Annotated in this window: 47 protein-coding genes and 1 other RNA gene (2 of these 48 cut by a window edge); 23 read left to right on the plus strand and 25 right to left on the minus strand. The window is 72.2% G+C overall.

Features of this window, described 5'->3' with window-relative positions:
* Nucleotides 1–164, plus strand: the final stretch of a protein-coding gene (gene mscL, locus ACERMF_RS04195; RefSeq protein ID WP_373667769.1) for a large conductance mechanosensitive channel protein MscL. Its footprint begins 226 nt before the window's first position; only the last 164 of its 390 coding nucleotides appear in the window; the start codon falls outside the window, past its left edge; it ends in the stop codon at nt 162–164.
* Here mscL and ACERMF_RS04200 read toward each other — a convergent pair.
* A complete protein-coding gene (locus ACERMF_RS04200) occupies nt 142–1,641 on the minus strand; it encodes an NAD-dependent malic enzyme (RefSeq protein WP_373667770.1) in 1,500 nt (499 codons plus the stop codon). The two genes, mscL and ACERMF_RS04200, sit on opposite strands and share 23 nt — an antisense overlap.
* A gap of 99 nt (nt 1,642–1,740) precedes the next feature.
* On the opposite strand from ACERMF_RS04200, the gene tkt reads away from it, so the two are divergent.
* Complete coding sequence (gene tkt / locus ACERMF_RS04205; protein ID WP_373667771.1) at nt 1,741–3,723, plus strand: transketolase; 1,983 nt, start codon at nt 1,741–1,743, stop codon at nt 3,721–3,723.
* On the opposite strand, the gene ACERMF_RS04210 is transcribed toward tkt, so the two are convergent.
* Nucleotides 3,677–4,102: a hypothetical protein gene (locus tag ACERMF_RS04210; RefSeq protein WP_373667772.1), complete on the minus strand. Its 426-nt coding sequence runs from the start codon at nt 4,100–4,102 to the stop codon at nt 3,677–3,679. The two genes, tkt and ACERMF_RS04210, sit on opposite strands and share 47 nt — an antisense overlap.
* A 95-nt stretch (nt 4,103–4,197) precedes the next feature.
* On the opposite strand from ACERMF_RS04210, the gene ACERMF_RS04215 reads away from it, so the two are divergent.
* On the plus strand, nt 4,198–4,614 hold the full coding sequence (locus ACERMF_RS04215; RefSeq protein ID WP_373667773.1) for an antibiotic biosynthesis monooxygenase: 417 nt from the start codon (nt 4,198–4,200) through the stop codon (nt 4,612–4,614).
* Nucleotides 4,615–4,624: 10 nt separating this feature from the next.
* Here ACERMF_RS04215 and add read toward each other — a convergent pair whose 3' ends face one another.
* The gene (add, locus tag ACERMF_RS04220) at nt 4,625–5,683 is read right to left on the minus strand and encodes an adenosine deaminase (RefSeq protein ID WP_373667774.1); all 1,059 of its coding nucleotides are present in this window, start codon (nt 5,681–5,683) and stop codon (nt 4,625–4,627) included.
* Nucleotides 5,684–5,787: 104 nt separating this feature from the next.
* Nucleotides 5,788–5,958, minus strand: a complete 171-nt coding sequence (locus tag ACERMF_RS04225) for a hypothetical protein (RefSeq protein ID WP_373667775.1) — start codon at nt 5,956–5,958, stop codon at nt 5,788–5,790.
* 389 nt (nt 5,959–6,347) lie between these two features.
* On the opposite strand from ACERMF_RS04225, the gene prfB reads away from it, so the two are divergent.
* From prfB to ssrA, 6 genes are all read left to right on the plus strand, one after another.
* Nucleotides 6,348–7,463, plus strand: coding sequence for a peptide chain release factor 2 (gene prfB, locus ACERMF_RS04230; RefSeq protein ID WP_373667776.1), 1,116 nt, complete (start codon nt 6,348–6,350; stop codon nt 7,461–7,463).
* A 115-nt stretch (nt 7,464–7,578) separates the two neighbouring features.
* Nucleotides 7,579–8,277, plus strand: coding sequence for a cell division ATP-binding protein FtsE (gene ftsE / locus ACERMF_RS04235; protein WP_373667777.1), 699 nt, complete (start codon nt 7,579–7,581; stop codon nt 8,275–8,277).
* Between the two features lie 107 nt (nt 8,278–8,384).
* Nucleotides 8,385–9,278, plus strand: a complete 894-nt coding sequence (gene ftsX / locus ACERMF_RS04240) for a permease-like cell division protein FtsX (RefSeq protein WP_373667778.1) — start codon at nt 8,385–8,387, stop codon at nt 9,276–9,278.
* Between the two features lie 131 nt (nt 9,279–9,409).
* Nucleotides 9,410–10,864 carry a murein hydrolase activator EnvC gene (locus ACERMF_RS04245; RefSeq protein WP_373667779.1) on the plus strand — a complete coding sequence of 485 codons (1,455 nt, stop codon included), beginning with the start codon at nt 9,410–9,412 and terminating at the stop codon, nt 10,862–10,864.
* Between the two features lie 45 nt (nt 10,865–10,909).
* The gene (gene smpB / locus ACERMF_RS04250) at nt 10,910–11,398 is read left to right on the plus strand and encodes an SsrA-binding protein SmpB (RefSeq protein WP_373667780.1); all 489 of its coding nucleotides are present in this window, start codon (nt 10,910–10,912) and stop codon (nt 11,396–11,398) included.
* Between the two features lie 192 nt (nt 11,399–11,590).
* Nucleotides 11,591–11,951: a transfer-messenger RNA gene (ssrA, locus tag ACERMF_RS04255) on the plus strand.
* A gap of 237 nt (nt 11,952–12,188) precedes the next feature.
* Here the strand turns inward: ssrA and ACERMF_RS04260 are convergent.
* From ACERMF_RS04260 to ACERMF_RS04275, 4 genes are all read right to left on the minus strand, one after another.
* Complete coding sequence (locus ACERMF_RS04260) at nt 12,189–13,154, minus strand: NAD-dependent epimerase/dehydratase family protein (RefSeq protein WP_373667781.1); 966 nt, start codon at nt 13,152–13,154, stop codon at nt 12,189–12,191.
* Between the two features lie 7 nt (nt 13,155–13,161).
* Nucleotides 13,162–15,819 (minus strand): alpha/beta fold hydrolase, encoded by a 2,658-nt coding sequence (locus tag ACERMF_RS04265; RefSeq protein ID WP_373667782.1) that lies wholly within the window; start codon nt 15,817–15,819, stop codon nt 13,162–13,164.
* 26 nt (nt 15,820–15,845) lie between these two features.
* Complete coding sequence (locus ACERMF_RS04270) at nt 15,846–16,877, minus strand: 3-oxoacyl-ACP synthase III (RefSeq protein ID WP_373667783.1); 1,032 nt, start codon at nt 16,875–16,877, stop codon at nt 15,846–15,848.
* A gap of 251 nt (nt 16,878–17,128) precedes the next feature.
* The gene (locus tag ACERMF_RS04275; protein WP_373667908.1) at nt 17,129–17,902 is read right to left on the minus strand and encodes a dioxygenase; all 774 of its coding nucleotides are present in this window, start codon (nt 17,900–17,902) and stop codon (nt 17,129–17,131) included.
* A 126-nt stretch (nt 17,903–18,028) separates the two neighbouring features.
* Between ACERMF_RS04275 and ACERMF_RS04280 the strand changes: the two genes are divergently transcribed.
* Nucleotides 18,029–18,505 carry a MarR family winged helix-turn-helix transcriptional regulator gene (locus ACERMF_RS04280; RefSeq protein ID WP_373667784.1) on the plus strand — a complete coding sequence of 159 codons (477 nt, stop codon included), beginning with the start codon at nt 18,029–18,031 and terminating at the stop codon, nt 18,503–18,505.
* Between the two features lie 7 nt (nt 18,506–18,512).
* Here ACERMF_RS04280 and ACERMF_RS04285 read toward each other — a convergent pair whose 3' ends face one another.
* A complete protein-coding gene (locus ACERMF_RS04285) occupies nt 18,513–18,758 on the minus strand; it encodes a hypothetical protein (protein WP_373667785.1) in 246 nt (81 codons plus the stop codon).
* 369 nt (nt 18,759–19,127) lie between these two features.
* Here ACERMF_RS04285 and ACERMF_RS04290 point away from each other — a divergent pair, with 369 nt between their 5' ends.
* The gene (locus ACERMF_RS04290; RefSeq protein ID WP_373667786.1) at nt 19,128–19,373 is read left to right on the plus strand and encodes a hypothetical protein; all 246 of its coding nucleotides are present in this window, start codon (nt 19,128–19,130) and stop codon (nt 19,371–19,373) included.
* 63 nt (nt 19,374–19,436) lie between these two features.
* On the opposite strand, the gene ACERMF_RS04295 is transcribed toward ACERMF_RS04290, so the two are convergent.
* Nucleotides 19,437–20,255, minus strand: a complete 819-nt coding sequence (locus ACERMF_RS04295) for an inositol monophosphatase (RefSeq protein WP_373667787.1) — start codon at nt 20,253–20,255, stop codon at nt 19,437–19,439.
* Between the two features lie 145 nt (nt 20,256–20,400).
* On the opposite strand from ACERMF_RS04295, the gene ACERMF_RS04300 reads away from it, so the two are divergent.
* The 7 genes from ACERMF_RS04300 (at nt 20,401) to ACERMF_RS04330 (ending at nt 27,235) form a co-directional block, all read left to right on the plus strand.
* Nucleotides 20,401–21,354, plus strand: a complete 954-nt coding sequence (locus tag ACERMF_RS04300; RefSeq protein WP_373667788.1) for an acyl-CoA desaturase — start codon at nt 20,401–20,403, stop codon at nt 21,352–21,354.
* 79 nt (nt 21,355–21,433) lie between these two features.
* Nucleotides 21,434–22,066, plus strand: coding sequence for a TetR/AcrR family transcriptional regulator (locus tag ACERMF_RS04305; protein WP_373667909.1), 633 nt, complete (start codon nt 21,434–21,436; stop codon nt 22,064–22,066).
* Nucleotides 22,063–23,259 (plus strand): aminotransferase class I/II-fold pyridoxal phosphate-dependent enzyme, encoded by a 1,197-nt coding sequence (locus tag ACERMF_RS04310; RefSeq protein WP_373667789.1) that lies wholly within the window; start codon nt 22,063–22,065, stop codon nt 23,257–23,259. The genes ACERMF_RS04305 and ACERMF_RS04310 overlap by 4 nt, the downstream gene beginning before the upstream one ends.
* Complete coding sequence (locus ACERMF_RS04315; protein ID WP_373667790.1) at nt 23,256–24,020, plus strand: nitrilase-related carbon-nitrogen hydrolase; 765 nt, start codon at nt 23,256–23,258, stop codon at nt 24,018–24,020. Before ACERMF_RS04310 ends, ACERMF_RS04315 begins: the two co-directional genes overlap by 4 nt.
* A 20-nt stretch (nt 24,021–24,040) precedes the next feature.
* A complete protein-coding gene (locus tag ACERMF_RS04320) occupies nt 24,041–24,925 on the plus strand; it encodes a RimK family alpha-L-glutamate ligase (RefSeq protein ID WP_373667791.1) in 885 nt (294 codons plus the stop codon).
* Nucleotides 24,926–24,981: 56 nt separating this feature from the next.
* On the plus strand, nt 24,982–25,890 hold the full coding sequence (locus ACERMF_RS04325; RefSeq protein WP_373667792.1) for a TIGR01777 family oxidoreductase: 909 nt from the start codon (nt 24,982–24,984) through the stop codon (nt 25,888–25,890).
* Nucleotides 25,891–25,963: 73 nt separating this feature from the next.
* The gene (locus ACERMF_RS04330) at nt 25,964–27,235 is read left to right on the plus strand and encodes a glycosyltransferase family 4 protein (RefSeq protein WP_373667793.1); all 1,272 of its coding nucleotides are present in this window, start codon (nt 25,964–25,966) and stop codon (nt 27,233–27,235) included.
* A 22-nt stretch (nt 27,236–27,257) separates the two neighbouring features.
* Here ACERMF_RS04330 and ACERMF_RS04335 read toward each other — a convergent pair whose 3' ends face one another.
* The 9 genes from ACERMF_RS04335 to ACERMF_RS04375 form a co-directional block, all read right to left on the minus strand.
* Nucleotides 27,258–28,376, minus strand: a complete 1,119-nt coding sequence (locus ACERMF_RS04335; protein WP_373667794.1) for a serine hydrolase domain-containing protein — start codon at nt 28,374–28,376, stop codon at nt 27,258–27,260.
* 91 nt (nt 28,377–28,467) lie between these two features.
* Complete coding sequence (gene malQ, locus ACERMF_RS04340) at nt 28,468–30,438, minus strand: 4-alpha-glucanotransferase (protein ID WP_373667795.1); 1,971 nt, start codon at nt 30,436–30,438, stop codon at nt 28,468–28,470.
* Entirely contained in the window at nt 30,438–32,981 is a 2,544-nt protein-coding gene (treY, locus tag ACERMF_RS04345; RefSeq protein ID WP_373667796.1) for a malto-oligosyltrehalose synthase, read from the minus strand. Before treY ends, malQ begins: the two co-directional genes overlap by 1 nt.
* Nucleotides 32,978–35,089, minus strand: a complete 2,112-nt coding sequence (glgX, locus tag ACERMF_RS04350) for a glycogen debranching protein GlgX (protein ID WP_373667797.1) — start codon at nt 35,087–35,089, stop codon at nt 32,978–32,980. Before glgX ends, treY begins: the two co-directional genes overlap by 4 nt.
* Nucleotides 35,090–35,213: 124 nt before the next feature.
* Nucleotides 35,214–37,064, minus strand: a complete 1,851-nt coding sequence (gene treZ, locus ACERMF_RS04355; RefSeq protein ID WP_373667798.1) for a malto-oligosyltrehalose trehalohydrolase — start codon at nt 37,062–37,064, stop codon at nt 35,214–35,216.
* Nucleotides 37,065–37,182: 118 nt separating this feature from the next.
* Nucleotides 37,183–39,639, minus strand: a complete 2,457-nt coding sequence (locus tag ACERMF_RS04360) for a DUF3536 domain-containing protein (protein WP_373667799.1) — start codon at nt 39,637–39,639, stop codon at nt 37,183–37,185.
* Nucleotides 39,640–39,730: 91 nt separating this feature from the next.
* Nucleotides 39,731–41,716 (minus strand): 1,4-alpha-glucan branching protein GlgB, encoded by a 1,986-nt coding sequence (gene glgB / locus ACERMF_RS04365; protein ID WP_373667800.1) that lies wholly within the window; start codon nt 41,714–41,716, stop codon nt 39,731–39,733.
* A 56-nt stretch (nt 41,717–41,772) separates the two neighbouring features.
* The gene (treS, locus tag ACERMF_RS04370; protein ID WP_373667801.1) at nt 41,773–45,213 is read right to left on the minus strand and encodes a maltose alpha-D-glucosyltransferase; all 3,441 of its coding nucleotides are present in this window, start codon (nt 45,211–45,213) and stop codon (nt 41,773–41,775) included.
* Nucleotides 45,213–47,171: an alpha-1,4-glucan--maltose-1-phosphate maltosyltransferase gene (locus ACERMF_RS04375; protein WP_373667802.1), complete on the minus strand. Its 1,959-nt coding sequence runs from the start codon at nt 47,169–47,171 to the stop codon at nt 45,213–45,215. The genes treS and ACERMF_RS04375 overlap by 1 nt, the downstream gene beginning before the upstream one ends.
* Nucleotides 47,172–47,371: 200 nt before the next feature.
* On the opposite strand from ACERMF_RS04375, the gene ACERMF_RS04380 reads away from it, so the two are divergent.
* A complete protein-coding gene (locus ACERMF_RS04380; protein WP_373667803.1) occupies nt 47,372–48,523 on the plus strand; it encodes an aromatic acid exporter family protein in 1,152 nt (383 codons plus the stop codon).
* 75 nt (nt 48,524–48,598) lie between these two features.
* Nucleotides 48,599–49,132, plus strand: coding sequence for an OsmC family protein (locus ACERMF_RS04385; RefSeq protein ID WP_373667804.1), 534 nt, complete (start codon nt 48,599–48,601; stop codon nt 49,130–49,132).
* 62 nt (nt 49,133–49,194) lie between these two features.
* Here the strand turns inward: ACERMF_RS04385 and ACERMF_RS04390 are convergent, their stop codons facing one another.
* On the minus strand, nt 49,195–49,884 hold the full coding sequence (locus ACERMF_RS04390; protein WP_373667805.1) for a uracil-DNA glycosylase: 690 nt from the start codon (nt 49,882–49,884) through the stop codon (nt 49,195–49,197).
* A 303-nt stretch (nt 49,885–50,187) separates the two neighbouring features.
* Between ACERMF_RS04390 and selD the strand changes: the two genes are divergently transcribed.
* Nucleotides 50,188–51,255: a selenide, water dikinase SelD gene (selD, locus tag ACERMF_RS04395; RefSeq protein WP_373667806.1), complete on the plus strand. Its 1,068-nt coding sequence runs from the start codon at nt 50,188–50,190 to the stop codon at nt 51,253–51,255.
* A gap of 12 nt (nt 51,256–51,267) precedes the next feature.
* Here the strand turns inward: selD and ACERMF_RS04400 are convergent, their stop codons facing one another.
* Together ACERMF_RS04400 and ACERMF_RS04405 are read right to left on the minus strand one after the other, a co-directional pair.
* Entirely contained in the window at nt 51,268–53,274 is a 2,007-nt protein-coding gene (locus ACERMF_RS04400) for a GMC family oxidoreductase N-terminal domain-containing protein (RefSeq protein ID WP_373667807.1), read from the minus strand.
* A 32-nt stretch (nt 53,275–53,306) separates the two neighbouring features.
* Nucleotides 53,307–53,699 (minus strand): TIGR03618 family F420-dependent PPOX class oxidoreductase, encoded by a 393-nt coding sequence (locus ACERMF_RS04405; RefSeq protein ID WP_373667808.1) that lies wholly within the window; start codon nt 53,697–53,699, stop codon nt 53,307–53,309.
* Between the two features lie 123 nt (nt 53,700–53,822).
* Here ACERMF_RS04405 and ACERMF_RS04410 point away from each other — a divergent pair, with 123 nt between their 5' ends.
* Together ACERMF_RS04410 and ACERMF_RS04415 are read left to right on the plus strand one after the other, a co-directional pair.
* Nucleotides 53,823–54,278 (plus strand): Mov34/MPN/PAD-1 family protein, encoded by a 456-nt coding sequence (locus tag ACERMF_RS04410; protein ID WP_373667809.1) that lies wholly within the window; start codon nt 53,823–53,825, stop codon nt 54,276–54,278.
* Complete coding sequence (locus tag ACERMF_RS04415; RefSeq protein WP_373667810.1) at nt 54,278–54,652, plus strand: hypothetical protein; 375 nt, start codon at nt 54,278–54,280, stop codon at nt 54,650–54,652. The genes ACERMF_RS04410 and ACERMF_RS04415 overlap by 1 nt, the downstream gene beginning before the upstream one ends.
* 27 nt (nt 54,653–54,679) lie before the next feature.
* Here ACERMF_RS04415 and ACERMF_RS04420 read toward each other — a convergent pair whose 3' ends face one another.
* The 3 genes in view from ACERMF_RS04420 to ACERMF_RS04430 are tightly spaced (at most 53 nt apart) and all read right to left on the minus strand, a layout consistent with a single transcriptional unit that may run on beyond the window.
* Nucleotides 54,680–55,876: a winged helix-turn-helix domain-containing protein gene (locus tag ACERMF_RS04420; RefSeq protein WP_373667811.1), complete on the minus strand. Its 1,197-nt coding sequence runs from the start codon at nt 55,874–55,876 to the stop codon at nt 54,680–54,682.
* Nucleotides 55,877–55,929: 53 nt separating this feature from the next.
* Complete coding sequence (locus tag ACERMF_RS04425) at nt 55,930–57,372, minus strand: NAD-dependent malic enzyme (RefSeq protein WP_373667812.1); 1,443 nt, start codon at nt 57,370–57,372, stop codon at nt 55,930–55,932.
* Between the two features lie 36 nt (nt 57,373–57,408).
* A protein-coding gene (locus ACERMF_RS04430) for a DNA topoisomerase IB (protein WP_373667813.1) crosses the window boundary here: on the minus strand, nt 57,409–57,671 show its end. The gene runs 865 nt beyond the window's last position; the window shows 263 of its 1,128 coding nt (coding positions 866–1,128); the start codon falls outside the window, past its right edge; the stop codon is at nt 57,409–57,411.

The raw sequence follows: 57,671 nt of genomic DNA on the forward strand, positions 1-57,671 counted from the left end.
TGGTCAACTTCCTGCTGATCGCGCTGGTGCTGTTTGCGATCGTCAAGGCCTACAACCGCCTGCAGCGCTCCGACCCCGCCGAGCCCGAACCCGAGGCGGATCCCGAGGAGGTCGTGCTGCTGCGCGAGATCCGTGACGCGCTCAGCCGTCCCCCGACGCCGTGAACCGGGCGGCGACGGCGCGCCGCACGGCGCGGCGCGCCGCCTCGTGCAGAGCGGCCTGCGACTCGGAGTCGCGTGAGCCGAGGGAGCCCGGTCGGACGTGTCCCTGCTCGCGGGCGGTGCGCGCCACCGCCTCGGCGACCACCGGCACGACCGAGCGGTCGAACGGTGACGGGATGACGTAGTCGGGTCCGAGGTCGTCGCCGACGATGGAGGCGATCCCGTGCGCGGCCGCGACCTTCATCTCGTCGGTGACGGCCGTCGCGGCGGCATCGAGCAGGCCCCGGAACAACCCGGGGAAGCACAGCACGTTGTTGATCTGGTTCGGGAAGTCCGACCGGCCGGTCGCCATGACCCGCACGTGGCCGCGCGCCAGGTCGGGGTGGATCTCGGGGGTCGGGTTGGCGAGCGCGAACACGATCCGGTCCGGCGACATCGTCTGCAACAACTCGAGCGGCAGCGAGTTGGGACCGGACACCCCGATGAAGACGTCCGCGTCGCGCAGCGCGACCTCCTTGCCGCCCGTCAGGCCCCGAGGATTCACCTGCCGGGCGAGGCGTCGCCGGATCGGGTCGGTGCCCTTGCGGCGGGGTTCGATGATGCCGCCGACGTCGACCGGCACGATGTCGGCGATCCCGGCCGCGCGGAGCAGGTTGATGATCGCCACGCCGGCGGAGCCGATGCCCTGCACCACGACCCGCAGCGACGCGAGCTCGCGGTCGACGACCCTGGCCGCGTTGACCAGGGCGGCGAGCACCACCACCGCCGTTCCGTGCTGGTCGTCGTGGAACACCGGGATGTCGAGGCGCTGCCGCAGCTTGCCCTCGATCTCGAAGCACCGCGGCGCCGAGATGTCCTCGAGGTTGATGCCGGAGAAGCCGCTGGCGATCCGCGCGACCGTGTCGACGAAGGTGTCGGGGTCCTGCTCGTCGACCAGGATCGGGTAGGCGTCCACCCCGCCGAAGGACTTGAGCAGCATCGCCTTGCCCTCCATGACGGGCAGGGAGGCGAGCGGGCCGATGTCGCCCAGCCCGAGCACGGCGGAGCCGTCGGTCACGATGGCGACCGAGTTCGACCGGATCGTGAACCGGTAGGCGGCCACCGGGTCGTCGGCGATGAGCTGACACACCTTCGCCACCCCGGGGGTGTAGACGAGCGCGAGGTCCTGCGGTCCGCCGACCTCGCGGGTCAGCTCGACGCGGATCTTGCCGCCCTCGTGGGCCGCGAGCACGTCGTCGAGGATGGAGAGCACCTCGACGCCGTCCTCGTCGACGAGCGCCGCGGCCACCTCGTCGCCGTGGAGGTCGTCGCGGACCTCGACGGTGACGTCGCGGAACACCACGTGCCGCTGCTCGTCGGTGCGTTCGGTGGCGACCAGCTCGGCGCCGCAGGCCTCGAGCACCTCGGTGACGCGGGCCAGCATCCCCGGGGCGTTCTCCAGCGCGAGCCTGAGCGTCAGACGTTGCGACAACGGCGGCACACGCGCTCCCAGCACTCCCGGACCATCGACGCCGCGAGGATAGGCTGCGGCCCGTCCCGGCTCGCATTCCCGCCGCCTCCCACCCGTTCCGGAGCCCGCATGTCCGCCGAACTCGCCCAGCGGTCGATCGACACCGTCCGCACCCTCGCCATGGACGCCGTCCAGCAGGCCAACTCGGGTCACCCGGGGATGCCGATGGGGTGCGCCCCGATGGCGTACGTGCTGTTCAACGAGGTGATGCAGCTGGACCCGACCCGGGTCGACTGGCCCGACCGGGACCGGTTCGTGCTCTCCGCCGGCCACGGGTCGATGCTGCTGTACGCGTCCCTGCACCTGGCCGGCTTCGAGCGTCCGAACCTCGAGGACCTGCAGAACTTCCGCCAGTGGGGCTACCCGACCGCCGGCCACCCGGAGAACTTCCTGCTGGACGCGGTCGAGACCACCACCGGGCCACTGGGCCAGGGCGTGGCGAACGGCATCGGCATGGCGCTGGCCGCCGAACGGCTCGCCGCGGAGTTCAACCGTCCCGGGCACGAGATCGTCGACCACCGCGTCTACGGCATCGTCTCCGACGGTGACCTGATGGAGGGCGTCGCCGCCGAGGCCGCCTCGCTCGCCGGGCACCTGAAGCTGGGCCGGGTCACCTACCTCTACGACGACAACGACATCACGATCGACGGCTCGACCAGCCTCGCCTTCTCCGAGGACGTGCTGGCGCGCTTCGACGCCTACGGCTGGCACACCCAGCGGGTCGAAGACGGCACCGACCTCGACGCGCTGCGCGCCGCCATCGTCGCGGCGGACGCCGACGACCGCCCGAGCCTGATCGCCGTCCGCACCGTCATCGGGCACGGCGCCCCGAACAAGGCCGGCACCTCAAAGGCGCACGGCTCGCCGCTGGGGCCCGACGAGATCGCCGCCACCAAGGAGGCGATGGGCTGGGAGCACGACGCGTTCGTCGTCCCCGACGACGTGCGCGAACACCTCGACCTGACCGAACGTGGCCGCGCCCGCCGCGAGGACTGGGAGCAGCGCTTCGCCGCCTACCGGCAGGCACATCCCGACCTCGCCGACGAGTTCGAGCGTCGCGTGGTCCGCGGGGAACTGCCCGCCAACTGGACCGACGCGCTGCCGACGCTGGACGACAAGGCCGCGACGCGCCAGCACTCCGGTGCGGTGATCAACGCCATCGCCGGGACGGTTCCCGAACTGTTCGGCGGGTCTGCCGACCTGGCGGCGTCCAACAACACCGACGTCGAGGGTGGGGGCGACTTCTCCGCGAAGGACCGACTGGGCCGCAACCTGCGCTTCGGGATCCGCGAGCACGCGATGGCGTCGATGGCCAACGGGATGGCGCTGCACGGCGGCGTGATCCCCTACGTCGCGACGTTTTTGATCTTCACCGACTACTGCCGTCCGGCGATCCGCCTGTCCGCGCTGATGCAGCAGCGGGTCGTGTACGTCATGACCCACGACTCCATCGGGCTCGGCGAGGACGGACCCACCCACCAGCCGATCGAGCACCTGCCGGCGCTGCGGGCGATCCCCGGCCTACAGGTGCTGCGCCCCGCGGACGGCGCCGAGACGGTCGCCGCCTGGCAGATGGCGCTGGAGAGCGAGGGTCCCTCCGTGCTGGCGCTGACCCGCCAGGGCCTGCCGCCGCTCGGGGATCGGCCCGCCGACGCGGTCGCGCGCGGCGCCTACGTGCTGCGCGACCCCGAATCGGGCGCGCAGCCCGACGTCATCCTCATCGGCACGGGCTCCGAGGTGCAGCACTGCCTCGGCGCGGCCGATCTGCTGGCAGAGCGCGGCGTCGACGCCCGGGTGGTCTCGATGCCGTGCTGGGAGCGGTTCGCGGCCCAGGACCCGGCCTACCGCGACGAGGTGCTGCCGCCGGACGTGCGCGCCCGCGTCGCCGTGGAGGCGGCCGCCAACTTCGGCTGGGAACGCTGGGTCGGGGACGGTGGCGCGGTCGTCGCGATGGAGCGGTTCGGCGCCTCGGCACCGGCCGAGAAGCTGTTCGAGGTGTTCGGGTTCACTCCCGAGCACGTCGCCGAGGTAGCCAGCGGCCTGCTGGGCTGACATCGCCGTTCCCGGTGGCCTTCGCGGGCCGGCCGCGCCCGCGGCCGTCCGCGAGGGCCAGGTTCGCCTGCTCGGCCCGGCGTGCCCGCGTGTACCAGTGGCGACCGACCAGGCCCAGCATCGTGACGCCGATCAGGCTGTTGACCAGCACCGCGAGCCAGCCGTCGCGGAACGCGACCAGTCCGATGAGCGCCCCGAACACCCAGGCGTAGCGCCACAGTTTCATCTGCCGCCTTGCCAGCACGACGGCAAGCGGGGCGTGCTTGCGCTTCTCGACCGCCACGCCACGGTTGACGGCGCGGGCGACGGCGCGCCGCTCCGACAGGGTCAGCGCCGCGAAGTCGCGTCGGTACTGCGCCTGGTCCGGAATCTTCGCCACGTCGTCCTGTCCCGACTCGCCTGGTCCCTGCGGGCGGCCAGCCTAGGGCAGGGTGCGTCCCCGTTAGTCTCGCCCTCCGACAGAAGGAGACGCACATGAGCGTGGTCAAGATCAACGTGCTGCAGGTACCCGAAGGGCGTGGCGAGGTGCTCGAGCAGCGCTTCGCGGCACGCGCCGGTGAGGTGGAGAAGGTGGACGGCTTCGAGTCGTTCGAGCTGCTGCGGCCGACCGAGGGCTTCGACCGCTACCTGGTCGTGACGCGCTGGCGCGACGAGGAGTCGTTCCAGGGCTGGCTGAGCTCGCAGGCGTTCCAGAAGGGGCATGCGCAGAGCCAGGGCGACGCCGCGGCCGCGGCGTCCAGCGAGGGTGGCGGACACCCCGGCGCCCCCGCCGGCGGCGGCCCGGCCGGTGGCGGCCCGCAGGAAGGCGGTCACGGCGGTGGCGGCGGTCCGGCGGCGACCGGGTCCGAGCTGTGGCACTTCGACATCGTCACGAGCGCGACGAAGGCCTGACGACGTCGCTTCAGACGTTGGGTCCCGCGGCCCAGGCGTCGATCTGGCGCAGCACCTGGCCCTTGTCGTCCTCGGGTGCGAACGAGGCCCGGATGGCGCGCCGCTGCAGTTCGGCCACCTCGCGGCGCGTCAGTGCGAGCAGACGCGCCGCGTGGTGCAGCTCGTCGGTGAGGGTGGTGGCGAAGAACGGCGGGTCGTCGCTGTTGATCGTGACGGCCACGCCCGCGTCCCACAACCGCGGCAGGGGGTGGGACTCGAGGTCGGCGACGATCGACAGCGTCACGTTCGAGCTCGGGCACACCTCGAGGACGACGCCCTCGCGGGCCAGGCGTGCCATCAGCTCGGGGTCGTCGGCGGCGGCGATGCCGTGCCCGATGCGTCGGGCCCCGAGGTCGTCCACGGCCGCGCGCACGTTGTCTGCCGTTCCGGACTCGCCGGCGTGGACGGCCAGCCCGATCCCGAGCCGGTCGGCCGCCTCGCGCAGGTGGACGAACTCGCGCTCGTGCACGGACCCCTCGACCCCGGTCAGGCCGAGCCCGACGATGGGGGCGTCGGCGTCCTCGACCAGCTGCAGCGTCCGGTGGCTCGCCTCGACGCCCAGGTCGCGCACGCTGTCGACGATGAGGCCGATGCGGGTCTCGGGCACCTCGGAGAACCCGTCACGCAGCGCCTGCCACATCGCGGCCGGCTCCATGCCGTTGTCGACCAGTGTCAGCGCGGTGAACGTCGCCTCGGTCCACCGCACGCCCTGCGCCGCCTGGCCGCGCGCGAAGGCGGCCGCGACCGTGGCGAGGTCGTCGGGCGTGCGCACCTGCCGCGTCGTGGCCAGGAACGTGTCGACGAAGTGCATGAAGTCGCGGAACGGGGACGGGTAGGCCAGCTCGCCGTCGGCGTTGCGCACGACCTCCAGCGCCTGCTCGGGGTCCTCGCCGTGACGGCGGGCGAGCTCGACGGCGGTCGGAGCCGCGATCGAACCCTCGAGGTGGACGTGCAGTTCCACCTTGGGCAGCGTGGCGAGGTCGAAGTCGGTCACCGCGGACGGCGAGCCACCGGACAGGGACGCGGACACGGGCTACTCCTCGGCTGGTCCGCGCGGGTCGGCGCGCGGTCGCCCCGGGCATCGTCGGACCCGGGGGTGGCCGCGAACGCTACTTCCCGGGTCCGGCCCCTGCTTCAGCGCAGGGCCGTCCGGGTGTCGCGGCCGAGGAGTTCGTCGGCGAGGGAGCGGTCCCGGGAGGTGGCGTCGTGCCCGCGCTCCTCGCGCCGGGCGAGGACGGGGAGCAGGACGCCGGTGGCGAAGGTCGCCGTCGCCAGGACGCCGGCGACCACGAGCAGGTGTTCCACGGCGGACCTCCGGAGTTGCGGCGCACCGGGGCGGTGCGGTGCCGTGCGACGGTCCGCTGGACGCGCCGCACACCTTCTCCGACGCACCGGTCCGGGCCAGGGTTGCCACCACCATCGGGGTCGCGCGACGAGCGCCCGCCTGTGGGCCGCTCGGGCGTCGACCGCTCGCCGACGGGCCCGCCGGCAGGACCCGCCCCGGGTCGCGGCGAACTCCGCTGGTCGGCGCGTCCGAGTCCGGTCCGGACGTGTCGCCTGCGAGGCGGGCGTTCCCTGAGGGGAGAGCGCCCGCCTCGCCCCTGTCCGGAAGTGTCCCGGGGCGGATGGGTAGCATCGGCCGCCAAACCGCCGTGTCGGCGGTGCGCTGCCCCACGCCTGCGAGGAAGACGTCGATGCCGGACACCCATGCTGACGAGATCGCCGCCGCCCGTGGCCGCGTCGCGCAGCTCGCGTCCGACCTCGACATCGCCGGGAAGCGACAGCGGCTCGAGGAACTGCAGGAGCTGGCCGGGTCCCCGGGGCTGTGGGACGACCCCGAACGCGCCCGCGGCGTGACCACCGAACTCTCGCGCGTCGAGGGCGACCTGCAGCGCTACGACGGGCTCGTCGAACGCCTCGACGACCTCGAGGTGCTCGACGAACTCGCCGCCGAGGAGGACGACGAGGGGTCGGCGACGGAGGTCACCGTCGCGCTGCAGTCGGTCGCCGCGGAACTCGACCGCCTCGAGATCGCCACGATGCTCTCGGGCGAGCACGACCACGACGACGCCATCGTGTCCATCCATGCGGGTGAGGGCGGGGTGGACGCCATGGACTGGGCCCAGATGCTGCAGCGGATGTACCTGCGCTGGGCCGAGAACCGCGGCTTCGACACCGAGGTCTTCGACCAGTCCTACGGCGAGGAAGCCGGCCTGAAGTCGACGACCTTCGAGGTCCGCGGCCCCGACGCCTACGGCTGGCTCAACGCCGAGCACGGCGTCCACCGGCTGGTGCGGATCAGCCCGTTCGACTCGCAGGCGCGCCGCCAGACCTCCTTCGCGCTCGTCGACGTCGTGCCGGTGCTGCCCGAACTCGACGAGGAGGTCGCGGTCCCCGACGAGGAGATCCGGGTCGACGTCTACCGCTCGTCGGGACCCGGCGGGCAGTCGGTCAACACCACCGACTCGGCCGTGCGCCTCACCCACCTGCCGACCGGCATCGTCGCCAGCTGCCAGAACGAGAAGTCGCAGCACCAGAACAAGGCGGCCGCGCTGCGGGTCCTCAAGGCCAAGCTCGCCGAACTGGAGCGCCAGAAGCGCGCCGAGCAGCTCGACGAACTGCGCGGGGCGGTGCAGAACGTCGGCTTCGGGTCCCAGATCCGCAGCTACGTCCTGCACCCGTACCAGATGGTCAAGGACCTGCGCTCCGAGCACGAGACCGGCAACGTCGCGTCGGTGCTCGACGGCGACCTCGACGAGCTGATCGAGGCCGAGCTGCGCCGCCGGGTCCGCGAGGACGCCGAGTCGTAGCTTCGCCGGAAGTGCCGGTCGCCGGGGCGGTTTCGGTACCCTGCCCGATCGTCCGGCGTGCGCCCGTCACCTCTGCAACGGCGCCGCCCGCCCCACTGTCGTCGGAGGATCCCTCGTGATCACGCTCCGAAATGTGACCAAGACCTACAAGCGCGGCGCTGACGACGAAGTCATCGCACTCAACGACGTGTCCATCGAGGTCGCCAAGGGCGAGTTCGTGTTCGTCGTCGGTCCTTCGGGTTCGGGCAAGTCGACCTTCATGAAGCTGCTGACCCACGAGCAGCGCCCCGACGGTGGCGAGATCTGGGTCGCCGGGAAGAACCTCGGCAGCCTGCGGTCCTGGAAGGTGCCGATGCTGCGCCGCGAGATCGGCTACGTGTTCCAGGACTTCAAGCTGCTCGCCAACAAGACGGTCTACGAAAACGTCGCGTTCGCGATGGAGGTCATCGGCAAGCACCGCCGCGAGATCGACCGGCGCGTGCCCGAGGTGCTGGAACTGGTCGGCCTCGAGGGCAAGGCGAACGCCCATCCCCACGAGCTGTCCGGCGGCCAGCAGCAGCGCGTGTCCGTCGCGCGCGCCTTCGTCAACAACCCCCGCATCCTGTTGTGCGACGAGCCGACGGGCAACCTCGACCCGTCCACCTCGGTCGGGATCATGAAGCTGCTCGACCGGATCAACCGCACCGGCGCCACCGTGGTCATGGCGACCCACGACCAGCACATCGTCGACTCGATGCGCCGCCGCGTGATCGAACTCGAGAACGGCGTGGTCGTCCGCGACCAGTCCCGCGGCGTCTACGGCTACGCCGGCTAGCTCCGCCGAAAGGCGCACCGGCCGTCCGCGGTCGTCGGCGCCGGCCAGGCACGTCCCCGCACGAACTCGCCCCCAGCCCGGGGCGCGAATCCCGACAAGGACTGCGCATGTCCGCGCGTTGGCGCTACATCCTGCAGGAGGCCCTCATCGGCCTCCGGCGCAACCTGATGATGACCGTCGCGGTGATCCTGTCGGTCACGGTCTCGTTGACGCTGCTCGGGGCCAGCCTGCTGCTCTCGGAGCAGGTGGAGCTGGCCACCGACGACTGGGTCGGCAAGGTCGAGGTCTCGATCTTCCTGTGCGACGGGCGGACCTGCCCCGAGATCACCCCCGAACAGCAGCAGCAGCTGCGCGAGGACCTCGAGGCGCAGCCGGTCGTCGCCGAGGTGTTCTTCGAGTCGAAGGAGGACGCCTATGCCCGCTTCCGCGAGCTGTTCCGGGACCAGCCCAACCTGGTCGAATCGGTCGACCCCGACGTGCTGCCGGCGTCGTTCCGGGTCCGGCTCGAGAACCCGCAGCTGTTCAACGTCATCGCCGAGCAGTTCGAGGCCTACCCGGGGGTCGAGGAGATCGTCGACCAGCGCCAGGTGCTCGACCAGTTCCTGCGGTTCACCAACGTCATCCGCAACGCCGCCCTGATCGTGGCGGCCATCCAGCTCATCGCGGCCGGCGTGCTGATCGCCAACACCATCCGTGTCGCGGCCTTCGCCCGCCGCGAGCAGACCTCGGTCATGAAGCTGGTCGGCGCCAGCAACTGGTACATCCGGCTGCCGTTCGTGCTCGAGGGCGTGTTCGCCGGGATGATCGGCGCCTTCGTGTCGTGGGGGCTGTTGTACGCCTCGGTACCGCGGGTGGCGGGACAGCTCTCGCGCGACATCGAGCTGATGCCGTTCATCGGCGCCACCGAGGTGATCGCGGTCGGGCCCTGGCTGCTCGCCGCCGGCGCCGGCATCGCGGCCTTCTCCTCGGTCGTGGCGCTCCGCCGCTTCCTCGACGTGTGACGCGACGCACGACGACTTGAGTCGATCGGCGACCGGCCGACCTGTCTGCCGAGGGAGCTGGCACCAGCTGTTGTTGTAATTACCTGCCGGTGTTAGCGTGGCTCCGTCGTCCGCCTACCGAGGTCGTGACCGTGTCGTGGCGTTTGCGTCGGCTCGTCGCGGGGACGACCGCGTTGCTGCTGATGCTGCCCGCGGTCGCCACCGCGCAGACGGACGCGCTCGAAGCGGAGCTTCGCGACCGTGCGCAGGCCCGCGAGCAGGTCGAGGAGGACCTGCAGGAGGTCGCCCTCGCCGAGAGCGCGGCCCAGCGCCGGTTGCGCGAGGCGCAGGAGGCACTCGACGCGGCCGAGGCCGAGCTCGCCGCCCGCGAGCAGGAGCTGGCCGAGGCGCGTGAGCGGCTCGCGGCCGCCCGTGACGAACTGGCCGCCGCGACGTCGCGGGCCGCCGAGGCGCACGAGCGCTACCTCGAGGCGACGCAGGCGCTGGAGGAGACCGAGCTCGACCTCGCGCACCGGCAGGGGCAGCTCGACGCCCGCATCCGCGCCGCGTTCAAGTACGGGCAGGTGTCGTTCGCCGAGGCGTTCACCGGGGTCCGCGACATCGCCGACTTCCTCAACTCCTCGACCTACGTCGGGCGGGTGATGGAGAACGACCGCACCCTGGTCCAGCAGGTCGTCGAGCTGCTCGAACTCGCCGGCAGCCACCGCGCCGACGCCCATCGGCTGCGCCTCGAGGCGACGCGCGAGGCGGAGGTCGCGGCCGCCGCCGAGGCCGCCGCCGCCGCGGCGACCGCGCAGGTCGCCGCCGCCACGGCCGACCAGCGGCGGCTGACCGCCGAGGTGGATCAGCGTCGCGCCGCCCAGCAGGTCGCCCTCGAGGGGCTGCGCGAGGACAAGGCGTCGCTCGAGGGGCACCTGGCCGGTCTGGACGCCGAGTCGGGTCGGATCGAGCAGCAGCTGGCCGAGATCGCCCGACAGCAGGCCGCCGAGGCCGAGCTGCGGCGCCTCGAGGAGGAGCGGCGCCAGGAGGAGGAACGCCAGCGCCTCGAGGAGGAGGAACGCAAGCGTCGCGAGGAGGCCGCCAAGCGTCCCGTCGATAGCGGCGACGACGACGCAGCGGCGCCCGGCGCCACCCCGTCACCCGCGCCGTCGCCCTCGCCGACCCCTTCGCCTGCGCCCGAGCGCGCCGGCAACTGGGTGCGTCCGGTGACCGGCGCGTTGACGTCGCCCTTCGGTCCGCGCTGGGGTCGCAACCACAACGGGGTCGACCTGGCCGGCGGTGTCGGCGCCAGCGTGGTCGCCTCGCGCGACGGATTGGTCGTGCACGTGACCTCGAGCTGTCACCCGAGCAGTTCCTGGGGGTGCGGCGGCGGGTTCGGCAACTACGTCACGATCGCCCACGCCGACGGCATGGCGACCGTCTACGCCCACCTGTCGGCCGTGTCCGTCGTGGTCGGTCAGAACCTGGCGGCGGGCCAGGGCGTCGGTCAGGTCGGCAACTCGGGCAACAGCTACGGCTCACACCTGCACTTCGAGGTGCGCGAGGGCGGGGTGCCGCGCGACCCGTGTGGCTACATCGGCTGCTGAATCGTCCCGGCGTCGGCGCCGCCGCGCCCGCTACGCTGGCCGGTCATGGCTGCCACCAAGAACAAGGGCACCGGTGGCGACGGCACGAAGCTGATCGTCAGCAACCGGCGGGCCCGCTTCGACTACCACCTCGACGACCGGTACGAGGCTGGCCTCGTGCTGCTCGGCACCGAGGTGAAGTCGCTGCGTGGCGGCAAGGGCTCGCTGGTCGAGGCGTGGGTCAAGGTCGAACGCGACGGCGATGCGTGGCTGATGCAGGCACACATCCCCGAGTACGAGTTCGGCAACCGCAACAACCACGACCCCGTCCGTCCCCGCAAGCTCCTGCTGCACCGGCGCGAACTCGACCGGTTGCACAAGGAGGTGGCGACCCAGGGCGTCACGCTGGTGCCGACCCGGCTGTACTTCAAGGGCGGCAGGGCCAAGCTCGAGTTCGCGGTCGGCAAGGGCAAGAACGTGGCCGACAAGCGGCAGACCGCGAAGAAGCGTGACGCGCAGCGCGAGATCGAACGGGCGCTGAAGTCGCGTCGCTGACGGCCGACGGGCCCAGGAAATGGCGCCGCCCGTGCGTGGCGGCGCGGGGGCCGTCGGTGATCTTCCGGTCACCGAAACCTGCGCCCCGCAGGGCCGCCGAGTTACACTGATCGGCCCGGCTCCACCGGATGCGGTGGAATCGGTTGAGAACTGCAGAGCGTCGATCGCGCTACATCACCAATTTTCCTGCCTGGGGCTGATGCGGTTTCGACCGTGGTCAGGCCGTTGCCAGGGGAGCGTGCCGAGGGTGCTCACGCGACCTCGCTAATCACGCGTGGGAACCATCAAGTGCCAACGACAACGAATTGGCCCTCGTAGCCTAAACAGCTACGACGATCCGCCCCTGACGCCTCGTAGGGGGGCCGGATCGACATCACGAGGCTCCACCTCGGGACTTCGACCGTCGAGCGTCCGAGGAACATCCTGAGACGGTATGGATGCAGAGGCTGTCTGGCCCTGGAGCACTGCATCCGAGATCATCCAGGACCTACGCACGTAGAGCCCCGAGCTTCGGGATCGCGGGACCCGGGTTCGACTCCCGGCAGCTCCACCACCCACCACCCCAAGCTTGCAAGCTCGTGGAATGAATGCACCTCCGCAGCCGTCGCAAGGACGGTTGCGAGGGGAGAGGCGACCGGCCGCACGCCACCAAGGGCGTGCCGGAACGGGTCCTGTCCATGCCTTCATCCCACGGAAACAAGGGCGCGATCGACGCCTGCCAGACGAGACCCCGCCGAACATCGGCGGGGTCTCTGTCGTGCAGGGCGGCTCGGCCTCGGGAGCCGGCCGGTCAGCCACGCATGCTCGCGGCGAGTCGCGCCAGCCCCTCGTCGAACGACACCCGCGGTGCCCAGCCGAGCGCCGCACGGGTCCCACGCTGGTCGAACCAGTGGGCGGTGGCGAGCTGCTCGGCGAGGAACGCCGTCATCGGTGGGTCGTCCTCGCGTCCCAGAAGCTCCCACCCGAGCTCGACGAGCCGACCACCGCTCCACGCGACGCGGAAGGGCACCCGCCTGCGGGGCGCGGGAACCCCGGCTGCCGCGCAGATGGCTGCCAGCACGTCGCCTACGGGGCGGGGCTCGCCGTTGGTGACCACGAAGGCGCGGCCGTGCACGTCCTCGGCGCGGTCGAGGGCGGCCAGCGTCGCGTCCACCGCGTTGTCGACGTAGGTGGTGTCGATCAGCGCGGCCCCGTCGCCGATCAACGCGAGTCGTCCAGCACGGGCGCGGGCGACGACGCGGCCGATCAGCTGCTGGTCGCCCGGCCCCCACACCAGGTGCGGACGGATCGCGACGACCGCGAGCCCCTCGGCGTCCGCGGCCAGGGCGAGCCGCTCGCCCGCGGCCTTGGTGCGCGCGTAGTGGCCGCGGGCATGCTCGGGGTCCGCGGGTGCCGCCGGCGCCCCGACGAGCGAGCGTCCGACGTGCGCGACCGACGGTGACGAGACGTACACGAAGCGCCGCACGCCGGCCTCGCGGGCCGCGTCCACCACCACGGACGTGCCGCCGACGTTGACGTCCTCGAACGCCGCCGCCGTACCCACGACCCCCACCCGCGCCGCGAGGTGGACGACGGCGTCGTGCCCGGCGACCGCCTCCGCGACCACCGCACGGTCGGTGACGTCCCCGCGCACGCAACGGAACGGGCCGGCGACGGCGCGGCGTTGCAGCGTCGTCACCTCGTCCCCGCGTGCCGCCAGCGCGCCCGCGACCGCACGGCCGTAGAAGCCACTCGCCCCGGTCACCAGCACCCTCACGACGTCCTCACGGAGCGGAGACGCGTTCGCCGGCGAGGAGCGAAGAAGCCCAGGCCGCGACCGCGGTGCGGTCGATCTTCGAGTTGTGCCGGATGTCCACCGGGATGCGCGGCAGGGTCAGGACCGCCGCGACGGGCACGTCGACCGCCGTTCTCACCGCGTCGGTCAGCGGGCGTGGCGCCAGGCCCGCGCGTCGGGCGGGCGGGTCGCTCTGCACGACCACCACCAGGTGCTGGGTCCCGACCGGTCCGACGCCGACCGCGGCCGCGAGCCGGACCCGCGTGCCGGTGGCGGCATCGACCAACTGCTCGACCCGCCGTTCGATGCCGACCGGCGTCACGACCCCGTCGGCCGTGACGATGACGTGGACGAGGCGGCCCTCGACCCACACCCGCCCCTGCGCGTCGAGGTGCCCGACGTCGCCGGTGCGGTGCCACCCCGTCGGCGCGGTGGATGCGACCTCGGTCGCCCACAGCCGGTCGTAGCGGTCCTTGACGTGGGCCGCCCGGACGCACAGCTCACCGGCGACCTCCACGTCGTCGGTCGGGATCGGCGCCGCGTCACCGGTCCGGTTGTCCAGCGGGGCGACCGCCACCTCGACGCCGGCCAAGGGTGTGCCGACGCACACTCCGTTGCCGTCGCCGGCCGCCTCGATTCCGGCCAGCGAGATGTCCGCGACCGGCAGGGCCTCGGTCATGCCGTAGGGGGTGTGCGCCTCCGCGCTCGGCAGCAGTTCCGTCAGCTCACGCAGCAGCTCGGGCGGTACGGGCGCGCCGGCGCTCAGCAGCAGGCGCACCCCCGCGAGGGCGGCCCGATGCGCCGGCGGGACGTCCTCGGCGGTGGCGCTGACGTTGACCAGCGCGGCCGGCGAGGCGAAGACCAGCGTGGCGTCGACCGCGGCGACCGCCTCGGCCAGCGCCGAGGCCGTCAACGTCGACGGTGCGGTGACGTCCATGTCGGGTACGGCGGAGGGAATCCCCATCGCCGGGCCGTACAGCGCGAAGGGCGCGAACGCCGCGACGAGACGATCGGCCTCACCGATGTCGTAGGCGGCGACCAGGGCGTCACGCTGGGCCTCGAGCTGCCGGTGCCGGTAGCCCACGCCCTTGGCGGGTCCGGTGGAACCGGACGTGAAGGCGACGGCGGCGTCGTCGTCGGCGTGCGGCGCCGGTGGGAGCGCGGCGTCACCGACGCTCGCCAACCGCGCTTCGCCCCGCTGCGCCAACCCGTCGAGGTCGGCGACCACCCGGGCGGCGGCCGCCAACGCGCGGGGCAGCGGCCCTGCGGCGATGCGTTGCCCCGGCCAGCGCAGCGCCAGCGCGCCGGCCAGCGCCCGCCGGACGCCGATCAGGTGTCGGGGCGCGGCGCTCCGCAGGGCGCTGGTCATGCCGCGCGGACCGAGGCCGGCGTCGACCAGCACGACCACGGCGCCGAGGCGCCAGCAGGCGTACAGCGCCGTGGCGAGGTCCCGGCCGGGTGGGACGACCAGCGCGACCCGGTCGCCCGGCTCGACGCCGAGGTCGGCCAGACCCGCGGCCACGGCGCGCACCCGCTGCGCCAGGGCGCCGAACGTGATCACGCGTGGCGCGTCCTCGACGTCGGGCCCGCGTGCGCCGCCGCGGGACGGCAGCTCGACGATCGCCGGGCGATCGGCGATCGTCGCGTCGTCGAGACGGGCCCAGACCGGGACGCGGGTGGAGCGGCTCGCATCGAACGTTCCGCCGCCGGCTCGACCGTCGTGGGGCGACACGTCGGCGCCTTCGCCGCGGCGGGTCGTCGCGACGAAGGCGCGCAGATGGGCGGCCACCTCGAGGTCCTCAGGGGTGAGGTGGCTGGCACGGCCGTCGCGGTGGACATGGGCGTGCGGGAGTCGGGCCTCGAGGTCGTGGAGGTAGCGGTCGCCGAACACGGGGTCGCCGCCCCCCCAGAGCAGCAAGGTCGGAACCTCGGCGAGCGCATCGAGACCCTCGGCGATGCCGTCGAGCACGGGCGCGGTCGGGTGATCGGGCTCGAGCGGGATGTCGCGCACGAAGGCGGCGACGCCGCGGCGGTGCGCGGCGGTCGGGTAGGGCGCCGCATAGGCGTCCCGTACGGCACGGTCGCCGCGGACGCTGGAGAGCACGGTGGCGCCGCGGACGAACGTGGACGTGCGCTCGCACACGTTGGTGAGCAGCCCCCGGGACCGCGCGAGCGCGATCAGGCGTGGGGCGGCGGCACCCTCGGGCTGGTGCACCGCGGTGTTGGTGAGCACGACGCCGGCGAGCTGGGACTGGTGCCCGAGGGCCCAGCCGAGCGAGACCGGCCCGCCCCAGTCGTGGGCGACGGTGACGACGGGGCCGGTCAGCTCCAGGGCAGCGGTCAGTCCAGCGAGGTCCGCGACCCGGTCGCCAAGCCGTCGGTCGACCCCGGTGCGCTCGGAGTACCCCATCTCGAGCTGGTCGACGGCCAGCACCCGCCAGCCCGGGGGCGGTGCGGCCAGGACGTGCCGCCACAGGTATGACCACGTCGGGTTGCCGTGGATGCACAGCAGCGTGCCGCGCGGAGCGGGACCGCCGGGTGCATGGGTGTCGAGGACGTGCCAGGTCCGCGGGACGCCGTGGGCATCGACGGCCTCGACCAGACGCGACCAGGCCGGGTCGAGGCCGGGCAGGTCGGTGGGTGGCATGCGGGCGGGGATGTTCGTCCCTGCGATCACCACAGCAATTCGAGCGCGGTCGTGTTGATGCCCGAGCCGATGCCGGTCAGCAGCACGCGGTCCCCGCCACGAATCTCGTCCTGGTGCAGCGCGAGCGTGGTGGGGATCGAAGCGGGGCCGATGTTGCCGCGCGTCGGGAAGCTGAGCGGGGCCTTGTCGGGGTCGATGCCGAGCCGCTTCTGCATCGCCGTCGTGTGGACGGCCGACACCTGGTGCATGATGTAGTGGTCGAGCGCACCCCAGTCCCAGCCGTTGCGTTCGGCGGCCGTCCAGGTCTGCTCGGCGACATCCAGGCCCGCCTCGAGCAGCGCGGCCGTGTCGGTCGTCATTCCGTCGAGGTCACCGACGCACAACAGCCGGTGCTCGCTGCCGGCGCGCGCCTCCCCGCCGAGGAGCCGGTGACCTTCGGGATGTGCGTCGCTGCGGCCGAGCACCATCGCCGCACCGCCCGAGCCCAGGGTCAGGGACGCGAACTCGGCGAACAGCTGCTCGACCGTGACGTCGGGGCCTTCCAGCCGCTGCAGCGTCCGCTCCTGCGTGTACCGGCTGCCCTCGCCGTCGACGATCAGCGCATACTCGATCTGTCCCGCGTCGATCATCATGGCGGCGAGGTTCATGCCGTTGATGAAGCCGAGGCAGGCGTTGGCGAGGTCGAAGTTGAGGCAGTGCGAACCGAGTCCCAGATCGTGGTGCACGGCGACGGCGGCCGAGGGCTCGAGGTGGTCGCGCGACACCGAGGTGTCGATCAGCAGCCCGATGCGTTCGCGGTCGATGCCGGCGGCCTCGATGGCGGCTTCGCCGGCCGTCGCGGCGACGGTCGAGAACAGCGTGCCCTCCGGCCACCAGCGGCGTTCGACGATGCCGGCGAGGTTCTCGAGCAGGCCGGGACGCACCCCGAGGCGCTCATAGGTCTCGGCGAGCCGTTCGTCGAACATCGCCGAGGTCGCGATCTCCGGAGCGTCGGCCACCTCGACCGACAGGACCGACGTGTGCTCGTGACGGAGGGTCGCGTTGCCGTGTGGGTTCATGCGGGTGCCTCGTGGCGCTCGTGGACGGTGACGACCGGAGTTGCCGCGTCCGATGTCGGGCGGTGACGGTGCGGTACCGCACCGTTCGGACCCGGCCGGTCCGAGCGATGGGAACCAGGGACGATACGTGCGCAGACGCGACGCGTGCTGCCGACGAAAGCCGAGGTCGTTTCGGACGTAACCCGTTGACCTCCGCCCGACGCCCCGGAACTCCGGCTCCCGCGCGCGAGAGACCAGCGCCGGGGGAAGGATCACGCGGCCTGGAAGGAGCGCTTGGCCAGGCCCATCCAGAAGCCGTCGACCACCTGCTCGGGCGGGGACTCGGGGTCGGACGCGGCGCCGAGCGTGACGAACATCGGCGCGAAGTGCTCGACCGTTGGGTGGGCGTAGGGCATGCCGGGGGCGCGGTCGCGGAAGGCGGCCAGCGACTCGACGTCGCCGCGGGCGAGCGCCTCGCCGGCCCAGGCGTCGAACTCGCGCGACCATCCAGGTGGCGGTGCGCCGGGGGAGACCCAGTGCTCGCGCGTCAGGAACGGCAGCCCGTGCGTGGTGAACCCCGACCCGACGATCAGCACGCCCTCGTCGCGCAGCGGTCGCAGGCGCTCCCCGAGGTCCAGCAGGCGTGCGGGATCGAACGTCGGCAACGACATCTGCAGCACGGGGATGTCGGCGTCGGGGTACATGACGCTGAGCGGCACGTAGGCGCCATGGTCGAGGCCGCGGGACGGCGCCCGCGCCACCTGCTCCGTCCGCGGCAGCAACCCCTCGATCCGGTCGGCGAGCTCCGGGGCGCCCGGAGCGGCGTAGGTCGCCTCGTAGTAGCGACGCGCGAACCCGCCGAAGTCGTGCAGAAGTGGGACGGTCTCGGTCGCGCCGAGCATCAGCGGAGCCGACTCCCAGTGCGCCGACACGATCAGGATCTGTCGCGGCCGCGGCAACGCGTCGGCCCACGTGCGCAGTTGGGCGGTCCACAGCGCGTCGTCGACCAGCGGCGGCGCACCGTGGCTGAGGTACAGCGCCGGCATCGGCGTGTCGGATCGGTCGGCCATGGAGAGCCTCGGCGTTCGGTGGCGGTCGTGGGCGTAAGTTGAAGCTTCAACAAAAGTACGGCGCCGGAGGGGCCGGATCAAGCCCGTTGCTACGGTTCGGCCATGGCCGAGCCCCGGTGGTTGACCGACGACGAACAGCGCGCCTGGCGTGGCCTGGTCTCGGTGGTGCTGCGCCTACCGGGCGCGCTCGAGAGCCAGCTGCAGCGCGAGGCGGACCTGTCGCACTTCGAGTACTGGGTGCTGGCGCTGCTGAGCGAGGCGGACGGGCGTGCACGCCGGATGCGTGACCTGGCGCAGTTGGCCAACGGCTCGTTGTCCCGGCTCTCGCACGTGGTGACCCGGCTCGAGCGACGTGGCTTCGTCGCCCGCGAGCCCGCACCCGACGATGCCCGCAGCACCCTCGCCGTCCTCACCGACGCCGGGTACGCGCAGGTGGTGGCCACCGCCCCCGGTCACGTCGCCACAGTGCGCGCCCTGGTCTTCGACGCGCTGGCCGGGCGTGACGTCGCCGACCTCGAACGCATCTGCGACGCCCTGGTGGCCTCGCTCGACGCGCACACGGGCCCCCGGGCGGGGTGAGCCGGCGTCAGCGGCGCCGGCGCACCAGCAGTGCGGCCGAGGCGATGCCTCCGACCACCGCCGCAGCCGTGCCCGCGAGCGCGAGATAGCCCGCGCCGGCCAGCGAGACCTCCGTGCACGCCCGTGTGCGCACGCAGGGATCGAGCAGGGCGGTGATGACGGCGGCCGTCACCAGCAGCCCGCCGAGCAGCGCGAGCCCCCAGGCCAGCCACATCGCCGGTGACGGACGCTCGAGCCTTGCCTGCCGCTCCATCCTGGTCCCCGTCTCATCGGCAGCACCGCGAGCGCAAGGTAGCTGCGACGGCGCACACGAGGTATCCGGCCGCGTCGTCACCGCACCCCCCGCGGGCGTACATGGCCACAAGAACACGGCCGCCTGCCGGGACCAGGGACCTACCTCCGACCGCGGTCGTAGGTCAGGATGGGGTCACCAATCACGGGGGTTCCCGCCTGTGTCCGACCGCGCAGTTGGCCGGATACCGCCTCCCGGGCAGTGGGCTGCGACAGCCACCGTCCAGAGGATGGCGGGGGCACGTCGACCCGCCCGCCGAGGTGGGGGACGCTTTCCCCAGCACATCCCAGCCGCGTCTGGCTGGGGCCCCTGACCAAGGAGAACGAACACATGCTGCTCCGTAAGCGCTTCCTGTCCCTCGCCGCGGTTGCCGGCCTCGCCTTCGCCGGCGTCGCCTGCGACGACGGTGGCACCACCGACACCGGTACCGACACCGGCACCACCGAGGACACCCTCGGCGACACCGGTACCACCGATGACACCCTGGGCGACGACGCCACCGGCGACGACACCATGGGCGAAGAGGACACGCTCGAGGGCGAAGACACCCTCGAGGACACCGAGGGCGACAGCTGATCGTTCGCCACTGAAACCTCCGGCACCCACCGCCAGGCGCGGTGGGTGCCGTCTTTTCTGCGGTCAGTCCGGCAGGAGCCGGCGTGCCAGCGAGCGCACCTCGTCGGCGTCGGCGCCCGCGGCCGTCGGCGCGTGCATCTTCGCGTGGTCGTCCCCGACCCGCAGCGGCAACAACTCGTCGCCGTCGAGGGTCACGACCGACCCCCCGGCCTCGCGCACCAGCAGGGTGCCGGCGGCGATGTCCCACACGTGCGGGATGACGGCCACCGACGCCGCCGCGACGCCCTCGGCCACGATCGCGAGATCGAGCGCGGTCGAACCCATCACGCGCGGGTTGAGTGCGACGCCGGCCTGGCGCGCCCGCCGCGCCGTGCCCGTCGTGAGCATGACCGGCACGTGCGCCATGGTGGTGTCGTCCCACGCCACGAGTTCGCGCACCCGGATCGGGATGCCGTTCCGCCGGGCGCCCTCGCCGAGGGCCGCCTCGTAGCGGTGACCGAGCGCGGGCGCGTCGATCGTGGCGAACACGACCTCGCCGCGGTACGCCAGTGCGACCGACACGCACCAGTACGGCAGCCCGGCCGTGAAGTTGGAGGTGCCGTCGATGGGGTCGAGGATCCAGCACCACTCGGTGTCGGGGACGACCGTGTCCTGTTCCTCGCTCAGCACGCCGTGGTCGGGCAGCGCTGCGGCGATCGCGGCCTGCAGGCGGGCATCGACCTCGTGGTCGAGCGCGGTGACCGGGGTGCCGTCGGACTTGGCGTCGGGCGCGACGTTGCCGCTGGAGGTGAGCAGTTCCTCGGCGAGGCCGTCGAGGGCGGGGTGCAGCACCGCGCGGGCGCGCTCGACCACCTGGCGCACGTCGTGGGGCAGCGGCGGCACGGGACTCCTCGGCACGGATCGCGCCACCCTATCCGGCCGGGACACCGCACCTGGCCGGGCGGCAGGGCCGACGGCGTTCGCGTCCGGGGCTACCGCACCGTAACTTACGGGCTCGTAGCCGACCTTCGAGCCCCGAGGGAACCCCGTGTCCACACTCGCGACGCCCCGCCCCGAGCCCACCGTCCGTGGCGTCGAGCTCGCCCCGCCCCGCGCGGTGCGCTGGCAGCGCTTCTCCATCCTGTTGATCGTCGCCCTGCCGCTGGTGGGGCTCGCCGCCGCCATCTCCTGGGGCTGGGGCCGCGGGGTCGGCGCGGTCGACCTCGGCCTGCTGCTGGGCTTCTACGTCTTCACCGGGCTCGGGATCACCGTCGGATTCCACCGGCTGCTGACCCACCAGAGCTTCCGGGTCCCGCAGTGGGTGCGCGTGCTGTTCGCCGTCGCCGGCTCCATGGCCATCCAGGGCAGCGTGATCGACTGGGTCGCGACGCACCGCCGCCACCACGCCTATTCCGACCGCCCCGGCGACCCACACTCGCCGCACGTCGACGCCGGTGACGGGCTCGTCGGGCTGCTCAAGGGCCTGTGGTTCGCCCACACCGGCTGGTTGTTCTCGCCCGAGCGCACCGTGCAGCAGGCCTGGGCGCCGGACCTGCTCAAGGACCCCGCCATGGTGCGGGTCAACAAGCTGTTCCCGTGGCTGCTGGCCGCGTCGTTCGTCGCGCCCGCGGTCCTCGGCGGCCTGCTGACGATGTCGTTCGCCGGCGCCCTCACCGGCTTCCTCTGGGGCGGGCTCGTGCGCATCTTCCTGCTCCACCACGTCACCTGGTCGATCAACTCGATCTGCCACGTCTTCGGTACCCGCCCCTGGGCGGCCCACGACGAGAGCCGCAACAACCCGGTGATGGCGCTGCTCGGCTTCGGTGAGGGCTGGCACAACGGTCACCACGCCTTCCCGGCGTCCGCGCGACACGGGCTGCGATGGTGGGAGTTCGACGTCTCGTGGGTCGTGATCCGCACGATGCAGGTGCTCCGCCTCGCGCGCGACATCAAGCTGCCCTCCACCACGCAACTCGAACGGCGGTCGCGCACGGGCGCGTAGCCGGCCCGCCGACGCCGGGCGGTAGGTTGGCCGGCCACGTCCCCGAGGAGCGCGTGTGACCACGGCCAGGCGGGTGCGGATGGCCGCACCGCAGCGACGCGAGCAGTTGATCGGCGTCGCGCGGTCCGTCTTCGCCGAACGCGGCTACCAGGGCGCGGCCATCGAGGAGATCGCCGACCGCGCCGGGGTGTCCAAGCCGGTGGTCTACCAGCACTTCGGCGGCAAGGAGGGCCTGTACGCCGTCGTGGTCGACCGCGAGGTCCAGCGCCTCACCAGTGCGATCGCGGGGTCCTTCGACGCGGTGCACCCGCGACTGGTCGCCGAGTCGGCCGCCGAGGCGTTCCTGAGCTACATCGAGGAACACGAGGACGGCTTCCGGGTGCTGGTCCGTGACGCCCCCGTCGGCGCCAGCGACGGCACGCTGGCCTCCGTCCTCGACGACGTCGCCGTCCGCGCCGAACGCCTGCTCGTCGACGAGTTCGGCGAGCGCGGCTTCGACGAGAACACCGCGCCGATGTACGCGCGCATGCTGGTCGGTGCGGTCGCCCTGGTCGGCGAGTGGTGGCTCGAGGTCCGCGAGCCGCCCCGCGAGGTCGTCGCGGCCCACGTCGTCAACCTGCTCTGGAACGGGCTGCGGCACCTCGAACACGCCCCCACGACGCTCCTGCGCGCCGAGCGTCGCAGCCGACGCACGGTGGAGGACGAGATATGAGCACCACGACCCGCACCCCGCTGGTGGCCCGGATGCGCGGCTTCGGCACCACCATCTTCAGTGAGATGACCGCGCTCGCGCAGGCACACGGCGCCGTCAACCTCGGCCAGGGATTCCCCGACGAGGACCCGCCTGCCGCCATGGTCGACGCCGCCGCGCAGGCCATGCGCGACGGGCACAACCAGTACGCGCCCGGTCCCGGCGTCCCACCGCTGCGCCAGGCGATCGCCCGCCACCAGCGCCGCTTCCACGACCTCGCCTACGACCCCGACGACGAGATCAGCGTCACGTTCGGCGCCACCGAGGCGCTGGCCGCGACGTTGCTGGCCGTCTGTGACCGCGACGACGAGGTGCTGGTCCTCGAGCCGACCTACGACGCCTACACCGCGGTGCTGGCCCTCGTCGGTGCGGTCGAGGTGCGCGTCCCGCTGCGGGCGCCCGCCTTCGCGCTCGATCTCGACGCGTTCGATGCCGCCATCACGCCCCGCACCCGGGCCGTGATCCTCAACACCCCGCACAACCCGACCGGCACGGTCCTCGGCCCGGACGAACTGGACCGGATCGCCGCGCTGTGCGTCGAGCACGACCTGGTCGCGATCACCGACGAGGTGTACGAGCACCTGGTCTTCGACGGCGTGCACGTCCCGCTGGCGTCGCGGCCCGGGATGCGCGAGCGGACGGTCACGATCTCGTCGGCCGGCAAGACCTTCTCGTGCACCGGATGGAAGGTCGGCTGGGCGTGTGCCCCGCCGGCGCTCACCAGCGCGCTGCGCACCACCAAGCAGTTCCTGTCGTTCTCCGGCGGCACGCCCCTGCAGCACGCGGTCGCCGTGGGTCTGGACGCCGGCGACGACGTCTACGACGCGGTGCGTGCGTTGCACCGCTCGCGCCGTGACCGGCTGGTCGACGGGCTGGTCGCCGGCGGCTGCCAGGTGGCACGACCGGCCGGCGGCTACTTCGTCACGATGGACGTCCGCGACCTCGGCCACGACGACGGCGAGGCATTCTGCCGCTGGGCCCCCGAAGCGCTCGGCGTGGCCGCCGTGCCCGTCAGCGCGTTCGTCCACGACGCGGACGCGACGGTCCGGCCGCTGATCCGCCTCGCGTTCTGCAAGCCCGAGTCGCGCATCGACGAGGGGGTCGAACGCCTCCTCCGTGCCCGCTCGCACACGTCCGCAGGAGGACGCCCATGAGGGTCGCCGCGGTCCAGCACGACATCGACTGGGAGGACCGGGACGCGACGTTGCGCCGCCTCGACGGCCGGGTCGCCGCCGCCGCGGCAGGTGGCGCGACGCTGGTGTCGTTCACCGAGATGTTCGCCACCGGGTTCTCGATGAACACCCACCACACCGCCGAAGGGCAGGACGGCCCGATCGTGGCGTGGATGATCGACCAGGCCGCCCGGCACGGCGTCTGGGTCGCGGGTTCGCTGGCCATGCAGGACCCGGGCGGGGACCTGCCGGTCAACGCGCTGTGCGTGGTCTCGCCCGACGGGGCCGTCCACCGCTACGACAAGCTGCATCCCTTCAGCTACGCGGGGGAGCACGAACGGTTCGGTGCCGGCCGCGAGTTCGTCACCGTCGACATCGACGGCGTGCGGGTGACCCTGTTCGTCTGTTACGACCTGCGGTTCGCCGACGAGTTCTGGGCCTGCGCCCGCGACACCGACGCCTACCTCGTGGTCGCGAACTGGCCGGCTGCGCGTCGCCACCACTGGCGGGCGCTGCTCGACGCCCGCGCCATCGAGAACCAGGCCTACGTCGTCGGCGTGAACCGGGTCGGCAGCGGCGGCGGGCTCGACTACACCGGCGACAGCCGCATCGTCGACCCGCTCGGTGAGGTCCTGGCCGCCGGCGCCGGCGCCGAGACGATCCTGTACGCCGACCTCGACCCCGACGTGGTCGCCCGGGTGCGCGCCGACCTGCCCTTCCTGCCCGATCGCCGCACCGGCTGACGCCGACTCCGAGGACATCCATGCACGTCGCCCTGGTCACCGCTGCCTCCGGACCCGACTTCATCGCCGAGGTGGACGCCCCGCTGGCCGCCGCGCTGCGCACCCGTGGCGTCGAGGTCCACGAGCCGCGGTGGGACGACACCGCCGTCGACTGGGGTGCGTTCGACCTCGCCGTCGTGCGCACCACCTGGGACTATCCCGGGCGGCGGAAGGCGTTCGTCGCCTGGGCCGAGTCGACCGCGGAACGCACGCGGCTGCTCAACTCTGCCGACGTGCTGCGCTGGAACACCCACAAGTCCTACCTGCTCGAACTCGAGGAACGCGGCGCACCGGTCGTGCCGACGGCCTGGCTCGGCCGCGGCGACGAGGTCGTGCTCGACGACCTGCTGGCGTCGCGTGGCTGGGACCGGGCGGTCGTCAAGCCGGCGGTCGGGGCCGGCGCGAGCGGCCTGGCCCGGGTGCGTCGCGGTGAACCCGGCGGCCAGGACCACCTCGATGCCGAGGTGGCCGCCGGCGACGTGCTCGTGCAGCCCTACCTGCCGGCCGTCGAGACCCGCGGCGAGCTGTCGGTCGTGGTCGTCGAGGGCGAGATCAGCCACGCCGTCCGCAAGACGCCCGACGACGGCGAGTTCCGCATCCACGAGGAGTTCGGCGGCCGCCACCACGTCGAGGACCTCGACGTGGACACCGCCGCCCTGGCCCGTTGGATCGTGGAGTCGACCGGTCACGACCTGCTGCTGGCGCGCGTCGACCTGATCGAGGACGAGCTCGGGCAGCCGCAACTGGTCGAGCTCGAGGCCACCGAACCCGACCTCTACCTGCGCCTGCACCCCGAGGCGGCCGACCGGGTCGCCGACGCCATCGTGCGTCGAGCTGAGGACGCCACCCGTCCGACCTCCGCCTGACCTGCGAACCTGTCGGGGCCGGTACGCCGGCACGACGTCGACCAGGAGCGCTACCCGTGCGGATCGCGATCACCGGCGCAACCGGACTTCTCGGCGGGGCGTTGACCGCCTCCCTGCGCGACGACGGTCACCAGGTCGTCCGGGTGACCCGCTCGCGCGAGCAGGCGGACGCCGGCGACGTCGTCTGGGACCCGGCCGGCGACACCATCGACGCGGCCGGCCTCGAAGGGCTCGACGGCGTGGTCCACCTCGCCGGTGAACCGATCGGCGACGCGCGCTGGTCCGATGCCACCAAGCGACGGATCCGCGACAGCCGGGTGCAGGGGACGGGGCTGCTCTCCCGAACGCTGGCGTCGCTGTCGACGCCGCCACCCGTGCTGCTGTCGGCGTCGGCCGTCGGCTACTACGGCGACCGCGGGGACGAGATCCTCACCGAGGACTCCACGCCCGGCGACGACTTCCTGGCGCGGGTGTGCCGGGACTGGGAGGCGGCGGCGGCCCCCGCGCGCGCCGCCGGCATCCGGGTCGTGCACCCGCGCACCGGCGTCGTCCTCGCCGCGGATGGGCCGCTGATCGACAAGATCGAGTTGCCCTTCAAGCTCGGCATCGGCGGCAAGGTCGGTCGAGGGCGGCAGTACGTGCCCTGGATCGCGCTGCGCGACCACGTCCGCGCGCTGCGGTTCCTCCTCGACCATGACCTCGAGGGGCCGGTCAACCTCACGGCGCCCGAGCCGGCCACCAACGCGCAGCTGACCACGGCGCTCGGCGAGGTCATGCGGCGTCCGACGGTGCTGCCGATCCCGACCTTCGCGGTGACCGCCCTGTACGGCGAGATGGGACGCACGCTGGCCACCGTCAGCCAGCGGGCCCGGCCGGCGCGGCTGCTCGAGGCCGGCTTCACGTTCGAGCACCCGGACCTGCGCGACGCGCTCCGGCTCGCCCTGGACCGTTCCGCCGCCGCTTGACCGACGTCGCGGCCGACGGTGCCCCCGAGGCCCGATTCGGTGTCGCCCGACCGCCTCTGGCAGGCTGACGACCATGCGTGTCCTACTGCTCACCTGGGAGTACCCGCCGCGGGTCGTCGGCGGGCTGGGCCGCCATTGCGTCGCCCTGGCCCGCAACCTGGTGGCGCGGGGCCACGAGGTCCACGTCGTCACGCGCGACCATCCCGAGGATCCCGCGCCCGCCGAGGAGTGGCTCGAGGGCGTGCACGTGGTCCGGGTGACCGAGGCGCCGCCGGTGATCCCGTTCGACGACCTGGTGCCGTGGGTCCTGGCGTTCAACAATCGGGTACAGGCGGCGGCCGCGAAGCTGGCCCGCCGCCACGACTTCGACGTCGTCCACGCCCACGACTGGTTGGTGGCCTACGCCGCGGCGGGGATCAAGGACGCCTTCGAGTTGCCGCTGGTGGCCACCGTCCACGCCACCGAGTACGGCCGTCACCAGGGCTGGTTGCCCGGCCCGATGAACAAGCTGATCCACCAGGTCGAGTGGTGGCTGACCTACGAGGCGCGTCGCGTCATCACCTGCTCCGACTACATGCGCGGCCAGGTCGAGGACATCTTCGCCCTGCCACCGGACAAGATCGACGTCGTGCCGAACGGCGTGGCCGTCCGCGACTTCGCGCTCCCCGCCACCGAGGTGGACGCCTTCCGCCGCACCCTGGTCGGGCCCCGGACCCGCATGGTGCTGTTCGCGGGCCGGCTCGAGTACGAGAAGGGGGTGCAAACCGTCCTCGAGGCGTTGCAGAACGTGCGGGGTGCCGTCGGCCCCGTGAAGTTCTTCATCGCCGGGATCGGCACCTACTCCGACGAACTGCGGCGACGCGTACGCGAGCTCGGCCTGCGGCGCCACGTGCACTTCACCGGCTTCCTCGAGGACCACGAACTGCGGCTGCACTACGCGGCCGCGGACGTCGCGGTCGCGCCCAGCATCTACGAGCCCTTCGGCCTGGTCGCCGTCGAGGCCATGGCGTGCGGCACGCCGGTCGTCGCCGGCGACACCGGCGGGCTCCGCGAGATCGTCGCCGGTGGCTCGGGCCTGAGCTTTCCGCCCCAGGACGCCGACGAGCTGGCCGCTGCGCTCGTCCGGGTGCTGACCGACGACGGGCTGGCGCAGCGGATGGTGGCCCGCGCCCGCCGCCGGATCGCCGACCGCTACGACTGGTCCTCGGTCGCCGCCGCCACCGTCGACGTCTATGGGCGGGCCGCCGACGAGGAGGCCGCCCTCGCCGGTCGTGAGCAGCGACCCGCGCTCCGGGCCCTCCTGCACGCCGCGCCGATCCTGGAGTTCGGCGAAGCCGCCGGCTGAGTGCCGGGCACCGCTACCGGGGTCAGCGCCCCGCGCCGGCGACGGCGCGCAGCACGTGCGGCAGGAAGCGGAACGGAAGGGGCGGCTGGGCCACGTCGAACGTGCCGGCCACGACGAGGTCGAGCTCCGGGCAGTGGAACGACCACGTGGCGGTCGAGCCGGTGTGACCCACGATCGGCGGGATCGCGAAGGTCGGCGACATCCAGCGCGCCGGTGCGTACCGCATCACGCCCAGCCCGTACTCGATGGGGAAGAAGATCCGGTTGCGGCGCTGCAGCATCCGGGGCCAGGTCGCCGGGTCCTCGAAGACCGCGCCCTCCACCACCGCCGTGAGGAAGCGCACCTGGTCCGCCAGCGTCGAGACGATGCCGCCGTCGGCGACCTGGTGGCGCAGTGCCCCCTGCGGCTGCAGCACGACGTCCCGGGCGAAGACGTGCACCTCCGGTTCGGCCGACGCCCCGGATCGTGGTGGATGCGGGTAGGACGAGGTGTCGTCGAGCCCGAGCGGCCCGAACAGCATCGTGTCGAACAACTCGCTCAGCGCCTGTCGGGTGCGCTGTTCCGCGACGGCCGCCAACAGCTGGTAGTTGGTGTCCGCGTACCGCGCCCGACGCTTCGGGGCGTCGAACGGCTGCGGGGGGAAGTGCGGCGTGAGCTCCTCGCGGACGATCCGCAGCACCTCACCGAAGGGCACCGGGGCGTCCTCGCCGGCCAACAGTCGGTCCTGTGCGCTCCGCCCACCCCGCGGCGCCTCCCCGTAGTAGTCGGGCAGGCCGGAGGAGTGGTCGAGCAGGTGCTCGACGGTGATCCGGTCGGTGTGATCGTCCTCGCCGATCACGTGCAGTCCGGCGGTCACCTCCGCCGGCAGCACGTCGACGATGCGTTCGTCGAGGGCGAGCCGGCCCTGCTCGACCAGCCGCAGCACCGTGACCGCGGTGAACAGCTTGGTGACGCTGGCGATCGGGTACCGCATCCGCGTCGTCACCGGCCCGCCCGCGACCGCGCCGGTGCCGTGCGCCCCCTCCCAGGACCACGATCCGTCGGTCCGGGAGACGGCGAGCAGGCCGTGCCGCACCCGCCGCCGGCGATCGACCGCGCGCTCGAGCAGCGTCTGCAGCCGGACGTCGAGCGCGCCGCTCACGTCGGTTCGTCGTGCGGCCACACCTGCCTCACTGTCGACGGCCGGGCAGCGAGCCTAGAGGTCGGCGAGGGTTCGCCAGGTGCCGAATCGGTCACGCGGTCCGCGGCGGCCGGTCGGCGACCTCGTCGGACACCGGGGCGACCCGGGTGGCGCGACCGTGCCCCATGGCGGTGGCGACCGCGGCGACGGTGGGATGGTCGGGCAGCTCCTCGACCTTCACCGGCAACGGCAGGGACCAGTTCTGGGGCCGGGCGTTGCGGTCGGTGCCGGGCACGTTGGGGCGCTCCGGGGTGGCCACCGCGTCGTCGAGCTGGGCGAGCACCAGCTGGTTGGGAGCGCTCGCAACGTGGCGGTGCAGCGCGACCGTCGCCTCGGCCGGTGACGCGTCCTCGGACAGACCGGTCGCGTCGCGGATCCGCTCGCGCAGCTGCGCGTGCCAGGCGTCGTCGGGCTCGTGGCCGAGCTCGGCCTGCATCTGCGCGTCGCGGCCGCTCCAGACCCCCGCGACCGTCGGCAGGTCGTGCGTGGACACCGACGCCAGCGCCTTGGTGCTCCACCTCTCCAACGGGTCGTCCTCGAACCACCACACCTGGTAGCGCAGCACGTCGCGGGCGTCGAGCTCCTCGCGGACGCCTTCGGGCACGGTGCCGAGGTCCTCGCCCACGATGAACGCGCCGGCGCGCTGCGACTCGAGCGCGAGGATGTCGAACAGGTCGTCGGTCGGCATCTTGACGTAGGCACCGTCTGCGGCCGTCCCTCCCGGCGGGATCCAGAACATCCGGAACAGGCCGAGGACGTGGTCGATGCGCAGGCCACCGACGTGACGCAACGCCGCCCGGACGGTGTCGATGAACGGCTCGTAGCGGGCGGCGCGCAGCTTCCACGGCACGAACGCCGGCAGGGTCCAGTTCTGCCCCTGCGGACCCAGCTCGTCGGGCGGCGCGCCGACGCTGACGCCGGTCGCCAGCACGTCCTGCCACGCCCAGGCGTCGGCGCCGTCGGGGTCCGCGCCGATGGGCAGGTCGCCGAGCAGCGCGAGCGGGGCGCCCGCCAGGCGCAGCTGCTCGTCGCACAGCCACTGCAACCAGGCGTGGAACCGGATGCGGTCGGCGTGCTCGCGGGTGAAGGTGAGCACGGCGTCGGCGGTGGGATGGCGGTACGCGGCGGGCCAGTCGCGCCAACCGCATCCGTGGTATTCGGCGAGCGCGCAGAAGGTCGCGAACACCGCCAGCGCGTCCCCACGGTCCTTGGCGAAGTACAGGAACGCGTCCTCGTCACCGGCGCCGTCGCGCTCGCGCCACACCCGCTCGAGCACACCCAGCTTCGCCTCGGCGACGCGGTCGCGGTCGATCGGACCGTCGTCGGTGAGCGCCCGTCCGGCCGCCTGCAGCTGCTCGAAATCGGCCAACGCCCGGGCGCCCGGGACCTCGTCGATCCTGAGGTAGAGCGGGTCGAGGAACCGGCGTGAGGTGGGGTAGTAGGGGCTGGTCTCGCGCGGGGCGACCGGGGTCACGGCGTCCAGCGGGTTGATCAGCATGGTCCCGGCGCCGATGTCGGCCGACCACGTCGCCAGGTGCCGCAGGTCGGCGAGGTCGCCGATGCCCCAACTCTGCGCGGACCGGGCGGCGTACAGCTGGACCGACCAGCCCCACCCGACGAGGTCGTCGGGCAGGTGGCAGCGGCCGGGGCTGACGATCAGGCGGCGCGGTTGCTCGTGTCCGCGGACCACCAGGTCGTGGTAGCCGGTCGGCACGTCCGCGGGGACCTCGCCGTCGATGGTGCGCCGGCCGCCGTCCTCGAGCCAGAGCTCGGTCGCATCGGGAACCTCGACCCGCTCGCCCTGCCTGATGACCAGCACCGCGTCGGTCGGCGGCGGGCCGTCGTCGGCGGGATCACCGCCCATCGCGCGGACCAGCGCGTCGCGGGTCTCGCGCGGCACCTCGGTCCACTCCCCGAAGGCGTCCTCGTACGCGGTGACGATGCCCCACCCGTCGGGTGCCGAGGCACGCCCGCCGGTGCGACGACGTTCCTCGTCGCTGCGGCGTTCGGGGTGATCTGGCATCAGTGGTCCTCGTCTCGCACCAGCAACGCGACCGGGAACGCGGTCAGGATGTCGGCCATGGCGACGGGCCGCCCGCCGGGCACGACCTGACCGGTCAGGTCGCACCGCCAGGTGCCGTCCGGCAACTGCAGGGTGGTGCCGTGCCAGTCCCAGTCCGCGAACCGGCCACCGAGGCCCAGGACCAACCTGGGCGCGACCGTAGCCACCCGACCGCCACGGACGAAGGCGACGACGTGGTCCTCGCGGGGTCCGGAGGCGTACCGGGGCTCGTAGTCGCCGCTGCCGGCGCCGAACGCCTCGGGCAGTCGCTTGCGCACCTGCAGGGCACGATGGGTCACCCAAAGCTTGCTGGCGCCCTCGTCCATGCGGGCGAGCAGTTCGATCGGGTGCGCGTCGGCCTGCAGTTCCTTGAGGATCTCGCGGCGGTGGTCGAAGTCGACCGGGCGGCGGTTGTCGGGGTCGACCAGCGACAGGTCCCACAGCTCGCAGCCCTGGTAGACGTCGGGGACGCCGGGCGAGGTCAGCTTCAACAGCGTCTGCGCGAGCGAGGTCAGCCACCCTGCCGGGCGGAGGCGGTCGAGCAGCGCCTCCAGCGTGGTGACGATCTCCTCGTCGGCGAGCACGCCACGGACGTACGCCTCGAGTTCGGCCTCGTAGCGTTCGTCGGTCTCGATCCAGTCCGAGTACTGCTTGCCCTCGCGCGCCGCCTTGCGCAGGTACTCGACGGCACGCTCGGCGGTGATCGGCCACGCCCCGAGCAGGGTCTGCAGCGTCAGGTACTCGTGGACGGCCGCCGGGCCGGTTGCGCCCCGGTGGCGGGCGGTCAGGCTCAGCCACTCCTCGACCGTCTGCACCCACACGTCGGGAGCTTCCGTGAGCGGCGCCAGACGGGCCCGGACGTCCTCGCTCCGCTTCGTGTCGTGGGTGGAGGTGGTCAGCATCGAACCCGGCCAGTCGCGCTGGCGCCGTCGGTTCGCCTCGTGGAACGTGGCCGGCTCGGTGCCGAGGTGGGAGGGGTCACCGCCGACCTCGTTGACCGCGACGAAGCGCAGGTAGCGGTAGAAGACCGTGTCCTCGACCCCCTTGGCCATGACGGGGCCGGTCAACTGCTGGAACCGCATGACGAAGTCGGTCGCGCCGACGCCGACCTGCTCGACCAGCAGCAGTTCCTGGAGCAGGTCGAGGGCCTCGTCGAGTTCGGGGTGGCGCGCCCGGGCGCGCGCGACGGCCTCGCGCACGTCGTGCCGGTCGCGTTCGCCGACCTCGAGCAGTTCGGCGCGCACGTACGTGCGGTAGACGGGGAAGGCGACGACGACGGCCCGCAGCGCCGCCGACAGCTCCTGCTCGTCGGCCACGACCCCGGCCTGGTGGGCCAGATCGGCGAACGCGCCGCACAGGGCGCGGAACTCGCTCACCAGGAGCCGGTCGAGCACCCGGTGCTTCGCGGCCTCGACGATGGCGCCGTAGTCCGCGGCGCCGGGGTCGCCGTCCCGGCCCGCCACCTGGCGGTAGACGTCGTCGAGCAGGCCCGCGGCCGAGGGATCGAGGAACAGGCCGAGCACGCTGTTCGCGAACTCGTAGCCGGTCGTGCCGTCCACGGGCCAGTCGCGTCGCAGCGGTTCGCCGGCCTCGAGGATCTTCTCGACCACGATCCAGGCGTCGGGGGCGACCTCACGCAGGCGCCGGAAGTAGTCGGTGGGGTCGTAGAGGCCGTCGGGATGGTCGATGCGCAGGCCGTCGACGACCCCGTCGGCGACCAGTTCCAGGGCCTTGCGATGGACGTCGGCGAACACCTGCTCGTCCTCGACGCGCACGCCCCCGAGCGTGGTGATGTCGAAGAACCGGCGGTAGTTGAGCTCGGTGTTGGCGCGCTGCCAGTGCACGAGCCGGTAGTGCTGGCCGAGCAGCAGCGTGAAGAGCCGCCCCCGGTCCACCTCGAACGCGGCCAGGGTCCCCGCGACGTCGTCGGGGTCGGCGCCGGCCTCGGCCAGTGACCCCGGGCGCACCGGCCAGGCGTGCTCGTGGTAGACGATCCGGTAGCCGGCCTCGACGTCGTCACCGCCGGCGTGGGCGAGCCGCAGGTCGTCCGCCTCGGCGAGCTCCACCTCCAGCGGCTGGCCGAGTTGTGGCAGCAGCACCTGCGGCGGTCCGTCCCCGCGTGCCTGCCACCTGATGTCGAAGTGGCCCGCATACCGGCTGTCGGGACCGTGACGCAGTACGTCCCACCACCACGGGTTGTGCGGACTCGACAGCCCGACGTGGTTGGGCACCAGGTCGAGCACGAGCCGCAACCCGTGGCCGCGGCACGCCCGGGCGAGCGCCGCGAACCCCTCGTCGCCCCCCAGGTCGTCGTTGAGCCGGGTCGGGTCGACGACGTCGTAGCCGTGGGTGCTGCCGGGCGCCGACTGCAGCGCAGGGGACAGATACAGGTGTGACACGCCGAGCTCGGCGAGATAGGCCACCTCGTCCGCCGCGTCGGCGAAGGTGAAGCCGGGGTGCAGTTGCAGACGGTAGGTGCCGGTCGGGACCCGCGACGCGCTCACGGGCCGACCTCACGCATCACGACGATGCCGCGGTCGAGCACCTTGCAGGCCGCCTCCGCGTCGAACACCGCGGCATCCTCGGGCAGCGTGTCCGCGCTGGTGTCGACGACGACCTCCCAGCGTTGCCCCCAGGCCGCGGGTGGGAGCGTGAACTCGATCGGCTGGTCCCCGGCGTTGAACAGCACCAGGAACGAGTCGTCGACGATCTGTTGACCGCGGGGATCGGGGCTGGCGATGCCACGGCCGTTGAGGAACACCTGCAGCGACTTGGCGTAGCTCGCGTCCCAGTCCTCGTCGTCCATCTCGGTGCCGTCGGGCCGCAGCCAGGCGATGTCGTCGATCTCCTCGCCACGCAGCGGACGCCCCTGGAACCAGCGTCGACGCCGGAAGATGGGGTGCTCGGCCCGCAGGCCGATCAGGCCGCGCGTGAAGGCGAGCAGGTCCTCGTCGACGGCGTCCCAGTCGTACCAGGAGATCTCGTTGTCCTGGCAGTAGCCGTTGTTGTTGCCGCCCTGCGTGCGCCCGAGCTCGTCGCCGCCGAGCAGCATCGGCACACCCTGGCTCAGCAGCAGCGTGGTCAGGAAGTTGCGCTGCTGACGGGCGCGCAGCGCGAGGACGTCGGGGTCGTCGGTCGGGCCCTCGACCCCGCAGTTCCACGACCGGTTGTCGTCGGTGCCGTCGCGGTTGTCCTCGCCGTTGGCCTCGTTGTGCTTGTCGTTGTACGACACCAGGTCGGCCAGGGTGAACCCGTCGTGGGCGGTGACGAAGTTGATCGAGGCGCCCGGTCGCCTGGTGTCGGACTCGTACAGGTCCGAGCTGCCCGTCAACCGCGACGCGAACTCGGGCAGGGTCGCCGACTCGCCGCGCCAGAAGTCGCGGATCGTGTCGCGGTAGATCCCGTTCCACTCCGACCACAGCGGCGGGAAGTTGCCGACCTGGTAGCCGCCCTCGCCGACGTCCCACGGCTCGGCGATCAGCTTGACCTGGCTGATGACCGGGTCCTGCTGGATGACCTCGAAGAAGGTCGACAGGCGGTCGACGTCGTGCAGTTCACGGGCCAGCGTCGAGGCGAGGTCGAAGCGGAACCCGTCGACGTGCATCTCGTTGACCCAGTAGCGCAGCGAGTCCATGATCAGCTGCAGCACGTGGGGATGGCGCATGTTCATGGAGTTGCCGGTGCCGGTGTAGTCCATGTAGTAGCGCGGGTCGCCGTCGACGAGGCGGTAGTAGGCACCGTTGTCGATGCCCTTCAACGACAGGGTCGGCCCCAGGTGGTTGCCCTCGGCCGTGTGGTTGTAGACCACGTCGAGGATGACCTCGATGCCGGCGCGGTGCAGCGTCTTGACCATCTGCTTGAACTCGGTCACCGCCTGCTCGGCGGATCCCGACGCGTAGCCGTCGTGCGGGGCGAGGTAGGCGATCGAGTTGTAGCCCCAGTAGTTGGTCAGGCCGCGCTCGACGAGGTCGGACTCGGGCACGTGACGGTGCACCGGCAGCAGTTCGACCGCGGTGACCCCGAGGTCGGTGAGGTAGTCGATCACGGCCGGGTGCGTCAGCCCGGCGTAGGTGCCCCGCTGGTTCTCGGGCACGTCGGGGTGCCGCTGCGTCAGGCCCTTCGTGTGGACCTCGTAGATCACGGTCTCGTGCATCGGCGTGTGGGGATGGCGGTCGTCGCCCCACTCGAAGTAGGGGTTGGCGACCACGCTGCGCGGCACGAACGGCGCGCTGTCCTCGGTGTTGGGAGGACCGTCCGGATCGCCGAAGGTGTAGCCGAACACGGCCTGGTTCCACTGCAGTTCGCCGTCCACCGCCTTCGCGTAGGGGTCGATGAGCAGCTTGCTCGGGTTGCAGCGCGAGCCGTTCGCCGGGTCGTAGGGCCCGTGGACCCGGTAGCCGTAGCGCTGGCCCGGCCCGATGGTGGGCAGGTAGCCGTGCCACACGTAGCCGGTGACCTCGGTCAGCCGGACCCGCTGTTCCTCGCCCGCCTCGTCGAACAGGCACAACTCGACCCGGTCGGCCGCCTCGCTGAACAGCGCGAAGTTGGTGCCGAACCCGTCGTAGGTGGCCCCGAGGGGATAGGGCTGCCCAGGCCAGATCTCGAGCGCCATCGTGCCTCCACTGCCGATCGTGCATGGGAACCGCGTCAACCGATGCATCATGACGTGGCCGCGGGCGTTGCGTGTACCGCTCGCGTGTGCGAACGCCGGGGGTGCGACCGCGGGCAGCGGCGCGTCAGCGCCGCCGCAGCAGGGCGGTCGCGGTCCCCGGCAACCGCAGCGTCGTGGCGCCTCCGCCACCGTCCGCGACCGCTTCGTCCCGGAGCTCGACGCCCCCCGGGCCGTCCCACCTCGGATCGGCGGTGTCCAACACCAGCTGCCACCGCACGTCCGGGGGCAGAGGGACCTCGACCGGTCCCGGGCCGGCGTGGACGACGACCAGCACCTCGTCCTCGCGCCGGGAGCGACGCCACGACAGGGTCCCGGGCGTGTGCAGCACCCCGCTCGCGTCACTGGCATCGGGGGCGGCCACCGCGCCCAGCTCGCGGCGCAGGCGCAGGAGCTCGCGGTAGAGGGCGAGCACCACCGCGTGCGGGTCCTGGGTGCGCCGGGACCAGTCGAGCTTCGAACGCGCGAACGTGGCCTCGGCCTGAGGGTCGGGCGCCTCGCCCTGGTCGGCGAAGTAGGCGAACTCCCGCTTCCGGCCCTCCTGCACCGCCCGGACCAGGTCGGGGTCGGTGTGCGACACGAAGTACTGGAACAGTGCCGTCTCGGCGTACTCCTGCCCCATCCACAGCATCGGCGTGAACGGCAGGAGCAGCAGGCCGGCGGCCGACGCCTTGAGCTGTTCGTGGTCCAACAGCCGGCTCTGACGCTCGCCCAGCATCCGGTTGCCGACCTGGTCGTGGTTCTGGGTGCAGGCGACGAAGCGGTGGTAGGGGACGTCGTTCGCCGGGCGTCCGACGGTGCGCTGGCGGTGCGGCGACCAGCGGCCCGCCATCACGAACCGGTCCCGCAACGCCCGCCGCAGGTCGGCCAGCCCCGTGAAGTCCTCGTAGTAGCCGGTCTGTTCGCCCGTGAAGGCGACGTGGAGGGCGTGGTGGACGTCGTCGAGCCACTGGCCGTCGAGCCCGAAGCCGCCACGCTCGGGGGAGCGCACCAGCTTCGGATCCGCCAGGTCGGACTCCGCGATCACGAACGCGTGGCGCCCCGCACGGCGCGCCTCGGCGTGGACCTCACGGGCGATCTCCTCGAGCAGGTGCACCGCCGACTGGTCGAGGATGGCGTGCACCGCGTCGAGCCGCAGCCCGTCGACGTGGAACTCGCGGATCCAGCGCACCGCGTTCTCCACGAAATAGCGGCGGACACCGTCGCTGTGCGGGCCGTCGACGTTGACTGCCTGGCCCCAGGGGGTGTCGTAGCGGTCGGTGAGGTAGGGCCCGAAGTCGGGCAGGTGGTTGTCCTCGGGACCGAAGTGGTTGTAGACGACGTCGAGCACCACGGCGATGCCGGCGGCGTGCGCGGCGTCGACGAGCCGGCGCAGGCCCGCCGGCCCGCCGTAGGAGTGCTGCACCGCGTAGGGCAGGACGCCGTCGTAGCCCCAGTTGCGCTCGCCCGGGAACTGCCAGATCGGCATCAGCTCGATCGTGGTGACGCCGAGCTCGCGCAGCTCACCCAGGCGGGCCACGATCGCGTCGAAGGTGCCCTCGGGCGTGAAGGTGCCGACGTGCAGTTCGTACAGCACCTGCTCGTGCAGCGGCGGGCACACCCACCCGGCGTCGGTCCAGGCGAACGCCGGGTCGTCGACGGCGGAGGGGCCGTGGAGCCCTTCGGGTTGCCATCGCGATGCCGGGTCGTTGCGGTCCTCCTCGATTCCGGCCAGGCGGTAGCGGTAGCGGTCACCTGCGGCGACCCGGTCAACGGTCGCCTCGTGGTAACCGCGCCCGGTCGGCTCCAGCGGCGCGACCCGGTTCCCGTCGTCGAGCACCACCTCGATCCGTTCCACCGCCGGCGCCCAGACCAGGAACCGCGTCGAGCCGTCGTCGAGCGCGGTCGCGCCGAGGTGGTCGTGTTCGTGGTGGGTCACCAGGAGGCTCCGTGGCCGGGGGAGGGCCGAGGGTGCGTGTTCGGCGGCCCGGCCGCCGGCCGGGAGGCACCCGGACGACCCCCGCCACGGCCCAGCTGCGGGGGAACCGGTGGTGACCTCAGGAGATGGCGAAGCCGAGACGTTGCGTCAGGGCGTCGATCGCCTCGGCCCAGTTGCGTGCCGCCTCGTCGCCGGACGCCGCTCGTTGCGCGAGCCAGTCGCCGCGCTCGCGACGCACCCGCCACGCCAGGTTCTGCGCCCGGCCGAGGTCGATCTCGAAGGGCAGCGACTCGGCGATGTCGACCAGGGTCGCGAAGCTGGCGAAGACGGCCCGCTGGTCGCTGCCGAACACCGCGAAGGTCTCGTCGTCGTCGAGGGCGCGCTCGACCGCCCGGGTGACCCGCGACAGCGACTCGGCGTAGGCGTGCGCGAGGCCGTCGGCGTCGAGGGAGACGCGGAAGCGTTCCGCCTCCTCGATCAGCCCCTGGACCCGGGCGGGCTCGGGGTTGCCGCTGAGCGCTTCGCGCAGTTCGGCGTTGACGACCACCTCGGCCGCACTGCGCAGCGCCGGCGGCACCTTCGCGTCGAGGCCGGCGAGGAAGCGCATGAGCGGACCGCGGCTGCGGTAGATGGAACGGTAGGTGTTCTCGACGTCGACCAGCGTCGCGTCGAGCACCACGTCGAGCAGGCGTCGCTGCTCGTCGCGGAACAGGTCGCGCAGCGAGTAGGCGTCCCGACCGAAGTGCTCGTCGAGCGTGCGGAGCGTGTCCGGGAAGTTCGCCTCCTCGAAGGCGTCGGCGAGGTGGTCGCACATCGCGGCGTAGGCGTCGTCGTCGCCGGCGCTGCGGACGCCGCAGAGGAAGTTGTGGTCACCGAAGTGGATGACGCCGTACTCGTAGGAGTTCTCGGCCAGCGTGACGGTGGACCGCACGGTGATCCGGCCGTAGCCGACCTTCGCCCGTCCGGCCTCCGAGCGGCGCTCGTCGACCCGCTCGACCTCGTAGCAGCCGAGCCGCTCGGTGCGGCCGTACGCGCGGAACAGGCCACTGATCGCGAAGTGGGCCGCGACCTTGCGGAAGTTGGCCCGCGTCGGCTGGACCAGCTGCTCGTAGACGGTGCGCCCGTTGCCGTACTCGGGCAGGTTGCTGGGCGCCTTGGCCAGCCGGGTGAGGAACGTCTCCTCGAGGTCGGGGACGTCGAGCACCTGCTCGGCCAGCTCGATCACCCGGGCGGCGTAGGTGAGGACCTGGACGGTCTCGATCCGCGACAGCTCGTCGAAGAACCAGCCGCAGCTGGTGTACATCAGCAGGGCATGGCGTTGCAGCTCGAGCAGCCGCAGCACCTCGACCCGCTCGTCGTGGTCGAGGGCGCCGGTCGTGTGCTCGGCGAACCAGGCGCGCAGCCGCTGCGGCGAGCGGTCGAGCACGACCTCGATGTAGTCGTCGCGGGCGGCCCAGGGGTCGTGCAGGTAGCGGGCGGCGCGGTCGGCGAAGCGTGGTCCCACCTCGTCGCGCAGGTGGTCGAGGGCGTCGCGCAGCGGCCCGCGCCAGGCCTGCTGCCCGCCGGTCTCGCCGTTGGTGCAGCCGCAGTCCGAACGCCACCGCTCCACGCCGTGGGCGCAGCTCCAGGAGCTGTTCTCGACGATGCGCGCCTCGTACTGCGGCGGGAACAGCGCCAGGTACTCGGCGTAGTTGGTGAGCCGGATGCCGTCGGTGTCCGACAGGCGGTGCAGCGCCTGGGCCAGCGCCATCTCGCCGTGACGGTGGTGGTGGCCGTAGCTCTCGCCGTCGGTGGCGATGTTGACCAGCTTGGGGCCCTCCCGGTCCGGGAAGGCGTGCAGCAACCGGTCGGTCAGCCGGTCGCCGGAGAACAACAGGCCCTCGAAGGCGACCGCCTGCGACACCCGGGCGTCGTAGAAGAACACGTCGAGGTGGCCGCCAGACGGCAACCGGACGCGGTAGGGCCGGGAGGGGTCGACGCGGCCGCCGCCCACGTCGGTCCACTCGGCGGTCCCGTCGAGCGGACGGACCGCCGCGGCCTGGTAGGGCGAGAGGACCGTGAAGGTGACGTCGTTGGCCGCCAGCACCTCGAGGGTGGCGGTGTCGGCCGCCGTCTCGGCCAGCCACATGCCCTCGGGCCGGCGGCCGAAGCGGAACTCGAAGTCGCGCAGGCCCCACAGCACCTGCGTCTGCTGGTCGCGGGGCGTGGCCAGCGGCATGATCGCGTGGTTGTAGACCTGCGCCATGGCCGAACCGTGGCCGCCGAACCGCTGGGCGCTGCGGCGGTCGGCCTCGACGATGCCGGCGTGGACCTCCGGCGCGTGGTCGTCCATCCAGGCCAGCAACGTCGGACCGACGTTGAAGCTCATCCGCGCGTAGTTGTTGACGAGCCGGTGGATGCGGCCGTCGTCACCGAGGATGCGGGCCGAGGTGTTGGGCCCGTAGCACTCGGCCGTGATCCGCGCGTTCCAGTCGTGGAACGGCCACGCCGAGTCCTGCTGCTCGACCTGCTCGAGCCAGGGGTTCTCGCGTGGCGGCTGGTAGAAGTGGCCGTGCACGCAGACGTAGCGGTCCATCTCGGCGGCCCTCGGAGTGCAACGGGGAGATCCCGGTCGTGTTCGCGGTACCCGGCAGCGTATGCGAGCCCGCGTCCACGCCCTGTCGGCTTCAGTCCCGCGTCTGCGAGGGGTCGTGCGACAGCACGAGCACGCCGAGCGGCGGCAGGCTGAGGTTCACCGAGTGGTCGTGGCCGTGGTAGGGCAGCGGGGTCGTGTGTGCCCCGCCGTGGTTGCCCGTGCCCGAGCCGCCGTACTCGGTGGCGTCGGAGTTGAACCGCTCCGCCCAGTATCCGCGGGTCGGCACGCCGACGCGGTAGTTCTCGCGGGGGACCGGCGTCAGGTTGAGCACGACCAGCACCTCGCGCGAACCGTCGCGCGTGCGCCGACGGTAGGCGATGACGCTCTGCTCCCAGTCGGTCGCGTCGACCCACGCGAAGCCGGAGGGGGCCACGTCGCCGTCGTGCAGCGCGGGTTCGTCGCGGTAGAGCCGGGCGAGGTCGCCGAGGCAGCGCATCAGGCCGCGGTGGCGGTCGTGGTGGAGCAGGTGCCAGTCGAGCGAGCGCTCGTGGCTCCACTCCTGCCACTGCCCGAACTCCTGGCCCATGAACAGCAGCTTCTTGCCGGGCTGGGTGAACATGTAGGCGTAGAGGGCACGGAGGTTGGCGAACTTCTGCCACTCGTCGCCGGGCATCTTGGTCAGCAGCGAGCCCTTGCCGTGCACGACCTCGTCGTGCGAGAGCGGAAGGGTGTAGTTCTCGGTGAAAGCGTAGATGGCCCGGAACGTGAGCTGGTCGTGGTGGTACTTGCGGTGGACCGGGTCCTCCTGGAAGTAGGCCAGGCTGTCGTGCATCCAGCCCATGTCCCACTTCATGCCGAACCCGAGCCCGCCGATGTAGGTCGGACGCGACACCATCGGCCACGCCGTCGACTCCTCCGCGATGGTCTGCACCCCCGGGAAGCTGGCGTACACCTCCTCGTTGAAGCGGCGCAGGAACGCGATCGCCTCGAGGTTCTCGTTGCCGCCCCACTCGTTGGGGATCCACTCGCCTTCCTTGCGCGAGTAGTCGAGGTAGAGCATCGAGGCGACGGCGTCGACCCGGATGGCGTCGATGTGGTACTCGTCGAGCCAGAACAGCGCCGACGACAGCAGGAAGCTGACGACCTCGGGCCGGCCGTAGTTGAAGATGTAGCTGTTCCAGTCGGGGTGGTAGCCCTTGCGCGGGTCGGCGTGCTCGTACAGGTGGGTGCCGTCGAAGTACGCCAGGCCGTGCTCGTCGGACGGGAAGTGCGACGGGACCCAGTCCAGGATCACGCCGATGCCGGCCTGGTGCAGCTGGTCGACGAGGTACTTGAAGTCCTGCGGCGTGCCGAACCGGGACGTCGGCGCGAAGTAGCCGGTGACCTGGTAGCCCCACGAACCGCCGAACGGGTGCTCGGTGACGGGCATGAACTCGACGTGGGTGAACCCGAGCGCCTCGATGTGCTCGATCAGCGGTTCGGCCAGCTCGCGGTAGTTGAGGGGCCGGTTGTCCTCCTCGGGGACCGTTCGCCACGAGCCGAGGTGCAGCTCGTAGACCGACATCGGCTGCTCGAGCGACTGGGCCCGCTCACGGTCGGCCAGCCAGGCGTCGTCGTGCCAGTCGTAGGACAGGTCCCACACCTTCGAACCGGTCTTGGCCGGGGTCTCGGTGTGGACGGCCATCGGGTCGGCCTTGTCGACCCGGTAGCCCTGGTGGCGCGAGCGGATGTGGAACTTGTAGGTGTCGCCGTGTCCGATGCCGGGCACGAACAGCTCCCAGATGCCCGACACCCCGCGGGGCGCCATCTGGTGCGTGTCGGGGTCCCAGCCGTTGAAGTCGCCCATCACCGAGACCTGCTCGGCGTTGGGGGCCCAGACGCCGAACTGCACCCCGTCGGTGCCGTCGACCGTGCGCAGATGCGCGCCGAGCTTGTCGGAGAGGCGGAAGTGCGAGCCCTCGTTGAACAGGTACAGGTCGTCGTCGGTGAGCAGCGAGGTGGCGCCCGCGCCCGGGACGTCCGGCGCGACGCTCCCGGCGTCGGGGCGCGCTCCACTGGCTTCGGGAGTGCGGGCCATGGCTCCTCCTTGGTGCGGGTCGGCCGTCGTGGCCTGGGGGTTCGGGCGGCGGGTGCTCACGTGTGGTCGCCGAGGACGTCGGCGATGCCGCGCAGCGGGATGTCGACCCACTCGGGACGGTTGTTGAGCTCGTAGCCGAGCTCGTAGACCGCCTTCTCGAGCAGGAACGCGTCCAGCAGGATCGCGGTGTGGTCGGGGTCGGACGGCAGGAACGACGCGCCGTCGGCCGCCTGCAGGTAGCCGTGCAGGAAGCCGGCGCCGACCCACCGGTGCCAGTAGGCGAGCCAGCCGCGCAGCTCCTCGTAGTTGGGCCGGTCCGCGGTCACCGCGCCCCGTTCCTCCTGGAACCGCAGCGCCGACTCGGTGGCGTACTGGTAGGACCGCAGCATCCCGGCGACGTCGCGCAACGGCGAGCGCTTCAGTCGCCGCTCGCCGAGCGGGCGGGCCGGCTCGCCCTCGAAGTCGATGATGACGAAGTCGCGTCCGGTCCACAGCACCTGGCCGAGGTGGTAGTCGCCGTGGATGCGGGTCCGCATGGTCTCGATGCGGGTCTTCGAGAGCACGCGCAGCCGCTCGAGGATCTCGCCCTCGCGCTCGGCCAGCGCGACGATGCGCTCGCGCGCCGACGCGGAGTCCAGGGTCGAGGACGCCTTGCGCGCCTGCTGCAGGCCTCGGCGCAGGGCGTTGCGCATCGACTGGTACAGCGAGCGCTGGTAGAGGGTGCTGAAGGCCTCGGGGGCGAAGGCCGGATCGTCGCTCGCGGCCAGGGCGGCGTGCATCTCGGCGGTCCGGCGCCCCAGCAGGCAGGTGGCGTCGAGGAACGGACCGATGACGTCGTGCGCGGACTCCGGCAGGGGTTGCAGCGCGAGCGTGAAGGCCGACCGCCCGTCGATCTGGTCGCGACCGAGGTGGGGCGGATCGGTGAGTACGCGTTCGGCGAACCGTTCCAGCTCGTCGAGCGTGTAGACCCAAGCGTCGCCCTCGTTGGGGACGAACCGCTGCAGGATCGCCAGCGTCGCGACGCCGTTGCCGTCGCGCGAGCGGTGGTCGATGGTGCCGAGGAAGTCGGGCACGTGCTCGATGCGTCCCGACAGGTAGCGGCCGATCTCCACGTCGGGCGATTCCCCGGCATCGAGACGCCGCAGCACCTTCATCAGGTAACGATCGCCGAAGATCATCGACGTGTTGCTCTGCTCGCCGCGCAGGACGCGGGGATGCAGCGACTGCACGTCCCGGGGCAGGCGTTCGTCACGCCGCCCGAGCAGCTCGCCGTTGGTGGTGCGGTACTTGCGCTGTCGGGCGATCGTGTCCAGCAGCAGGTGGGCGGAGGACTCGTCGAAGAGCGCGTCGTAGAGCACACCGGACTGACCGCGCTGGCCGCGACCGCGGACGGTCGCGAGTACCGAGGCGGGGGCGACCGCGTTGACGCGGCCGGCCTCCTCGCCCTCGGCGAACGCCACCGGCAGCACGTACCGCTCCGGCTCGCCGTCGGCGTACTCGACGCGCACGACCAGCAGGTGCAGGTCGGCGTCGTCCTTGGCGGCGCCGTTGCCGGACTGACCCCGCGCGACGGGGGCGACGTCCTCGATCGTGGTCGACTGCACCGTGCGCGCTTTGCCGCCGAACCACCGCTGACGCTGCAGGACGGCCGGGAGCACCGCCTCGAGCCGCTCGCGCCCACGGCCGCGCAACAGCGCCCGCCACTCGCCCGACAGCGTCACCTCGGGCGCTTCGGGCTCGGTCTCGGGCGTGTGGGAACCGGCGTACTCGCGCATGTTGGACAGGCTCAGGCGGCTGGGCGCCCGCTCGAGGCTGAACCAGTAGAACTGGTAGGGGCCGAGGGTGAGGGTGTAGGGCACCTCCGTGACGGGCGGGAAGGCGGTGCGGCCGAACATCTCGACCAGCGACAGGCCCTGGAACTCGTCGAGCGGGACCTGGGCCGCCTGCGCGTTGCGCGACAGGTTGGCCACCACCAGCACGTGCTGTTCGTCGGCCGGGTCGTCGCTGCCCGGTGGCGACCAGCGCCGGACGAACGCCAGCACCTTGGGATTGTCGGGGTTGACGAACTCGATCGTGCCACGCCCGAAGACGTGGTGGTGGCGCTGCCGCAGCGCGATCATGCGCTTCATCCACCACAGCAACGAGGCCGGGTTCTCCTGCTGCGACTCGACGTTGATGGTCTCGTAGTGGTACTCGGGGTCGATCACGACGGGCAGGTACAGCCGCTGCGGGTTGGCGCTGCTGAACCCGGCGTTGCGGTCGGCCGACCACTGCATCGGGGTGCGGACCCCGTTGCGGTCGCCGAGCCAGATGTTGTCGCCCATGCCGATCTCGTCGCCGTAGTACAGCACCGGCGTGCCCGGCATCGACAGCAGCAGCGAGTTCATCAGCTCGATGATGCGACGGTCGTTGCCCAGCAGCGGCGCGAGACGCCGGCGGATACCGAGGTTGATGCGCATCCTCGGGTCATGCGCGTAGGCGCGGTACATGAAGTCGCGCTCTTCGTCGGTCACCATCTCGAGCGTGAGCTCGTCGTGGTTGCGCAGGAACAGCGCCCACTGGGTGCCGTCGGGGATGTCGGGGGTCTGGTCGAGGATGTCGAGGACCGGGAAACGGTCCTCCTGGCTGACGCCCATGTACAGGCGCGGCATCAGCGGGAAGTGGAAGTTCATGTGGCACTCGTCGCCGTCACCGAAGTAGGCGGCGGCGTCCTCGGGCCACTGGTTCGCCTCGGCGAGGAACATGCGGCCGGGCCAGTGCTCGTCGAGGTGGGCGCGCAGTTCCTTGAGGTAGTCGTGGGTCTCGGGCAGGTTCTCGCCGTTGGTCCCGTCGCGCTCGTAGAGGTAGGGGATGGCGTCGAGTCGGAAGCCGTCCACGCCGATGCCGGCCCAGAAGTCGAGCACCTCCTTCAGCGCGTCCTTCACCTCGGGGTTGTCGAAGTTGAGGTCGGGCTGGTGGCTGTAGAAGCGGTGCCAGTAGTACTGGCCCGCCTCGGGATGCCAGGTCCAGTTCGAGGTCTCGAAGTCCTGGAAGATGATGCGCACGTCGGGATAGCGCTCGGGCGTGTCCTCCCAGACGTACCAGTCGCGCCACCGGCTCCCGGGTGGGCTTTTGACCGCGCGCTGGAACCAGGGGTGCTGGTCGGAGGTGTGGTTGATCACCAGTTCGGTGATGACCTTGAGCCCCCGCGCGTGCGCCTCCTTCACGAAGCGCTTGAACTGCCGCATCGTGCCGTAGTCGGGGTGGATCGCGGTGTAGTCGGCGATGTCGTAGCCGTCGTCGCGCAGCGGCGAGGGGTAGAACGGCAGCAGCCAGATGGCCGTGACGCCGAGGTCCTGGAGGTAGTCCAGGCGCTCGGTCAGGCCCTTGAAGTCGCCGAAGCCGTCACCGTTGCTGTCCTGGAACGAACGCACGTGACAGGAGTAGATGACGGCGTCGCGGTACCACTGCTCGTCGCTCTCGTCGCTGCGGTCGCGGGTGGCGTCGTGGCGGTCCATCATGCCTCCATGCCCTGCACGACGAACACGTGTGCGGGGCTCACGTGCGGGTCGAGCTCGACGTAGTTGCGCCGGCCCCTCCACGTGAATCGGGCGTCGGCGATGCGGTCGTGCACCGTGAAGGGCTCGTCCTCCGACGCGATGCCCAGGGCGGCGAGGTCCAGCCAGGTCGTGCCCGCCTGCTTCCAGTTGGTGTCGAGGTTGACGATCACCAGCACCGTGTTGTCGCTCTGCGGATCCCGCTTGGAGAAGGCGAACAGCTGCTCGTTGTCGACGTGGTGCAGCGCGAAGCCGCGGTCCTGCTGCAGGGCCGGGTTGTCGTGTCGGATGCGGTTGACCAGGCGGATCATCTCCGCCAGCGAGTGCGGATGATCGAGGTCCCAGTGCCGGATCTCGTACTTCTCGTTGTCGAGGTACTCCTCGGCGCCCGGCCGGGCCTCGTGCTCCATCAGTTCGAACGTGGGCCCGTAGATGCCGTAGTTTGCGGTCAGCGTCGCGGCCAGGACCAGCTTCTGCACGAACGCCGGACGGCCCCCGTGCTGGAGGAACTCGGTCAGGATGTCGGGCGTGTTGGGCCAGGAGTTGGGCCGGAAGTAGTCCCGCACCTCGGTGCGGAACAGCTCGTGGTAGTACTGCTCGAGCTCCCACTTGTGGTTCTTCCACGCGAAGTAGGTGTAGGACTGGTTGAACCCGATCCGCGCCAGCTCCTGCATCACGGCAGGACGGGTGAACGACTCCGACAGGAAGATCAGGTCGGGGTGCTCGTCGAGCAGTTCGGCGAGGCACCACTCCCAGAAGGCGAACGCCTTCGTGTGGGGGTTGTCGACCCGGAAGATGCGGACGCCCTCGTCGATCCAGTGCTCGAACACGCCCTTGAGCGCGGTCCACAGGCCCTCGGCGTCGCTGGTCTCGAAGTCCAGCGGGTAGATGTCCTGGTACTTCTTGGGCGGGTTCTCGGCGTACTGGATCGAGCCGTCGGGACGCTTCTTGAACCACTCCGGGTGCTCGTGCACCCACGGGTGGTCCGGCGCGCACTGGAACGCGATGTCGAGCGCCAGCTCCAGGCCGTGCTCACCGCACGCCTTCACCAGGCGGCGGAAGTCCTTGATGGTCCCGAGCTCGGGATGGATGGCGTCGTGGCCGCCCTCGGCCGACCCGATCGCCCACGGCGACCCGGGATCGCCCGCCTCGGCCTCGACGGCGTTGTTGCGACCCTTGCGGTGGATGGTGCCGATCGGGTGGATCGGCGGCAGGTAGAGCACGTCGAAGCCCATCGCCGCCACGTAGGGCAGACGCCCGATGACGTCGTCGAAGGTGCCGTGGCGGCCCGGCTCGGGCGACGCCGAGCGGGGGAAGAGCTCGTACCAGGTCGAATACCGCGCCTTCTCGCGGTCCACCCGCAGCGGGTAGCGGTCGGACTCGGTGGCGAAGCGGCGGGCGTCGCTGCGCGCGACCAGCTCCGAGGTCTCGGGGGCCAATGCCGGGGTCGCCCGCTCGTCGGCCGGCGCCGAGGTGTCCAGCAACTGCTCGGCGAGCACCTGCAGCAGGTCGGCGTCCTCGCCGCTGGCGCGTTCGCGCACCTCGCGCAGCAGTTCGGCGCCGATCGCCAGGTCCACGTCGGTGGCGACCTCGGCGGCGAGCTTCTTGCGGGTGTCGCGCTGCCAGGTCGCGAACCGGTCGATCCAGCCGACGACGCGGAACTCGTGCCGGCCGAGCGCGTCGATCACGAACTCGCCCCGCCAACGGTCGTTGGCCAGCGGCACCATCGGCGCCTCGTACCAGCGGCGCTGGCCGGCACGTCGCCAGCAGACCACGGCGTCGATCAGGTCGTGCGAGTCGGCGAACACGTCCGCCTCGACGACGACGGTCTCGCCGCGGGAGGTCTTGGCGGGGTAGCGGCCACCATCGACGCGCGGTGAGACGGCGCGGATGCTGACACGGCGGTTGGTGATTCCCACGACGATCCTCGGTTCGGGCCGGAACGCAGGTGTGCGCGGACGGAAGTCGGAATCGAAACTAGGCAGACGGCTGCGACTTCGCACCGGAGAGGGCGGTCGGACGTCCGGGGTGCCCTCCTGGCGGATGCGGCCGGGTTCCCCGGCGGTGGGGCGGCGGGTGCGCCGCCTACGCTGCGCATCGTCGAACGAACAGGTTGGCCGTGCCGTCGCAGCTCGCGCGTCCCCTGGCGGGCACACGGCGGGCGGCGCTGCGGGTGCGGGTCGCCGCGCGCACCATCGTCCAGACGGCGGTCGCGGTCGCGCTGGCCTGGCTCGTCGCCACCGAGGTGTTCGGGTACGAGCTGCCGTTCTTCGCGCCGGTCGCGGCGGTCATCACGCTCAGCGCGACCTCGGGCGCGCCGGTCCGCCGTGCGGTCGACCTGGCGGCCGGGGTCGCGCTCGGGATCCTCGTCGGCGACCTGCTCATCCTGGCGATCGGGACCGGCGTCCCGCAGATCGTCACCGTGGTCGTGCTCGCCATGCTGGCCGCCACGCTGCTGGGCGGCACGGTGCTGGTGGTCAACCAGGCCGCGATCTCCGCCATCCTCGTCTCGACGCTGCTGCCGCCGTCGGCGTCGCTGGTTCCGCACCGGGTCTTCCATGCCCTCATCGGCGGCGCCGTCGCGGTCCTCGTGGGGCACCTGCTGCTGCGCAGCCCCCCGGTCCCGAGCGTCGCCCGCGTGGCGCAGCCGGTGTTCGCCGGGCTCTCCCACGCGCTGACGGCGACGGCCGACGCGCTGCGCCGCGGTGACGCGGCGGCCGCCGAGGCCGCCCTGCTCGCGGCACGAGGGCTGGACCCCGACGTGCGCGAGCTCGGCCAGGCCATCGCGGACGCCCAGGACCTGGCCCAGTTCACGCTCGGCAGGCGCGCCATCCGCGAGCAACTCCAGGCACACGAGGAGGCGCTGCGGCAGCTGGACCACGCCGTCCGCAACACGCGCGTGCTGGCCAGGGCGAGCATCGCCCTGCTGTCGGCGTCGGCGCCGGCCGAACGTGACGGGGCCGGCCCCGCCCGCGCCCTCCTCGCCGTCAGCGAAGCGGTCGAGGACCTCGCCGCCGGTGTCCTGGCGCTCGGCGAGCAGCTCACCGAGGGCGCCGGGCCCGAGGCCGTCCGCGCCACCGCACTGCACGCGGCGACGCACGCCGGCGCGCTGTTCCCCGATCGCTGGTCGCTGTCGCTGGCGCGGGTCGTCGGCCAGATCCGCGCCACCTCGGTGGACCTGCTGCGCGGCTCCGGACTCGAGCTGTGGGACGCGCAACAGCTGCTCGAACACCAGGACGGCGCCGCCGATCCCGGACACCGGAACGCGTGACAAGCCGGCGGCGCACGGCCAAGCTGTCCACCTGCGCGCGGAGCAGCTGCTCCGCGACACGACCAGGGAGCCGACATGTCCGCCGACCTCGACCTGCGTGCGGTCCAGGCCCCGCTCAAGGCCCGTTACCGCGAGGAGCCGGCCAGCGCGCTGCTGACGCTGTCGGCGGACGGCGACCTCGACGGCGCGGGCGTCACCTGCTCGGTCCGCACCGGGCAGGCCGTCGTCGAGGCGGGCCTGCACCCCTACACCGGCGGGGACGGCCTGTCGGCCTGCTCCGGTGACCTGCTGCTGCAGGCGCTGGTCGCCTGCGCCGGCGTGACCTTGCGCGCCGTCGCCCGCTCGCTGGAGGTGTCGATCGACGGCGGACGCGTGGTGGCGGAGGGCGACCTCGACTTCCGCGGCACGCTGGGCGTCGACCGTGACGCACCGGTCGGCTTCCGGGCCATCCGGGTCGTGTTCGAGCTCGACACGCCCGCCGACGAACCGACCCTGCAGAAATTGTGCGAGTTGACCGAGCGCTACTGCGTCGTGCACCAGTCCCTGTCCGGCGTGCCGGAGCGGTCCATGCGCATCGACCGGCGCCGCGAGCACCCGACCACCGGGTGACCGCTGCCTCGGACATGCCGCTTGCTGCGGCGCTTGGGGGTGGCTGCGGCGCGTGGGGGTGGTCAGCCGATCAGCGCACGGGCACGGTCGAAGACGGCGTCCAGCATCTCCTCGGTCAGCCGCCCCGTGAACGTGTTCTGCTGGCTGACGTGGTAGCTGCCGAGCAGCACGCGACCGTCCGCGAGCCGTGCCTCGGCACCGTGCCCGAACCTGGGCCGGGCGCCCTCGTGCCCGCGGTGTCCGAGGACGACGTTCCACGCGAACCCGCCCAGCGCGACCACGACCTGCCACGGCAGCAGGTCGAACTCGGCATCGAGATAGGGCGCGCACCGGTCCCGCTCGTCGGGGGTGGGCTTGTTCGCCGGCGGTGCGCAGCGGACCGGCGCCGTCACCCACGCGTCGGTCAGGGCCAGGCCGTCGTCGCGGGCGACCGAGGTCGGCTGGTTGGCGAAACCGGTCCGGTACAGCGACGCGAACAGCCAGTCGCCTGACCGGTCACCGGTGAAGATCCGTCCGGTCCGGTTCGCGCCATGGGCCGCCGGGGCGAGCCCGACGAGCAGCACCCGGGCCTCCGGGTCACCGAACCCCGGAATCGGACGCCCCCAGTAGTCCCAGTCGGCGAACGCCCGACGCTTGTCGCGCGCCACCTGTTCCCGCCAGGCGACCAGCCGCGGACACGCCCGGCAGTCCACGACCGCCCGCTCGAGCGTGGGCAGGTCGGGGTAGGAACCGAAGGCGGGCAGTCGCGGCATGACCCGAGAGCCTACGCCCCACCCACCCCAGCGGCCGGCGGGCGCCCCCGCGCCCGCCCCCGGTCCACTTTCGGCTCCGGGCACGAAAGGTTGCAGCCGCGCCGGCCGCGGGGCGCCGGGCGTGCCCACTTTCGGCGCCGGGCACGAAAGTGGACGTCGGTGGGCGGTGCGGGCTACCGGGCGTGTCCACTTTCGGCTCCGGGCACGAACGTGGACCTGGGCGGGCGGTCCGGGGCGCGGGGGTGCGTCCACGTTCGGCTCCGGGCACGAAAGTTGGGGTGGGCGGGGCCGTAGGATCGGCGCATGACGCGCGCACCGATCCGCTTGACCGCCTACTCGCACGGGGCGGGCTGCGCCTGCAAGCTGTCGCCGACGGAGCTCGGCGAGGTGATGGCGGGGCTGACGCCGGCGCGGGCGCCGGACCTGCTGGTGGGCCGGTCGCACGGCGACGACGCACTGGTGTGGCGGCGCCCCGACGGGCGCGCGCTCGTGGCCACCGTCGACGTCTTCACCCCGATCGTCGACGACGCCGCCACGTGGGGTCGCATCGCCGCCGTGAACGCCGGCAGTGACGTGTTCGCCATGGGGGGCCGGCCGTTGTTCGCGCTCGCCTTCGCGGCCTGGCCGCGCGAACAGCTGCCGTTGGCGCTGCTGGCCGAGGTGCTCGAGGCCGGCCAGGACGCGGCCATGGACGGCGGGTGGGTGGTCGGCGGCGGTCACACGATCGACGGTGCCGAGCCGCTGTACGGCCAGGCCGTGGTCGGCGAGGTCGATCCCGACCGGATGCTGGTGAACGCGGCGGCGCGCCCGGGTGACGCGCTGGTGCTGACCAAGCCCCTGGGGACGGGCCTGGTCACCACCGCGGTGAAGCGTCGCGAGCCGGATGCGCACCGGCCGGGGGGCGAGCTCGCGGCGATCTACGAGGCCGCGCTCGCCGAGATGCTGCGCTCGAACGGTCCGGCGGCGCAGGCGGCGCTCGAGCGCGGAGCGCGGGCCGGCACGGACGTCACCGGGTTCGGTCTGCTCAACCACCTGCGCGAGGTGCTGCTGGCCAGCGACGTCGCCGCCCGCATCGACGTCGAGGCGGTCCCGCGCCTGCCCGGGATCGACGATCTGCTCGCCCGCGACGAGATCCCCGGCGGCACGCGACGCAACCTGGCGCACGCCCGCCCGCACCTCGAGGTCGGTGACGGGATCGTCGAGGAGGACCTGGTGCTGCTCGCCGACGCGCAGACCTCCGGCGGCCTGCTGCTGGCACTGGCGCCCGACGCGGCCACCGACCTCGTCGCATGCCTGACCTCACAAGGGCACACCGCTGCCCAGGTGGGCGTCGTCACCGACGGACCGGCGGGCAAGATCGCCGTCGCCTGAACCGGCGGCACCTCAGTTCGGAGTCGCTGGCCCTCTCGGCGTGGCGGCGGTGGCGGCCCGGATCGCGTGGGCGGTGCGCCGCGCCAGCGCCATGCACGTCAGCATCGGGTTCGAGCCGACGGCGGTCGGGAAGGCCGAGGTGTCACCGATCCAGACGCCGCGCGTGTCGTGCAGTTCACCGGTCGGCGACGCGACGCTGGTCGTCGGATCGGTCCCCATGCGGGCCGAACCCATCTGGTGGGCACTGAACATCACCCGGCCACCGGCGCCCTCGCCGGCCTCCTGCGCCTGCCGGCGGAAGGCGTCGAGGTCCTCGCCACGCCGCCACATCGCCAGCGAGCGGTGGGTGTCGAACACGACGCTGGCGCCCGCGGCGGCATGCAGTTCGACCAACGTGCGCAGGGCGTGGCGGCGTACCTCGATGTCGACGGGGTCGCTCAAGGGGTAGTGCACCACCGCCTCACCTTGGTCGTCGACGGTGACGCTGCCCGAACCGTGGTCGCGGGTGACGGCGAGGAAGGGAGCGGTGCCGGCGTAGCGGCCCATGAGCAGCTTGTGCTGCCGGCCCGAACGCCAGGGCACGACCGCGCCGGAGATGGACGGATGCAGGTGCGCGGTCTCGATCAGGTAGCCGAAGCCGTCGACCACGGCACGGTGTCCGGTCACGATGGTGGCCTGCGGCGCCCCCCACCAGGCGCGCAGTTCCTCGTCGTAGAGCCCGACGACCATGGGGACCGGGTGCAGCCGCAGATGCCGCCCGACCGCCGGGCCCCCGATCGCGGACCGCAACAGCAGGGCCGGCGTCTCGAGCGCCCCACCGGCCACGACGACCTGCGGAGCGTCGACCGTCAGGTGCAACGGCGGGCGGCCGGGACGACGGACGACCGCCTCCACGCCGACGGCCGCACCGTGCCGGGTCAGGATGCGCTGCGCCCGCGACCGACACACGATGCGGGCGCCGTTCGCCTCGGCGTCGCGGAGATAGGTCGCGGTCGTGGACTGCTTGCTGCCGGTGCGGTCGCCGTACCCGACGTGGCCCGCCGCCGCGGCGTCGTAGGTGGCCGGATCGGTGTTGCGTGTCGCCTTCTCCCACCGCAGACCGAGCGCCGAGGCACCTGCTGCGAGCTTCTCGTTGACGCCGTTGAGGTCGGTGCAATCGGCGTTGGCCGAGATCCGTTGCAGGACGGCGTCGAGGTGGATGTCGAAGTCCTGGCCGTCGACGCCGGCCAGCCCGTGCTCGTCGGCCCACTGGCGCCGGACGTCGCGGGGCGGGCGGACGCAGTTGAGCCAGTTGACGGTCGTCCCCCCGCCGAGGGTGGCCCCGGCGAGGATGGCGACGTTGCCGTCGGCCGTCAGGTGCAGGCCGCCACGCCAGTACAGCTGTTGCAGGGCCCCGAGCTCGTCGGCCGGGAAGTCGGGCGCCTCGAAGTGACCGCCCGCCTCGAGCACGACCACGGCCAGCCCCGCGGCGGCCAACTCGCCGGCGACCACGCCGCCACCCGCCCCCGAGCCGACGACGACGACGTCGGCCGACATCCGGTGTTCGGTGACGCCCGCCGGGGGCGACCACGTCGCCAACTGCCGTGGCGGCGGCTCGACGGCGGGCGGCCCGGGGTAGGACAGCTGGGCCCAGTTCGGGTTGTGACCGTCGGCACCGACGTGGCCGTAGAACAGCTGGAACACGAGCGCTCGCAACCCGTCCAGCCCCTGCCGGGCGTCCGCCGAGGTGGCCGCGAGGCCCTTGAGCACCGTCTCGCGCGCAGCCTGGGGCAGCCGTGGGAAGCCGATGCCGCGCAGCACGTCGAGCAGGCGGCCGAGTTCCTGCAGTTCCTCTTCGACCAGCAGTTCCTCGAGGCGGCCGACGAGCGCGGGAACGAGGTCGAGGTCGGTGGCGCGACGGGCCCAGAACCCGTGCGGGTCACCGGCCTGTGCCGCCGGCGGGCGCACCGCCGGCGCGAAGGTGTCGGCCAGCGCGGCCAGGATCCGCCGGCGTCGGTCGTCGAGCACCACCTCGGTCATGTCGCCAGCCTTCCCCTTCCGGTGCGAGCCGGTCAGGGCCGGACGAGCTGACGCTCGGGTGCGATCTTCAGGATGGCGCGTTCGGACGTGATCGCCTTCGGGTCGTAGTCGCGGCCGACGTAGCGCTGCGCGCAGGCGTCGATGTGGTCGCGCGCCTCCTGCCCACGGACGACGTCGACGACCCGTCCGCGTACCTCGACGTACTCGTAGGGGTTGTCGGCGTTCCAGATCAGGACCGTGACGCGCGGATCGGCGGAGACGTTCTTGAACTTCTGGCGATGCACCTCGGTGTTGATCAGCAGGTGATCGTCGTCGGCGTCGACCCACATGACCTGGGTCTGGGGGGTCCCGTCCGAGAACAGCGTCGTCAGGGCGGCGAAGTTGCGGCCGGTGGCGTAGGTCTTGACCTGGGGCTCGAGCGGCATGTGGTCCTCCTCGTCGGACAGGTTCGGTGGGGACGCTAGGGCAGAGCGGGCGCTCGCACGCGCTCGGGTACCGTCCGACGCACGCGGGTGCCGGACGGGTCGCCCGTGAGGAGGTCGTAGGTCGTGAGCAGCAGCCCCGCCCCGCCGTCGCTCGAGGAGCCGCTGGTCGGGACGTTCACGATGGACCGCGCCACCTGGGACGCGCTGGTCGAGCACGCCTGGTCCGACTTCCCCTACGAGGTCTGCGGGCTGCTGGGCGTACGGCCGGACGGTCGCTGCGTCCACTTCCCGATCGACAACGCCGAGCGGTCCATGACCTACTACGTCATGGACGCCAAGCAGCTGTTGCGGGCCATGCGCGAGATCGAGGACGAGGGCTGGGAGCTGGCCATCTACCACTCGCACACCCACACCCAGGCCTATCCGTCCTCGACCGACATCCGGCTGGCCGCCTATCCCGAGGCGACCTACCTGATCGTGACCCTGCAGGACCGCGACCATCCCGACATCCGCGGTTTCTCGATCGTCGATGGCGTCGTGACCGAGAAGCGGGTCGTCGTGACCGACGAGGTGCGCTGATGCCCAGCCTGTTCCCGTTCCTGCGCCGCGGCTGGGCGTTCGCGCCGGTCGTCATCGAGGTGGCCCGTCAGGCCGACCGGCACGTGCGTCCCCACGTGCGGGCCTGGCAGCTCGCCGAGGCGGTCGACGGCTGGGTCGGGCGTTGGACCGACAACGACGGCACGCACTGGGTGGTGTTCAAGCAGCCCGACGCACCGCCGTTGCAGGCGTTCCCGGCGTTGCGTGACGCCGAGCTCGCCCGCGCCGGTCGTGAGCTGGACCGCAACGGCCTGAAGCGGCACGACGAGCTGCCCGAGGCCACCGCCATGCGCCAGGTCGAACGGGTCCGCGAGCTGCCGCAGAAGCTGATGCCGGGCCGCGCCGACGACAGCTGACCGGTCGGCCGACACGGCCGGAGCCGCTCAGCCGACGGCTCGTGCCAGTGCAGGCGCCAGGTCGCCGCGTGGTTCGACCACGACCTCGGGCACGTCCAGCCAGTCGCCGAGAGCGGCGAGCTCCGCGGCCAGTTCGCGTGCGACATGTACGAGGTCGGCACCGTCTTCGGCGAAGGCGCTGCGCACCAGCAGCCGGCCGGTGGACCGGTCGGCCTTGAGGTCGACCCGCGCCACGAGGTCCTCGCCGAGCAGGAACGGCAACACGTAGTAGCCGTACACCCGCTTCGGTTCGGGGACGTAGATCTCGATGCGGTAGTGGAAGTCGAACACCCGCAGCGCCCGCTCGCGGCGCCACACCAGCGGGTCGAACGGCGACAACAGGGTGCGGGCGGGGAAGGTGCGGGCGGCGCCGGCCTGCGGGTGGCGGTAGACCGGCTCGTCGCCCCACCCGCGCACCCGGACCTCCTCGATCAGCCCCCGGTCGACCAGGCGTGCGAGGGCGGGCCGCACGTCGCGGGTCACGAGCCGGTGGTGGTCGGCGAGGTCGGCGGCGGTGCCGATGCCGTGTGCCGCGACGGCACGCAGCAGCAGGCGCTCGCGGGTCTCCTCGAGCGGCAGGACCTCGACGTCGCGGACCGCCGACGGGATGACGCGCTCGGTCAGGTCGTAGACCGCGACGAAGTTGGGGGTGCGGTGGTGGATGGTGAGGTCACCGCGCACCGCGAGGTAGTCCAAAGCGAGGCGTCCCTTCGGCATGCCCCACCAGGGTCCGCTGCGCTCACCGGGGTCGTCGAGGTCGCGGACGCTGCGCGGCCCGTGGTTCGCGATCTCCTCGAGCACCGCGTCGAGGTAGCCGGGGTGACGGTCCTCGACCTCCCGGATGCGTTCCCAGCGGCGGGTCGACGCCCGGCGGTGGTGGAACAGCGGCCACGCCTCGACGCCGGTCATCGAGGCGACGTGGATCCAGCCCTCGAACAGCTCGCGTGAGCGCCACAACCACCGGTCACGGGCCGCCCGGTCGTGGGGGCCGATCCGCGACCAGAACGGCAGCTCGTGCGCCCGTGCCAGCACGTTGACGCTGTCGAGTTGCACGATGTCGACCGTGTCGACGACCCGACGCAGGTGCCTGACGTCACGGCGGACGTCGGCGCCAGGGCGCTCGCGGCCGAACCCCATCGCCGTCAGGGCGATGCGGCGCGCGTTCTTCGCTGAGAGGGTCCGCATGGTGCGGGGACGCTAGCCGCGCGTTGCGGACACGCCCGGCCAGGTCCTCGGCGTCAGGCGGTGTGCCCGCCGTCCGCATGTCCCGCGTCCGCGGACTGAGCGTCGGCCTCGGCCTGCCGGCGGACCGCCTCGGCGACGACGGGGACGACGCGGTCGCTGAACACGCTGGGGATGATGTGGGAGGGGTGCAGTTCGTCCTCGCCGACGACCGCGGCCAGCGCGCGAGCCGCCGCGGCCTTCATCTCCTCGGTGATGTAGCGGGCGCGGGCGTCGAGCGCCCCGCGGAAGATGCCCGGGAAGGCCAGCACGTTGTTGATCTGGTTGGGCTGGTCGCTGCGACCGGTCGCGACCACGGCCGCGAACTGCCGGGCGGCGACCGTGTCGACCTCGGGATCGGGGTTGGCCAGCGCGAACACGATCGCGTTCTCGCGCATGGTGGCGAGGTCCTCGGGCTGCAGCAGGTTGGGGGCGCTGACCCCGATCAGCACGTCCGCGCCGCGGATCGCGTCACGCAGCGTTCCCGACCGGCCGTCGGGGTTGGTCCGCTCCCGCAGCCACTGGTGGCTGTCGTGGCTGCAGGGATGGTCCCTGCCGCCGATGATGCCCTCGACGTCGGACACGAGCAGGTTGCCCACGCCCTCGCGCAACAGCAGGCGGGCGATGGCCATCCCGGCTGCACCGGCCCCCGACAGCGCGACGGTGACGTCGCCGAGCGGCTTGTCGACCAGGCGCAGGGCGTTGATGAGCGCGGCCATGACGACGATCGCGGTGCCGTGCTGATCGTCGTGGAACACCGGGATGTCCAGCGACGCCCGCAGACGGTCCTCGATCTCGAAGCAGCGCGGTGCGGAGATGTCCTCGAGGTTGATGCCGCCGTACACGGGGGCGATGGCCTCGACGGTGCGCACGATCTCGTCGGGGTCCTTGGTGTCGAGGCAGACCGGCCAGGCGTCGATGTCTGCGAACCGCTTGAACAGGGCGGCCTTGCCCTCCATCACCGGCAGGGACGCCGCCGGTCCGATGTCGCCGAGCCCGAGGACCGCACTGCCGTCGGTGACGATGGCGACGGTGTTGCCCTTGATGGTCAGGCGGCGGGCGTCGTCGGGCTTGTCGGCGATGGCGCGGCAGACGCGGGCGACCCCTGGCGTGTACGCCATCGACAGGTCGTCGCGGGTCGCGAGCGGCACCCGGGAACGGACCTCGAGCTTGCCGCGCAGGTGCAGCAGGAACGTGCGGTCGCTGACCCGGTGGACCTCGACGCCGTCGAGGTCGTCGACGGCCGCCGTGATCTGGTCGGCGTGCCCCGCGTCACCAGCGTTGACGGTCACGTCGATGACCACCACGTCGCGCTGCGTCTCGACGAAGTCCAGTGCGGTGACCGCGCCGCCGACCTCGCCGATCGCCGTGGTGGTCCGACCGATGGCGCTCTGGTCGTCCGCGCTCAGCCGGAGCCGCAGCGTGATGGAGTAGCTGGCGTTCGGAAAGGCGACGGACATCTGGGCGGCGGCCTCGACTTGACGTGGACGTCGAAACTACTGCCCGGTGTCGACCGCCGCGAGTTCGGACGAGGGCGGCAGCTCGAGCTGCACCAGCCGCTCGACGGCACGCTCGGCGGGGGACAGCCCGTCGACGTCGCCCGGTGTGTCGTCCCAGGCCGTGTCGAAGTGTCCGAAGCGGTAGGCCTTCGGGACGCGTGGGTCGAGGTAGCTCGCCCGGCACACCGCGCGGGTGTTGCCGAGCCGTTCCGCCGCCGCATCGATGGCGGCCAGCACGTGGTCGTCGGCCTGGCGCTGGT

It is taken from the genome of Egicoccus sp. AB-alg6-2, assembly GCF_041821025.1.
Lineage (GTDB): Bacteria > Actinomycetota > Nitriliruptoria > Nitriliruptorales > Nitriliruptoraceae > Egicoccus.

Excerpts from the sequence above, each read along its gene's own strand:
- tkt (WP_373667771.1), top strand. The coding sequence starts at position 1,741 with ATGTCCGCCGAACTCGCCCAGCGGTCGATCGACACCGTCCGCACCCTC.
- ACERMF_RS04215 (WP_373667773.1), top strand. The coding sequence starts at position 4,198 with ATGAGCGTGGTCAAGATCAACGTGCTGCAGGTACCCGAAGGGCGTGGC.
- prfB (WP_373667776.1), top strand. The coding sequence starts at position 6,348 with ATGCCGGACACCCATGCTGACGAGATCGCCGCCGCCCGTGGCCGCGTC.
- ftsX (WP_373667778.1), top strand. The coding sequence starts at position 8,385 with ATGTCCGCGCGTTGGCGCTACATCCTGCAGGAGGCCCTCATCGGCCTC.
- smpB (WP_373667780.1), top strand. The coding sequence starts at position 10,910 with ATGGCTGCCACCAAGAACAAGGGCACCGGTGGCGACGGCACGAAGCTG.
- ACERMF_RS04265 (WP_373667782.1), bottom strand. The coding sequence starts at position 15,819 with ATGCCACCCACCGACCTGCCCGGCCTCGACCCGGCCTGGTCGCGTCTG.
- ACERMF_RS04270 (WP_373667783.1), bottom strand. The coding sequence starts at position 16,877 with ATGAACCCACACGGCAACGCGACCCTCCGTCACGAGCACACGTCGGTC.
- ACERMF_RS04275 (WP_373667908.1), bottom strand. The coding sequence starts at position 17,902 with ATGCCGGCGCTGTACCTCAGCCACGGTGCGCCGCCGCTGGTCGACGAC.
- ACERMF_RS04280 (WP_373667784.1), top strand. The coding sequence starts at position 18,029 with ATGGCCGAGCCCCGGTGGTTGACCGACGACGAACAGCGCGCCTGGCGT.
- ACERMF_RS04285 (WP_373667785.1), bottom strand. The coding sequence starts at position 18,758 with ATGGAGCGGCAGGCAAGGCTCGAGCGTCCGTCACCGGCGATGTGGCTG.
- ACERMF_RS04290 (WP_373667786.1), top strand. The coding sequence starts at position 19,128 with ATGCTGCTCCGTAAGCGCTTCCTGTCCCTCGCCGCGGTTGCCGGCCTC.
- ACERMF_RS04305 (WP_373667909.1), top strand. The coding sequence starts at position 21,434 with ATGGCCGCACCGCAGCGACGCGAGCAGTTGATCGGCGTCGCGCGGTCC.
- ACERMF_RS04310 (WP_373667789.1), top strand. The coding sequence starts at position 22,063 with ATGAGCACCACGACCCGCACCCCGCTGGTGGCCCGGATGCGCGGCTTC.
- ACERMF_RS04315 (WP_373667790.1), top strand. The coding sequence starts at position 23,256 with ATGAGGGTCGCCGCGGTCCAGCACGACATCGACTGGGAGGACCGGGAC.
- ACERMF_RS04320 (WP_373667791.1), top strand. The coding sequence starts at position 24,041 with ATGCACGTCGCCCTGGTCACCGCTGCCTCCGGACCCGACTTCATCGCC.
- ACERMF_RS04330 (WP_373667793.1), top strand. The coding sequence starts at position 25,964 with ATGCGTGTCCTACTGCTCACCTGGGAGTACCCGCCGCGGGTCGTCGGC.
- malQ (WP_373667795.1), bottom strand. The coding sequence starts at position 30,438 with ATGCCAGATCACCCCGAACGCCGCAGCGACGAGGAACGTCGTCGCACC.
- glgX (WP_373667797.1), bottom strand. The coding sequence starts at position 35,089 with ATGGCGCTCGAGATCTGGCCTGGGCAGCCCTATCCCCTCGGGGCCACC.
- ACERMF_RS04360 (WP_373667799.1), bottom strand. The coding sequence starts at position 39,639 with ATGGACCGCTACGTCTGCGTGCACGGCCACTTCTACCAGCCGCCACGC.
- glgB (WP_373667800.1), bottom strand. The coding sequence starts at position 41,716 with ATGGCCCGCACTCCCGAAGCCAGTGGAGCGCGCCCCGACGCCGGGAGC.
- treS (WP_373667801.1), bottom strand. The coding sequence starts at position 45,213 with ATGGACCGCCACGACGCCACCCGCGACCGCAGCGACGAGAGCGACGAG.
- ACERMF_RS04385 (WP_373667804.1), top strand. The coding sequence starts at position 48,599 with ATGTCCGCCGACCTCGACCTGCGTGCGGTCCAGGCCCCGCTCAAGGCC.
- ACERMF_RS04390 (WP_373667805.1), bottom strand. The coding sequence starts at position 49,884 with ATGCCGCGACTGCCCGCCTTCGGTTCCTACCCCGACCTGCCCACGCTC.
- selD (WP_373667806.1), top strand. The coding sequence starts at position 50,188 with ATGACGCGCGCACCGATCCGCTTGACCGCCTACTCGCACGGGGCGGGC.
- ACERMF_RS04400 (WP_373667807.1), bottom strand. The coding sequence starts at position 53,274 with ATGACCGAGGTGGTGCTCGACGACCGACGCCGGCGGATCCTGGCCGCG.
- ACERMF_RS04405 (WP_373667808.1), bottom strand. The coding sequence starts at position 53,699 with ATGCCGCTCGAGCCCCAGGTCAAGACCTACGCCACCGGCCGCAACTTC.
- ACERMF_RS04415 (WP_373667810.1), top strand. The coding sequence starts at position 54,278 with ATGCCCAGCCTGTTCCCGTTCCTGCGCCGCGGCTGGGCGTTCGCGCCG.
- ACERMF_RS04420 (WP_373667811.1), bottom strand. The coding sequence starts at position 55,876 with ATGCGGACCCTCTCAGCGAAGAACGCGCGCCGCATCGCCCTGACGGCG.
- ACERMF_RS04425 (WP_373667812.1), bottom strand. The coding sequence starts at position 57,372 with ATGTCCGTCGCCTTTCCGAACGCCAGCTACTCCATCACGCTGCGGCTC.